47 protein-coding genes, 1 tRNA gene and 1 pseudogene are annotated in these 57,671 nt (G+C 50.0%); 27 read left to right on the forward strand and 22 right to left on the reverse strand.

What is annotated here, in order from left to right:
• Both OGV67_RS16090 and OGV67_RS16095 read left to right on the forward strand, forming a co-directional pair.
• Positions 1 to 523 (forward strand): DUF3289 family protein (locus OGV67_RS16090; protein ID WP_286465749.1); only part of this gene is annotated, 523 nt, incomplete at its 5' end.
• Positions 520 to 1,047, forward strand: a complete 528-nt coding sequence (locus OGV67_RS16095) for a DUF943 family protein (protein ID WP_012134322.1) — start codon at positions 520 to 522, stop codon at positions 1,045 to 1,047. The genes OGV67_RS16090 and OGV67_RS16095, both read left to right, overlap by 4 nt.
• 39 nt (positions 1,048 to 1,086) lie before the next feature.
• Here OGV67_RS16095 and OGV67_RS16100 read toward each other — a convergent pair whose 3' ends face one another.
• The 3 genes from OGV67_RS16100 to pepA all read right to left on the reverse strand — a co-directional run bounded on the left by OGV67_RS16100 (position 1,087) and on the right by pepA (position 6,025).
• Positions 1,087 to 3,942, reverse strand: a complete 2,856-nt coding sequence (locus OGV67_RS16100; RefSeq protein ID WP_115615186.1) for a valine--tRNA ligase — start codon at positions 3,940 to 3,942, stop codon at positions 1,087 to 1,089.
• Positions 3,942 to 4,385: a DNA polymerase III subunit chi gene (gene holC, locus OGV67_RS16105; RefSeq protein WP_012134319.1), complete on the reverse strand. Its 444-nt coding sequence runs from the start codon at positions 4,383 to 4,385 to the stop codon at positions 3,942 to 3,944. Before holC ends, OGV67_RS16100 begins: the two co-directional genes overlap by 1 nt.
• A 128-nt stretch (positions 4,386 to 4,513) precedes the next feature.
• Complete coding sequence (gene pepA, locus OGV67_RS16110) at positions 4,514 to 6,025, reverse strand: leucyl aminopeptidase (protein ID WP_047459338.1); 1,512 nt, start codon at positions 6,023 to 6,025, stop codon at positions 4,514 to 4,516.
• Between the two features lie 153 nt (positions 6,026 to 6,178).
• Between pepA and ytgA the strand changes: the two genes are divergently transcribed.
• The 3 genes from ytgA (at position 6,179) to lptG (ending at position 8,474) form a co-directional block, all read left to right on the forward strand.
• A complete protein-coding gene (gene ytgA, locus OGV67_RS16115) occupies positions 6,179 to 6,229 on the forward strand; it encodes a protein YtgA (protein WP_211180521.1) in 51 nt (16 codons plus the stop codon).
• Positions 6,230 to 6,291: 62 nt separating this feature from the next.
• On the forward strand, positions 6,292 to 7,392 hold the full coding sequence (gene lptF / locus OGV67_RS16120) for an LPS export ABC transporter permease LptF (RefSeq protein ID WP_012134315.1): 1,101 nt from the start codon (positions 6,292 to 6,294) through the stop codon (positions 7,390 to 7,392).
• The gene (gene lptG, locus OGV67_RS16125; RefSeq protein ID WP_012134314.1) at positions 7,392 to 8,474 is read left to right on the forward strand and encodes an LPS export ABC transporter permease LptG; all 1,083 of its coding nucleotides are present in this window, start codon (positions 7,392 to 7,394) and stop codon (positions 8,472 to 8,474) included. The genes lptF and lptG overlap by 1 nt, the downstream gene beginning before the upstream one ends.
• Before the next feature lie 78 nt (positions 8,475 to 8,552).
• Here the strand turns inward: lptG and OGV67_RS16130 are convergent, their stop codons facing one another.
• On the reverse strand, positions 8,553 to 10,055 hold the full coding sequence (locus OGV67_RS16130; protein WP_115615185.1) for a helicase HerA-like C-terminal domain-containing protein: 1,503 nt from the start codon (positions 10,053 to 10,055) through the stop codon (positions 8,553 to 8,555).
• Positions 10,056 to 10,190: 135 nt separating this feature from the next.
• Entirely contained in the window at positions 10,191 to 11,210 is a 1,020-nt protein-coding gene (gene ahr / locus OGV67_RS16135) for an NADPH-dependent aldehyde reductase Ahr (protein WP_012134312.1), read from the reverse strand.
• Between the two features lie 201 nt (positions 11,211 to 11,411).
• On the opposite strand from ahr, the gene OGV67_RS16140 reads away from it, so the two are divergent.
• Both OGV67_RS16140 and OGV67_RS16145 read left to right on the forward strand, forming a co-directional pair.
• Positions 11,412 to 11,496: transfer RNA gene (locus OGV67_RS16140), tRNA-Leu, on the forward strand.
• A gap of 198 nt (positions 11,497 to 11,694) precedes the next feature.
• On the forward strand, positions 11,695 to 12,960 hold the full coding sequence (locus OGV67_RS16145) for a tyrosine-type recombinase/integrase (RefSeq protein WP_115615184.1): 1,266 nt from the start codon (positions 11,695 to 11,697) through the stop codon (positions 12,958 to 12,960).
• Between the two features lie 26 nt (positions 12,961 to 12,986).
• Here the strand turns inward: OGV67_RS16145 and OGV67_RS16150 are convergent.
• A protein-coding gene (locus tag OGV67_RS16150; protein ID WP_115615183.1) for an IS3 family transposase occupies positions 12,987 to 14,107 on the reverse strand; the annotation gives its coding sequence in 2 pieces (ribosomal slippage) (positions 12,987 to 13,849 and positions 13,849 to 14,107; 1,122 coding nt in all).
• Between the two features lie 237 nt (positions 14,108 to 14,344).
• Here OGV67_RS16150 and dptF point away from each other — a divergent pair.
• From dptF to dptH, 3 genes are read left to right on the forward strand one after another with little or no spacing between them, the layout of a single operon-like run.
• Complete coding sequence (gene dptF / locus OGV67_RS16155; protein ID WP_115615182.1) at positions 14,345 to 15,943, forward strand: DNA phosphorothioation-dependent restriction protein DptF; 1,599 nt, start codon at positions 14,345 to 14,347, stop codon at positions 15,941 to 15,943.
• Positions 15,943 to 17,298, forward strand: a complete 1,356-nt coding sequence (gene dptG, locus OGV67_RS16160; protein ID WP_001577623.1) for a DNA phosphorothioation-dependent restriction protein DptG — start codon at positions 15,943 to 15,945, stop codon at positions 17,296 to 17,298. Before dptF ends, dptG begins: the two co-directional genes overlap by 1 nt.
• Positions 17,279 to 22,327 carry a DNA phosphorothioation-dependent restriction protein DptH gene (dptH, locus tag OGV67_RS16165; RefSeq protein ID WP_115615181.1) on the forward strand — a complete coding sequence of 1,683 codons (5,049 nt, stop codon included), beginning with the start codon at positions 17,279 to 17,281 and terminating at the stop codon, positions 22,325 to 22,327. The genes dptG and dptH overlap by 20 nt, the downstream gene beginning before the upstream one ends.
• Before the next feature lie 284 nt (positions 22,328 to 22,611).
• Here dptH and dndE read toward each other — a convergent pair whose 3' ends face one another.
• Genes dndE through dndB form a run of 4 tightly spaced genes read right to left on the reverse strand, consistent with a single transcriptional unit; the run spans position 22,612 to position 27,677 of the window.
• A complete protein-coding gene (dndE, locus tag OGV67_RS16170) occupies positions 22,612 to 22,971 on the reverse strand; it encodes a DNA sulfur modification protein DndE (protein WP_058675766.1) in 360 nt (119 codons plus the stop codon).
• A complete protein-coding gene (dndD, locus tag OGV67_RS16175) occupies positions 22,971 to 24,971 on the reverse strand; it encodes a DNA sulfur modification protein DndD (RefSeq protein WP_115615180.1) in 2,001 nt (666 codons plus the stop codon). Before dndD ends, dndE begins: the two co-directional genes overlap by 1 nt.
• Complete coding sequence (gene dndC, locus OGV67_RS16180; RefSeq protein ID WP_001577627.1) at positions 24,961 to 26,595, reverse strand: DNA phosphorothioation system sulfurtransferase DndC; 1,635 nt, start codon at positions 26,593 to 26,595, stop codon at positions 24,961 to 24,963. Before dndC ends, dndD begins: the two co-directional genes overlap by 11 nt.
• Positions 26,592 to 27,677 carry a DNA sulfur modification protein DndB gene (dndB, locus tag OGV67_RS16185; protein ID WP_021552210.1) on the reverse strand — a complete coding sequence of 362 codons (1,086 nt, stop codon included), beginning with the start codon at positions 27,675 to 27,677 and terminating at the stop codon, positions 26,592 to 26,594. Before dndB ends, dndC begins: the two co-directional genes overlap by 4 nt.
• A 465-nt stretch (positions 27,678 to 28,142) precedes the next feature.
• On the opposite strand from dndB, the gene zorA1 reads away from it, so the two are divergent.
• From zorA1 to zorD, 4 genes are read left to right on the forward strand one after another with little or no spacing between them, the layout of a single operon-like run.
• Positions 28,143 to 30,332 (forward strand): type I Zorya anti-phage system protein ZorA1, encoded by a 2,190-nt coding sequence (gene zorA1, locus OGV67_RS16190; protein WP_112026114.1) that lies wholly within the window; start codon positions 28,143 to 28,145, stop codon positions 30,330 to 30,332.
• Positions 30,333 to 30,345: 13 nt separating this feature from the next.
• On the forward strand, positions 30,346 to 31,086 hold the full coding sequence (gene zorB1, locus OGV67_RS16195; protein WP_115615178.1) for a type I Zorya anti-phage system protein ZorB1: 741 nt from the start codon (positions 30,346 to 30,348) through the stop codon (positions 31,084 to 31,086).
• The gene (zorC, locus tag OGV67_RS16200) at positions 31,083 to 32,765 is read left to right on the forward strand and encodes a type I Zorya anti-phage system protein ZorC (RefSeq protein ID WP_115615177.1); all 1,683 of its coding nucleotides are present in this window, start codon (positions 31,083 to 31,085) and stop codon (positions 32,763 to 32,765) included. Before zorB1 ends, zorC begins: the two co-directional genes overlap by 4 nt.
• On the forward strand, positions 32,765 to 36,007 hold the full coding sequence (gene zorD, locus OGV67_RS16205) for a type I Zorya anti-phage system protein ZorD (RefSeq protein ID WP_115615176.1): 3,243 nt from the start codon (positions 32,765 to 32,767) through the stop codon (positions 36,005 to 36,007). Before zorC ends, zorD begins: the two co-directional genes overlap by 1 nt.
• Positions 36,008 to 36,360: 353 nt before the next feature.
• Here the strand turns inward: zorD and OGV67_RS22190 are convergent, their stop codons facing one another.
• The 4 genes from OGV67_RS22190 to OGV67_RS16225 form a co-directional block, all read right to left on the reverse strand.
• Positions 36,361 to 36,819: a putative zinc ribbon protein gene (locus tag OGV67_RS22190; protein ID WP_115615175.1), complete on the reverse strand. Its 459-nt coding sequence runs from the start codon at positions 36,817 to 36,819 to the stop codon at positions 36,361 to 36,363.
• Positions 36,810 to 37,148, reverse strand: a complete 339-nt coding sequence (locus OGV67_RS16215) for a DUF7828 domain-containing protein (RefSeq protein ID WP_147294137.1) — start codon at positions 37,146 to 37,148, stop codon at positions 36,810 to 36,812. The genes OGV67_RS22190 and OGV67_RS16215 overlap by 10 nt, the downstream gene beginning before the upstream one ends.
• Before the next feature lie 270 nt (positions 37,149 to 37,418).
• Complete coding sequence (locus OGV67_RS16220) at positions 37,419 to 37,625, reverse strand: helix-turn-helix transcriptional regulator (protein ID WP_103766691.1); 207 nt, start codon at positions 37,623 to 37,625, stop codon at positions 37,419 to 37,421.
• A 72-nt stretch (positions 37,626 to 37,697) separates the two neighbouring features.
• On the reverse strand, positions 37,698 to 38,312 hold the full coding sequence (locus OGV67_RS16225; protein ID WP_115615174.1) for a YagK/YfjJ domain-containing protein: 615 nt from the start codon (positions 38,310 to 38,312) through the stop codon (positions 37,698 to 37,700).
• Positions 38,313 to 38,646: 334 nt separating this feature from the next.
• Here OGV67_RS16225 and OGV67_RS16230 point away from each other — a divergent pair, with 334 nt between their 5' ends.
• From OGV67_RS16230 to OGV67_RS16280, 11 genes and pseudogenes are all read left to right on the forward strand, one after another.
• Positions 38,647 to 39,351, forward strand: coding sequence for a hypothetical protein (locus tag OGV67_RS16230; protein WP_167809831.1), 705 nt, complete (start codon positions 38,647 to 38,649; stop codon positions 39,349 to 39,351).
• 97 nt (positions 39,352 to 39,448) lie between these two features.
• A complete protein-coding gene (locus OGV67_RS16235; RefSeq protein ID WP_103777302.1) occupies positions 39,449 to 40,336 on the forward strand; it encodes a GTPase family protein in 888 nt (295 codons plus the stop codon).
• Between the two features lie 180 nt (positions 40,337 to 40,516).
• Positions 40,517 to 40,669, forward strand: coding sequence for a hypothetical protein (locus OGV67_RS16240; protein ID WP_181899697.1), 153 nt, complete (start codon positions 40,517 to 40,519; stop codon positions 40,667 to 40,669).
• Positions 40,670 to 40,803: 134 nt separating this feature from the next.
• On the forward strand, positions 40,804 to 41,259 hold the full coding sequence (locus OGV67_RS16245; protein WP_103777301.1) for a YfjT/YkfB family phage-associated protein: 456 nt from the start codon (positions 40,804 to 40,806) through the stop codon (positions 41,257 to 41,259).
• A gap of 63 nt (positions 41,260 to 41,322) precedes the next feature.
• Positions 41,323 to 41,874, forward strand: a complete 552-nt coding sequence (locus OGV67_RS16250) for a DUF4234 domain-containing protein (protein ID WP_103777300.1) — start codon at positions 41,323 to 41,325, stop codon at positions 41,872 to 41,874.
• 116 nt (positions 41,875 to 41,990) lie between these two features.
• The gene (locus OGV67_RS16255; RefSeq protein ID WP_115615173.1) at positions 41,991 to 42,809 is read left to right on the forward strand and encodes a DUF932 domain-containing protein; all 819 of its coding nucleotides are present in this window, start codon (positions 41,991 to 41,993) and stop codon (positions 42,807 to 42,809) included.
• A gap of 138 nt (positions 42,810 to 42,947) precedes the next feature.
• The gene (locus tag OGV67_RS16260) at positions 42,948 to 43,412 is read left to right on the forward strand and encodes an antirestriction protein (protein ID WP_115615172.1); all 465 of its coding nucleotides are present in this window, start codon (positions 42,948 to 42,950) and stop codon (positions 43,410 to 43,412) included.
• 11 nt (positions 43,413 to 43,423) lie between these two features.
• Positions 43,424 to 43,903 carry a RadC family protein gene (gene radC / locus OGV67_RS16265; RefSeq protein ID WP_115615171.1) on the forward strand — a complete coding sequence of 160 codons (480 nt, stop codon included), beginning with the start codon at positions 43,424 to 43,426 and terminating at the stop codon, positions 43,901 to 43,903.
• A gap of 20 nt (positions 43,904 to 43,923) precedes the next feature.
• Complete coding sequence (locus tag OGV67_RS16270) at positions 43,924 to 44,145, forward strand: DUF987 domain-containing protein (RefSeq protein ID WP_115615170.1); 222 nt, start codon at positions 43,924 to 43,926, stop codon at positions 44,143 to 44,145.
• 22 nt (positions 44,146 to 44,167) lie between these two features.
• Positions 44,168 to 44,521: a type IV toxin-antitoxin system YeeU family antitoxin gene (locus OGV67_RS16275; protein ID WP_115615169.1), complete on the forward strand. Its 354-nt coding sequence runs from the start codon at positions 44,168 to 44,170 to the stop codon at positions 44,519 to 44,521.
• Positions 44,522 to 44,569: 48 nt separating this feature from the next.
• Positions 44,570 to 44,883: pseudogene (locus OGV67_RS16280) on the forward strand (TA system toxin CbtA family protein).
• Between the two features lie 98 nt (positions 44,884 to 44,981).
• Here the strand turns inward: OGV67_RS16280 and OGV67_RS16285 are convergent.
• Positions 44,982 to 46,115, reverse strand: coding sequence for a hypothetical protein (locus OGV67_RS16285; RefSeq protein WP_115615168.1), 1,134 nt, complete (start codon positions 46,113 to 46,115; stop codon positions 44,982 to 44,984).
• Between the two features lie 1,139 nt (positions 46,116 to 47,254).
• On the opposite strand from OGV67_RS16285, the gene OGV67_RS16295 reads away from it, so the two are divergent.
• A complete protein-coding gene (locus OGV67_RS16295) occupies positions 47,255 to 48,625 on the forward strand; it encodes a tyrosine phenol-lyase (protein WP_049010418.1) in 1,371 nt (456 codons plus the stop codon).
• Between the two features lie 106 nt (positions 48,626 to 48,731).
• Positions 48,732 to 49,994: an aromatic amino acid transporter gene (locus OGV67_RS16300; RefSeq protein WP_012134247.1), complete on the forward strand. Its 1,263-nt coding sequence runs from the start codon at positions 48,732 to 48,734 to the stop codon at positions 49,992 to 49,994.
• Between the two features lie 407 nt (positions 49,995 to 50,401).
• On the opposite strand, the gene trpS is transcribed toward OGV67_RS16300, so the two are convergent.
• The 7 genes from trpS to OGV67_RS16335 all read right to left on the reverse strand — a co-directional run bounded on the left by trpS (position 50,402) and on the right by OGV67_RS16335 (position 57,478).
• Positions 50,402 to 51,409 carry a tryptophan--tRNA ligase gene (gene trpS, locus OGV67_RS16305; RefSeq protein ID WP_049010413.1) on the reverse strand — a complete coding sequence of 336 codons (1,008 nt, stop codon included), beginning with the start codon at positions 51,407 to 51,409 and terminating at the stop codon, positions 50,402 to 50,404.
• A gap of 254 nt (positions 51,410 to 51,663) precedes the next feature.
• Positions 51,664 to 52,854 carry an MFS transporter gene (locus OGV67_RS16310; RefSeq protein ID WP_115615167.1) on the reverse strand — a complete coding sequence of 397 codons (1,191 nt, stop codon included), beginning with the start codon at positions 52,852 to 52,854 and terminating at the stop codon, positions 51,664 to 51,666.
• A gap of 116 nt (positions 52,855 to 52,970) precedes the next feature.
• Entirely contained in the window at positions 52,971 to 53,222 is a 252-nt protein-coding gene (locus OGV67_RS16315; RefSeq protein WP_115615166.1) for a putative Se/S carrier protein, read from the reverse strand.
• Complete coding sequence (gene yjiL, locus OGV67_RS16320) at positions 53,219 to 53,986, reverse strand: putative 2-hydroxyacyl-CoA dehydratase activator YjiL (protein ID WP_115615165.1); 768 nt, start codon at positions 53,984 to 53,986, stop codon at positions 53,219 to 53,221. Before yjiL ends, OGV67_RS16315 begins: the two co-directional genes overlap by 4 nt.
• Positions 53,987 to 53,995: 9 nt before the next feature.
• Positions 53,996 to 55,147 (reverse strand): double-cubane-cluster-containing anaerobic reductase, encoded by a 1,152-nt coding sequence (locus tag OGV67_RS16325; RefSeq protein ID WP_058668525.1) that lies wholly within the window; start codon positions 55,145 to 55,147, stop codon positions 53,996 to 53,998.
• Positions 55,148 to 55,229: 82 nt separating this feature from the next.
• Entirely contained in the window at positions 55,230 to 56,510 is a 1,281-nt protein-coding gene (locus OGV67_RS16330; RefSeq protein ID WP_058669144.1) for a DUF445 domain-containing protein, read from the reverse strand.
• Positions 56,511 to 56,551: 41 nt separating this feature from the next.
• On the reverse strand, positions 56,552 to 57,478 hold the full coding sequence (locus OGV67_RS16335) for a LysR family transcriptional regulator (RefSeq protein ID WP_012134237.1): 927 nt from the start codon (positions 57,476 to 57,478) through the stop codon (positions 56,552 to 56,554).
• Positions 57,479 to 57,671: the final 193 nt, after the last annotated feature.

A 57,671-nucleotide genomic window follows, 5' to 3' on the forward strand; every position in this document is an offset into this window, starting at 1 on the left:
TATTATTGGGGAACTGATTGATCATTTCCATTACGGTAACGGGCAGCCATGGTTTGGAGAACTTCTAAATCGCGCGTATGAGGAGGTCATAAGGGGCGTTGGAACGAATGATATGTTGATGAAAATTCGGGATGAGATCAATAAACAATTGCATAGTAAACGGGACGCACGCCTGGATGATTTCTTCTTTGTAAGACTTAAATCAGAAATGCAAGATTCTAAACTGCCAAAATTCAACCGTTATATCGACAGGGTAAATGGTTTGGGGGTAAGCGTACATGATATTTATGCACAACAAATCAAACTGGTGCGTTTTCAGCGCTATGCCATGTCATGGGAGGGATTACTTTCTTTTAAAGGGCAGGATCATTTTGGTCTGGGCAAAGAGGATATTACCAATACGTTATATAAAAACTTTCGCTTCTTCCGCATCTGGTTTTTTCTACAGCGTCATCGTGACTATGCGTACAGGCCGTTTCTGACAAATTTAAATGCTCATGCGCATATTAAGGGAAGCGTATGAAGCCGAAACGTAACGTCATTATCGGCAGCTTGGTGTTGCTGATATGCGGTTATCTCCTCTGGGCTCAACGACCTGTGACAATCCTTCGGGCTGGCGAGAGATTTGAGTATGATCCTACGCTTTTTCATGGGCTTTATGTTAGCAGTGAACGTGGTTTTATGGATTTTGAGGCTTATGATATTGCAGTTAACCACTTTGCATTAACCGAGTGGGGACGGATACACTGGTATCTGCAGCACAAAAATGAGCTGAAGGCAAAATACCATATACCAACAAGTGCCTCTTACTATATTGTTTTTTGGGATATTGGCGGCGGGTTTATCGATGGTGAGAAATCAGGCGATGGTGATCTGTTTTGTTTTCCGCCACAAAAAAACACAAAAGAAAATTGTATTGAAAAAAATGTGCTGCTAATCGTGGAATTCGACGCGGGATCTTACGAAAGATTTTCTTTCAGCAACATAGAGTATTACTGGATCACCATGCCGGACGGGAAGCTGGTACGAATAAAAAATGCCTTATAAAAGAAAACGCCGAAGAGGGTCTCCGGCGTTTCCATCAAGTTACAGCGCGGCGATAACTGCCTGCTGCTCAATCAGCTTCGCTTTCGCTTCCGCGTAGTTTTCCAGCTTCTCACGCTCTTTGGCGATCACCGCTTCCGGTGCGCGGGCGACAAAACCTTCGTTCGCCAGCTTGCCTTCAATGCGGCCAATTTCAGCTTCGACCTTCGCCACTTCTTTCGCCAGACGCGCCAGCTCGGCTTCTTTGTCAATCAGCCCCGCCATCGGGATCAGCAGCTCGGCGCCATCGATAATCTTAGTCACGGAAACCGGACCTTTGTCATCGGCTGGCAGCACGGTGATGCTTTCCAGACGCGCCAGGTTCAGCAGGAAGCTGCGGTTGTCGTTCACGCGGCGAATCGCCTCTTCGCTGCAACCACGCAGCAGCAGTTCCAGCGGTTTGCCCGGCGCGATGTTCATTTCCGCACGGATGTTACGTACGGCAACGATCGCCTGCTTCAGCCATTCGGTATCGGCCAGCGCGGCTTCATCCACCTGGGAGACATCGTACTGCGGGAACGGTTGCAGCATGATGGTGTCGGCGGTAATGCCGGAAATCACTTTCACACGCTGCCAGATAGTCTCGGTGATGAACGGGATGATCGGATGCGCCAGGCGCAGCAGACCTTCCAGCACGGTGACCAGCGTGTTGCGGGTGCCGCGCAGTTCTGCTTCAGAGCCGCCGTTCATGACCGGCTTGGTCAGCTCCAGATACCAGTCGCAGAACTGGTTCCAGGTGAACTCGTACAGAATGCCCGCTGCGATATCGAAGCGGAAGCTGTCCAGCGCTTCGCGGTACGCTTTGATGGTCTGGTTGAACTCCGCCAGGATCCAGCGGTCTGCCAGTGACAGGGTCATCTCGCCGCCGTTGAAGCCGCAATCCTGATCTTCGGTATTCATCAGCACAAAGCGACTGGCGTTCCACAGCTTGTTACAGAAGTTACGGTAGCCTTCCAGACGCTTCATATCCCAGTTGATGTCGCGGCCGGTAGAGGCCAGCGCCGCCAGGGTGAAACGCAGGGCGTCAGTACCGTGCGGCTCAATGCCGTCCGGGAATTGTTTTTCGGTACGTTTGGCGATCTTCTCAGCCAGCTGCGGCTGCATCATGTTACCGGTACGTTTTTCCAGCAGATCCGGCAGGGAAATGCCGTCAACCATATCCAGCGGGTCGATAACGTTACCCTTGGATTTGGACATCTTCTGGCCTTCGTCATCGCGAATCAGACCGGTCATATAGACGGTCTTGAACGGTACCTGCGGCTTGCCGTTTTCATCTTTGATGAAGTGCATGGTCATCATGATCATGCGGGCAATCCAGAAGAAGATGATGTCGAAACCGGAGACCATCACGCTGGTCGGGTGGAACTGACGCAGCGCGTCGGTGTTTTCCGGCCAGCCGAGAGTCGAGAAGGTCCACAGTGCGGAAGAGAACCAGGTGTCCAGTACGTCGTCGTCCTGACGCAGCGCAACGTCGGCGCTCAGGTTGTTTTCCTGACGCACTTCGTCTTCGCTACGGCCAACGTAGACGTTGCCTGCGTCGTCGTACCATGCCGGGATGCGGTGGCCCCACCACAGCTGACGGGAGATACACCAGTCCTGAATGTCACGCATCCAGGAGAAGTACATGTTTTCGTACTGTTTTGGCACGAACTGGATATCGCCGTTCTCTACCGCTTCTACCGCCGGTTTTGCCAGCACGTCAGCACGTACATACCACTGGTCGGTCAGCATTGGTTCGATAACCACGCCGCCACGGTCGCCGTAAGGAACGGTCAGGTCGTGCGGTTTAATCTCTTCCAGCAGTCCGAGGGCATCGATAGCGGCAACCACCGCTTTACGTGCGGCAAAGCGCTCCAGCTTCTGGAACTCAGCCGGGATTTCGTTGGAGTAAACGTCGGACTCTTCGCCTTTGGTGTCATACACTTCCGCGCTTTCACGGATATCGCCGTCAAAGGTCAGAATATTGATCATCGGAAGCTGATGACGACGGCCCACTTCATAGTCGTTAAAGTCGTGCGCCGGGGTGATCTTCACGCAGCCGGTGCCTTTTTCCATGTCGGCATGCTCGTCGCCCACGATCGGAATACGACGGTTCACTAGCGGCAGCACCACGAATTTGCCAATCAGATCTTTATAACGCGGATCTTCCGGGTTGACGGCTACGCCGGTATCGCCCAGCAGGGTTTCCGGGCGGGTGGTGGCGACCACCAGGTAATCTTTACCGTCTGCGGTTTTCGCACCGTCAGCCAGCGGATAGCGGATGTGCCACATAGAGCCTTTGGACTCGCGGTTTTCCACTTCCAGGTCAGAGATCGCGGTGCGCAGTTTCGGGTCCCAGTTGACCAGGCGCTTGCCACGGTAAATCAGATCTTCTTTGTACAGGCGGACAAACACTTCTTTCACGGCATTGGAAAGACCTTCGTCCATGGTGAAGCGTTCGCGCTCCCAGTCCACGGAGTTGCCCAGACGGCGCATCTGACGGGTAATGGTGCCGCCGGATTCCGCTTTCCACTGCCAGATTTTGTCGATGAAGGCATCGCGGCCATAGTCGTGGCGGGTTTTACCCTCTTCTGCGGCAATCTTGCGCTCAACCACCATCTGGGTAGCGATCCCGGCGTGGTCAGTACCGACCTGCCACAGGGTGTTTTTACCCTGCATGCGCTGATAGCGGATCAGGGTATCCATGATGGTTTGCTGGAAGGCGTGACCCATATGCAAACTGCCGGTGACGTTTGGCGGCGGGATCATGATGCAGAAGCTTTCCTGGCTTTCATCGCCATTCGGCTTAAAGTAGCCCTGCTGCTCCCAGTGCTCGTAAAGCGGCTGTTCGATATCTTGTGGGTTATATGTCTTTTCCATTATTTCCAGGTTGCCGTATTCAGGTTAAAACCAGCCACGCGGTAGGCTTTGTAGCGTTCGCGCGCCAGTTGTTTCAAAGTTTCTTCGTAAGGGACAAAGTCTATCACTTCTGTGAAAGCGGTGGCAAAATCTGCAAAGCCAGTACGCAGGCTGATCAGAATATCACGCGGGCTGCTGTTGCGTTTTTGCGGCCAGGCGATTTCCACCGGCGCGCCGCCGCGCGGACCTTCTCCCGCCAGATTATGCGGGACAAAACTCTCCGGCGGTCTTGCCCACAGCGCTTCATCCAGACGGATGGCCTGTTTTTCGTCTTCACAGGCAATCAGCACGCGTTTACCACTGCGCCAACGTTCTGCGGCAATGTCGCACACCAGTTGTTCAACGGCGCTCAGGCCATCAATGGTGGTGTCATTGTCCAGAATATAGAACGTTGCATTCTTCATATATGGGGCTTCTTGTGGTGAATTTAAATGCGAAGCCGGATGGCGCTACGCTTATCCGGCCTACGGTTAAATACTCCATGTAGGCCGGATAAGGCGCATATGCGTCGCCATCCGGCAATCATGCAAACTTACTCTTCGCCGTTAAAACCCGCGCGATTGAGCAGGAACTGCGACAGCAACGCCACCGGACGACCGGTTGCGCCTTTCGCTTTGCCGGAACGCCATGCGGTACCGGCGATGTCCAGGTGCGCCCAGTTGTACTTACGGGTAAAGCGCGACAGGAAGCAACCGGCGGTGATAGCACCACCAGGACGGCCGCCGATGTTCGCCATATCCGCAAAGTTAGACTCCAGCTGTTCCTGGAACTCATCGCCCAACGGCAAGCGCCATGCGCGGTCGCCTGCCTGTTCGGACGCGCTAATCAGCTCATGCGCCAGTGGATTGTGGTTCGACATCAGACCGGTGATGTGATGGCCCAGCGCAATCACGCAGGCGCCCGTCAGGGTCGCGACGTCAATCACCGCTTCCGGCTCAAAACGCTCAACGTAGGTTAACACGTCGCACAATACCAGGCGGCCTTCGGCATCGGTGTTCAGCACTTCTACCGTCTGGCCGGACATGGTGGTCAGCACGTCGCCCGGACGATACGCTCGCCCGCCAGGCATGTTTTCGCAGCCTGCCAGTACGCCGATGACGTTAATCGGCAATTGAAGTTCCGCGACCATGCGCATCACGCCGTAGACTGCCGCCGCGCCGCACATATCGTACTTCATCTCGTCCATGCCTTCGGCAGGCTTGATGGAGATGCCGCCGGAGTCAAAGGTCAGCCCTTTGCCGACCAGCACAACCGGACGCGCGTCTTCGGACGGGTTGCCTTTGTATTCGATAACCGACATCAGCGATTCGTTCTGCGAACCGTGACCGACCGCCAGATAAGAGTGCATACCCAGCTCTTTCATCTGCTGTTCGCCGATGACGCGGGTGATGACGTTCTTGCTGTAGCTGTCAGCCAACTGGCGCGCCTGAGAGGCCAGGTAGGCGGCATTACAGATATTCGGCGGCATATTGCCGAGATCTTTCGCCGCTTTAATCCCGGCGGCAATCGCCAGACCGTGTTGGATCGCACGCTCGCCGCTGGTCAGCTCGCGGCGGGTCGGCACGTTGAAGACCATTTTACGCAGCGGGCGACGCGGCTCGCTCTTGTTGGTCTTCAGTTGATCAAAGCTGTACAGCGTCTCTTTGGCCGTTTCGACAGCCTGACGTACTTTCCAGTAGTTGTTGCGGCCTTTGACGTGCAGTTCGGTCAGGAAGCAGACCGCTTCCATTGAGCCGGTGTCATTCAGCGTATTGATGGTTTTCTGAATGACCTGCTTGTACTGGCGCTCATCGAGCTCGCGCTCTTTACCACAACCAATGAGGAGGATTCGCTCGGAAAGAACGTTAGGAACATGGTGCAGCAACAGGGTCTGCCCCGGTTTTCCTTCCAGTTCACCACGACGCAGTAGGGCGCTGATGTACCCGTCGCTGATTTTATCGAGCTGTTCTGCAATCGGAGAAAGGCGGCGTGGTTCAAAGACGCCCACGACGATGCAGGCACTCCGCTGTTTCTCCGGGCTACCGCTTTTTACACTGAACTCCATGCACTACGCTCCTGAATCTTAAAGACAACGGCGGCGGCTACAGTTAGAATTGCAAGCTTTCGTAACTCATGTCCGCAGTTGCGGTGACTTCGTGTTAATCTTAACGTTATTACGGCATTGGCACGTCAGAACGCGTTCTGAGTGGCGAATCCGCTGAGTATAATAATTTTAGCGACGATTTCGACGACTCAAGAGAATAAATGACGTTTAAGCCATGAAACAAGCTAAATTCCTGCAAAAGACGAGTTTTTACGGGCGTATTTAAAGTGATAATCATAAGATATCTGGTGCGGGAGACGCTCAAAAGCCAACTGGCGATTCTTTTCATCCTGCTTTTGATCTTCTTTTGTCAAAAGCTAGTGAGGATCCTCGGGGCGGCGGTTGACGGTGATATTCCGGCAAATCTGGTGCTCTCGCTACTGGGGCTGGGCGTGCCGGAAATGGCGCAGCTCATCCTGCCATTAAGCCTGTTCCTCGGGCTGTTGATGACGTTGGGCAAACTGTATACCGAAAGTGAAATAACGGTCATGCATGCCTGTGGTCTGAGCCGGGCTGTGCTGGTGAAGGCCGCGATGGTGCTGGCGCTGTTTACCGGCGTTGTCGCCGCTGTCAACGTCATGTGGGCGGGGCCCTGGTCATCCAGACACCAGGATGAGGTACTGGCGGAAGCAAAAGCCAATCCCGGCATGGCCGCGCTGGCGCAAGGGCAGTTCCAGCAGGCGACCAATGGCAGCGCCGTGCTGTTTATTGAAAGCGTTGACGGCAGCGATTTTAAAGATGTGTTCCTTGCGCAAATCCGCCCGAAAGGCAACGCCCGTCCTTCTGTGGTGGTGGCCGATTCTGGACATCTGACGCAATTGCGCGACGGCTCCCAGGTTGTGACGTTGAACAAAGGGACGCGCTTTGAAGGCACTGCCCTGCTGCGTGACTTCCGCATCACCGATTTCCAGAACTATCAGGCGATTATTGGTCATCAGGCCGTTGCGCTGGACCCGAACGATACCGATCAGATGGATATGCGCACGCTGTGGCAGACCGATACCAATCGCGCCCGTGCGGAACTGCACTGGCGTATTACGCTGGTATTCACCGTATTTATGATGGCGCTGATGGTTGTACCGCTGAGCGTGGTTAACCCGCGACAGGGGCGCGTGCTGTCGATGCTGCCAGCTATGCTGCTGTATCTGCTGTTCTTCCTCCTGCAAACCTCCCTGAAATCAAACGGCGGTAAGGGCAAACTGGACCCGGTTATCTGGATGTGGGCGGTCAACCTGATCTATCTGGCGTTGGCGGTTGGTCTGAACCTTTGGGATACGGTGCCGGTACGCCGCCTGCGCGCCCGTCTTCTGCGTAAAGGAGCGGTATAATGCAGCCGTTTGGTGTACTTGACCGCTATATCGGTAAAACCATTTTCACCACCATCATGATGACGTTGTTCATGCTGGTGTCGCTCTCCGGCATCATCAAGTTTGTCGACCAGCTCAAAAAAGCCGGGCAGGGGAGCTACGATGCGCTGGGCGCGGGGATGTATACCCTGCTCAGCGTGCCGAAAGATGTGCAGATTTTCTTCCCGATGGCGGCGCTGCTTGGCGCGCTGCTGGGGCTGGGGATGCTGGCGCAGCGCAGTGAACTGGTGGTGATGCAGGCTTCGGGTTTCACCCGGATGCAGGTGGCGCTGTCGGTGATGAAAACCGCTATTCCACTGGTGCTGTTGACAATGGCCATCGGTGAATGGGTCGCTCCGCAGGGCGAGCAGATGGCGCGTAACTACCGTGCGCAGGCAATGTACGGCGGTTCGTTGCTCTCTACTCAACAAGGCCTGTGGGCGAAAGATGGCAACAATTTCGTCTATATCGAGCGGGTGAAGGGCGACGAAGAGCTGGCGGGCATTAGCATCTACGCCTTTAACGATCAGCGTCGCTTACAGTCAGTGCGTTATGCCGCGTCTGCGAAGTTCGACGCAGACAACAAGGTCTGGCGTCTGTCGCAGGTGGACGAGTCTGACCTGAAAGACCCGAAACAGATCACCGGTTCGCAGACCGTGAGCGGCACCTGGAAAACCAACCTCACGCCGGACAAACTGGGCGTGGTGGCGCTGGACCCGGATGCGCTCTCCATCAGCGGCTTGCATAACTATGTGAAGTATCTGAAGTCGAGCGGCCAGGACGCCGGACGTTATCAGCTCAATATGTGGAGTAAAATCTTCCAGCCGCTTTCCGTGGCGGTAATGATGTTGATGGCGCTGTCGTTCATTTTTGGCCCGCTGCGTAGCGTGCCGATGGGTGTGCGTGTGGTGACCGGGATCAGCTTTGGTTTCGTCTTCTACGTTCTGGACCAAATTTTCGGCCCGCTGACGCTGGTTTATGGCATTCCGCCGATTATCGGCGCGCTGCTGCCAAGCGCCTCGTTCTTCCTGATTAGCCTCTGGCTGATGATGCGTAAGTCGTAAAATCGATCTCTCTCATTGTTGGCCAGATACGGCGCAGCGCCATCAGGCGCTGCGCTTAGCAAACAAGGATTCCTTCTGTTAGCGTTTTCTACCGCCCATCAGGCTACCTAACATCCCCCGGATAATTTGGTTCGTTACCTGACGCGCTGCGCTTTTGGCGACGCTCTGCACCACACCATCCCGTTTGCCGCCGCGTGGCCCGGTGCTGCCAAACAATATCTCTTTCAGCCCGCCAAGAATTCCGTCATCAACGGCGACTTCTTTGCCTTTTGCTGGCGGATTGTTTTGCTGCTCGGTGGTGGCCTGAACGCCTTTTTGCAACATTTCATACGCCGATTCGCGATCGACTTCGTCTTCATATTTGCCGTACAGCGAGGAGTGATTGATAAGCCCGTTACGCTCATCGTCCGTCACCGGCCCCATGCGTGAGCACGGCGCGATGACCATCGCTCGTTCAACCACTGATGGGCTGCCTTTGGCATCCAGGAAGGAGATCAGCGCCTCGCCGGTGCCCAGTTCCTGAATCGCTTTCTCGGTATCAAACGCCGGATTCGCCCGCATGGTTTGCGCGGCGGCTTTCACCGCTTTCTGATCTTTGGGGGTGAAAGCGCGCAGGGCGTGCTGTACGCGGTTGCCTAACTGACCGAGCACGTTGTCCGGGATATCGGAAGGGTTCTGTGAGACGAACCAGACGCCCACGCCTTTGGAGCGAATCAGGCGGATAACCTGTTCGATTTTATCCAGCAGCACCTGCGGAGCGTCGTTGAACAGCAGGTGAGCTTCGTCGAAGAAGAACACCAGCTTCGGTTTTTCCAGATCGCCCGCTTCTGGCAGTTGCTCATACAGTTCGGAGAGCATCCACAGCAGGCTGGCGGCATACAGTTTGGGCATCTGGTAGAGTTTTTCGGCGCTGAGGATGTTGATAATGCCTTTGCCGTTGGCATCGGTACGCATCCAGTCTTTGATGTCCAGCATCGGTTCGCCGAAGAAGTGCGCCGCGCCTTGCTGTTCCAGCGACAGCAACCCGCGCTGGATCGCCCCGACCGATGCGCTGCTGATATTGCCATACTGGTTCTGGAAGGATTTGGCATTATCACCGATATACTGCGTGATCGCCCGCAGGTCTTTAAAGTCCAGCAGCAACAGCCCCTGGTCATCGGCGATGCGGAAGATAATATCCAGCACGCCGGACTGCACCTCGTTCAGGTTCAGCAGGCGAGCCAGCAATAGCGGCCCAAGATCGGAGACGGTCGCCCGTAGTGGATGACCTTTTTCGCCAAAAATATCCCACAGTACCACCGGATTAGCGTGCGGTTGCCAGTCGGTGATGCCGATATTTTTCAGCCGTGCGAGCAGTTTTTCAGAAGGTTCGCCTTCCTGCGCGACGCCGGTTAAGTCACCTTTCACATCCGCCATAAATACCGGAACGCCGATGTCTGATAGGGACTCAGCCAGTTTTTGCAGGGTAACCGTTTTGCCGGTTCCGGTTGCGCCGGTAATCAGCCCGTGACGGTTGGTCATGCCCGGCAACAGGAACAGTTCGCTTTCCAGCGTGCGGGCAATTAACAGGGGTGCACTCATGAGATTTTCTCCATTTATCCTGCCTGGAGTATAGGCAACTGCGGCGTACTCTTCACCGCTAAATTGCGGAGATTGCGAGAAGAATTCCAAAAGGGGGAGCAAAACCGGGCAGCGAATGCCGCCCGGTGAAGGCAATCAAAAGTCGGCTTGCAGTACCACACGGTAGCGAGCTTTACCGTCACGAACGTGCTGGATGGCCTCGTTGATTTGCGACATCGGGAACAGCTCGGTCGTCGGCGAGACCTTGCTGCGCCCGGCAAATTTCATCAACTTGCGCAGTTCATACGGCGTACCGGTTGCCGAACCGGAGATGCTGCGATCGCCTGCAATCAGGGTAAACGCCGGAACCGGTAGCGGCTTCAGCACCGCGCCAACGGTGTGGAAGTTGCCGCCATAGGCCAGCGCTTCGAAGTAAGGCTGCCAGTCGAGATCGACATTGACGGTGTTGATGATGAGATCAAATTGACCTGCCAGCGCTTTCAACGCCTCTGGATCGCGGCTATTGACCACTTTATCGGCGCCCATCGCCAGCACTTCCTGTTCTTTGGCCGGACTGGAGCTGAATGCGGTAACCTCGCAGCCCATCGCGTGCAGCAGCTTAATGGCGATATGGCCGAGGCCGCCGATACCGATCACCCCAACGCGACTGGTGGCGGTAACGTGGTGCATCAGCAGCGGTTTGAAGACGGTGATGCCGCCGCACAGCAGAGGGCCTGCGGATTCAATATCGATGCTTTCTGGAAGCGGGATCACCCATTGCCAGTCTGCTCGCAGCTTCTCGGCAAAGCCGCCGCGATTGAGGATGGTCGGCACCGATCCTTCCAGACAGTTAATCTGATTGCCGCTGATACAGGCATCGCAGTGCCCACAGCTGCGCGCCGTCCAGCCAATCCCGACGCGTTGACCTACCTTCAGACCTTTATCCTGCGCGGCGCTGCCGAGTGCCACGACGCGGCCAATCACCTCATGCCCGGCAACCAGCGGATACTGAGAAAAGCCCCATTCGTTGTCGATCATCGACAGATCGGAGTGGCAGATACCGCAGTAATCTACCTGTACCTCAACATCTTCCGGCTTGAGTTCACCCGCATCATATTCATAGAGTTCAAGTTCGCTGCCCGCCTCTTTTGCGGCATAGCTTTTTATAATAGACATCGTGTTTCCCTCAGTGTGGTGTTGAACTGGAAGTGTAGAGCATGGGAAACGGAGTCGCTTCGCAGAAGGAGGGGTTAAGGAGGTGCCAGCCGTGGGGTTGTGCTGATTTTTTCAACACTTAGCGAGCCGGGCATATGCTACCGCTTGCATGGTGGCGTGTGACAGGTATAATCCACAACGTTTTCCGCATACCTCTTCAGTGCCGAAGTGGCGAAATCGGTAGACGCAGTTGATTCAAAATCAACCGTAGAAATACGTGCCGGTTCGAGTCCGGCCTTCGGCACCATCGGAACATCAATAGACGTCAACGGACGTCTTTTTTTGTGCCTGAAATCCAGTATCCGCAAGGCTATCCTCGCTTTTTCACTCAACCTAAGTCAACCTGATTCAATCTACATCAACTTACTGATGCGGGTACAACTGCGGGTATATCCCGGTTCGATAATGTTTGTACCCACACAGAACCCTTGAAAGGATACTCATCATGGCTCTGAGTGATGTGAAGGTTCGTTCGGCTAAGCCTGAAGCAAAAGCCTATAAACTGACTGACGGTGAAGGCATGATTTTGCTGGTTCACCCTAACGGTTCTAAATACTGGCGGTTCCGCTTTCGCTTCAGTGGCAAGCAACATCTGATGGCTTTTGGTGTTTACCCTGAAACATCGTTAGCTGATGCGAGGCAGAAAAGGGAAGAGGCTAGGAGGCTTGTTGCTGCTGGAATTGATCCTCGCGAGCATAAACGTGCTGTGAAAGAAGAACAGACGAAAGAAGCTATTACCTTTGAGTCGGTTGCCAGAGCTTGGCATGCAACTAACAAGAAATGGTCAGAGGATCACAGTCGGAGGGTATTGAAGAGCCTGGAAGACAACCTATTCCCCGCGATTGGCAAGCGTAGTATTGAAGAGCTAAAGACTCGCGACCTGCTTGCACCCATTAAAGTTGTAGAAGCAACTGGCCGCCTTGAAATTGCTTCTCGTCTCCAGCAACGAACAACCGGCATCATGCGGTATGCCGTCCAAAGTGGCTTAATTGATTACAACCCAGCCCAAGAGATGGCTGGCGCAGTTGCTTCCAGTAACCGTGCCCATCGCCCAGCACTTGAGCTGAAACGCCTACCTGAACTGCTCCGCCGAATTGACGGTTACACGGGACGCCCTTTGACCCGCTTGGCTGTTGAGCTCACCTTGTTAATCTTCATTCGTTCCAGTGAATTGCGCTTTGCCCGCTGGTCTGAGATCGATTTCGATACGGCAATGTGGACGATACCGGCTGAACGTGAAGCTATCGAAGGAGTGAAGCACTCTCAACGTGGTTCTAAAATGCGCACACCTCATCTGGTGCCATTGTCTCACCAGTCTCTAGCAATCCTCAAACAAGTTCACAAGCTTAGTGGCGAGCGCGATTTTGTTTTCATTGGCGATCATAACCCTCGTAAACCGATGAGCGAAAATACGGTGAACAAGGCGCTGCGCGTGATGGGATACGACACGAGGGTTGAGGTTTGCGGGCATGGATTCAGGACGATGGCATGTAGCTCGTTGATTGAGTCAGGGTTGTGGTCGAAGGATGCGGTTGAAAGGCAGATGAGCCATATGGAACGCAATTCGGTGCGGGCGGCGTATATCCATAAAGCGGAACATCTGGATGAGCGCAAGTTGATGTTGCAGTGGTGGGCTGATTTTCTGGATGCGAACCGGGAGAAAGGGATTACGCCGTTTGACTATGCGAAGATCAACCGGGGTCAATGGTGACCTGCCCCCAGTATTAGATACAACCTTCAGTTAGTAATGTCGGTTGATTTTTCTTCATGCTTCCCGTTTCGCCAGCCTGCTGCAAATTCAGATGGCGTCTGGTAATTCAGCGATGAATGAGGTCGACACTCGTTATAATCCTGCCGCCAGTCATTAATGATTTTCCGGGCATGAAGAACATCGCTGAACCAGTGCTCATTCAGGCATTCATCCCGAAAGCGACCGTTGAAACTCTCAATAAATCCGTTCTGAGTTGGCTTGCCCGGCTGGATTAAGCGCAACTCAACACTATGTTCAAAGGCCCATTGATCCAGCGCGCGGCAGGTAAATTCCGGGCCCTGATCGGTTCTTATCGTCTCAGGATATCCACGAAACAGCGCAATGCTGTCCAGAATACGCGCGACCTGAATACCTGAAATCCCGAAAGCGGCGGTGATCGTCAGACACTCCTTCGTGAAATCATCCACACAGGTCAGGCACTTAATCCGGCGGCCGCTGGCAAGTGCATCCATGACAAAATCCATCGACCATGTCAGGTTCGGCGCATCCGGGCGAAGAAGCGGAAGCCGTTCAGTCGCCAGACCCTTACGGCGGCGCCTGCGTTTTACACCCAGACCGTTAAGGTGATAGATGCGGTAAACGCGCTTGTGGTTGACGTGAAGGCCCTCCCGGCGCAATAACTGCCAGATGCGCCGGTAACCAAACCGGCGGCGTTCAAGTGCCAGCTCTGTGATGCGTAGAGACAGTTGTGCGTCAGCAGCCGGACGCTGAGCCGAATAACGGCAGGTTGAAAGTGACAGACCAGCCAGCCTGCAGGCACGGCGTTGCGACAGACCCGTTGTCTCACACATGACTTCCACGGCTTCCCGCTTCTGGTCTGTCGTCAAAACTTTCGGCCCAGGGCCACCTGAAGCGCCTCCTTATCCAGCATGGCTTCAGCGAGTAGCTTCTTGAGACGAGCGTTCTCCTCTTCAAGTGACTTGAGCCGCTTCACTTCGGGGACTTCCATGCCACCGAACTTCTTACGGCAGGTGTAGAAGGTGGCGTCTGAAATGGCATGCTTGCGGCAGAGTTCCCGGGCCGAAACCCCGGCTTCTGCCTCGCGGAGAATACTGATGATCTGTTCGTCGGAAAATCGCTTCTTCATGGGGATGTCCTCATGTGGCTTATGAAGACATTACTAACATCGCGGTGTATTAATCAACGGGGAGCAGGTCACAGGAGGAACATATCAAAAACAGGCAGATACACAATTTAAACTACAGTCTCTTTCATCGATTTTTGTCCATTATGATGACACTCTATATTCGTATTGAAATCACAGTAATGCAGTGCATTTTTTAGTAATATTTAACCTATTGATTATTTCAAGGAATAATGACCGTTGAAATTTGCACAAGCTCTCAGCATTCTCTCAAAGTCTTCACCGTATGCGGTCAGTACCGAGAGAGAGCACTATCAAGATCACCTCGTTGGATTCAAGAGATACATATACATCACGACAGATATAGAAGCGGATTTTAAAAAAGCACTCCTATCTGCTAAGTCCAATCAAGTCATATTCCTATGCGGAAGTAGTGGTGATGGCAAGTCTGAGATCTTGACGCAGTACAGCCAAAAGCACAAAGTGACTCATGACTTCCATTTGGATGCGACTCACAGCTTCAATCCAAGCCAGACAGCCATTCAAGCTCTTGATCAAAGATTCACCCAGTTCAAGCAAAGTCATAAACCACTTGTTGTGGGTATTAACGTTGGTATGCTCGGCAATTATGCAGAAGAAGGTTCCAAAGAGCATAGCGACATCAAAAAGGTGCTCAGAGACTTTCTCTCTCGTAAGCGATCAGCAATTCCAAAGCAGTACGTATTCTTGGATTTTGAAGACTATCCAAAATTCACCTTCAATGCTGAGGGCTGTGCATCAGACTTTGCAGAAAAATTTCTAAAAAGATTGACAGCACAAACGCTTGAGAATCCTTTCTATGCGCTTTATGACAAAGAGCTCAAATCTCTAGGTCATACTCGCCTGACGGCAAACTATGCGCTGCTGAGTCGCCCTTCAGTTCAGGAATCTCTGATCGGCTTATTACTCAAAGCCCGTCTTATCAAAGATCAGTTCCTCACGGCCCGAGCGTTACTGGATTTCATTTTCCAGTTGCTCGCGGCGGATGGCTACTTGTTCGACAACTTGTTTGCAGGCAGTGATAACGAGCTGTTATCCCGTATACAGGGTTTTGACCCAAGTAATCTGCACACGCGCACCGTCGATGAGTTTGTGCTTCAGCATGAGCTGGGCATTGAAGATGAGCGTTTCAATGCGTTTAGATCTAAAATTAACGAGCTTGGTTTTTACGAGGTAACCAAAGCAACGTCTTTTCTTCGCCTTTTCTATTTGCTTCGGGGTGACAAAGAGCTCAGCAATGAGTTTGTAACGCCTATCCAAAACGAGTTCACAAACAATCTGGTAGAAACCTATGCATCTGTCTGGATGCGACATCGTGATTTCGATGGTTCAGGAAAGATGCGCAAACTGCTTGGCAGTTTCTACAAAGAAACGCTGATCGCAGCGCTTCACCGCTATTGTAATCGTCATGCCCCAACACTCGACAAAGACGAGTATTTAGTTTCTGAGCTTAATGGCTACAAAATGGCGGTGTCTCTTGAAGTTAAGGCCGATTTTTCAGCAATACAAAACAGTACACTCGAAAAAATAGGCACCTTCAATGTGTATCTGAAAGTCGATGAACAATCGCTTAAGCCAATGCCAATTAGCGTCAAACTACTTGAGCTTTTGGTCAAGATTGGGCAGGGGTATCGCCCTAACAAGCACGACAAAAATGCTGTTTTGTTACTTGATGAAGCATTGGAACAGATGCTGACAGTAGCTAAGCAAAAAGAGACCTTTTTTATTCTCAAGGGTGATAAGCGCTACAAAATCGTGAAAGAAGAAAGTGACTATTTTGAAGTGAGTGGTATGCACTAATGACGACCGATAATTTCACATTACCGATAAAGGCCGGTTTGCCACAAACGGTAGCTGATAAGTTCCAAAATAAGAATACGTTGAGCAGTTACATTCCCATTCGTACGCAAGGCAATGATTTTGACTGGTCATCAGTCGTGGGCTTAGTCCTGCGTGGATTACTTTGTAAAAAAATAGAAAAGTACAATTACCAAGATTTTACTGCGGATTGCAAAAACAACTTACAAAACAAATTGGGTGAAGAGGCATTTTGGAGTGTACTTGAAGATATGTATTTCACTAATGAAAATATATTCTCGGTAACCCCTGAGTTTCTGTTGTTTAAGAGCCAGAAGAGTCAAGATAACAAGTACACGCGCGACATGCGAATGGCATCCTTGTTTATTAACTTACTTCAAGGACAGCAAATTGAACGATTTGAATCTAACTTGAACTTCCTCGAAGAGGAGTTTCTTAAAACGCTTTTAGACAAAACAAAGTCAGATCGTGACAAGGACTTCCAAGTGACCGAGTCACCATATTTGCCCTATATAGCAGAGGCGTTTAAACGTGACCTCGAGTTTTTAACTGGTTATCCGAAATACCTGTTGGATGAGTTCGAGCGTTTCTTGGCATTCTATGGCTTTGCTTACACGGCTCAATTAAGCCTATCGTTGTCGGATTGGAAAACAGGTGAAGCCCCAACCGCGAAACCGCTGTATTTCATCATGGATCATGAGCGCGCCAGCAGTGAACGTATCCATATCAAAAAGCACGGTTACAAGCTTTTTAGCGAATCGTCTTTCAAACTGTTTCCCTTCCTCTCTATGCTGGAAAATCTTCAACCAAACCCAGAAAAATTAAAAAAACCTTTGTGGCAATTGGCAAAGGATATTAAGAGTTCAGAGCGGAGTGATCTAGCTGGGTATATTGAAAATTACGCAAAAATGTTTCGCCACAACAGAAAACTTGAAACAGCAATACCTGAAAAAGCAGAAACCGCAATTGATTGGTTGGAATATGCTTTGAAGCTTGCTGAAGAACAGTTCAGAGACCCTAAAACCGACCGTCCGGGGACTATCAAAAAATATATTAAAGCGGTTGAAGAAAACATGGCTACTGGCTTCGTGCAAGCTCGTGGTCGCTCTGGTCGGGTGTTAGTACTCACTCAAGACCACATTATTTTGCTTACTAACCTGGTGGTGGGTAAGGAAGAAAAGCTTCGCTTCCATGAGCTGATAATTGGCTTACAGCAAAGGGGGATTTTTGTTGATAAGCAGACAGAACAAGAGCTTATTAAGTTCTATGAGCGAATTGGCAACGTTGAACGCATGAGTGATAGTGGAGATGCAGTGTATGTGCGCAAAACAATTTGAATCGTTTCTGGTTGAGCAGTTTTTACTGCACGCGAAAGGAAACATCCGCGCAGGCTATCGCTACCAGTTTAACTCTCCTGACCATGCTAATAGTCAGCGACTTTTCGATGCGCTCTTAGCGCGAAAAGGAGGAGAGAGCGAAGATCGCAATGGTGTAGCGCTGAGCTATTTAGACCTAGAAGACTGCAAAGTGGTGCCAGTGCTTCATAGCGAAGATGCGTGTGAAACGGGCTTTACCGAAAACTACATCTCTAATTTGCGTGACGAAATAGCAAGCCAGGAAGGTCCGTTGAAGGGCTGTGCACTGGTGGTGATTCACAATAGTCGCCTAGATACTCTCATCAACTCGGCGGAAGATCTTGGCCAGTCTGGCCAGGTGTGGAGTCCAGGGAACATCAAATTCGCTCTTAGTGGCTTTATTGAGCAATCTGACAAATCTCGAGACGTTTCGCTTTGCCTTTTGGACGACCAATTTGACGCGATTTTGGAAGATGGTGCGACCATGTTCGGTTTCGAGTCTTTATACAAGGCAGTTGAGGATGGCGAGCTGTGTTTCAGCGAGCTAGGCATGTTTGAGGATCCTTTTGTTGCTGAGTTATCGGGCAATAAAAAACAGATCAAACAGCGCCTAGAAGAAAACCGTACGCTTTACCAAGAGTTGTCGTTTGAAGTAGAGCATTTTGGTCAGCAACTCGAAGAAAGGCTGAAAGGCTTTAGTAGTAGGTTTATCAAAGAACATTTTTCTGACGATGGTTGGAAAGATGTGGAGTTTGAAACTTATCGAGAAGAGATCAAAAGGAATAAGATTCAGAACCTTAAGCATGAAGGTGAAGACGAGACCAATAATGCGCAAGTGATTGGTCGCTACCTAAAAGAAACTAAAGCAGGATTGCGTGACCGTCACTTGATTATTGCACTGGAAGAAGGGCAAAGTGAGTTTGAACTTAAACTGAGCTTTTCTGGCATCAGCGATTTAAGAAAAGAGCAGTTTAAAGTCTCGCCAGCGAATGCACTTGGCAAACAAGAAGTCATCAGCACGCGCCTAACTAGTAAAGGGGCAAACGCTACTCTAGCAGCTAGTTATGCCAATGAGCCTTTGTTTTTCACGCTAGCATTGAAGCGTGACAATACCTCTGAACACCATAACTTCCGTTGCTTGGTTGTCAGAAAAGGCGAGTTTCACCTCGAGGCATTCAAAAACATTTTCGCCGTTGAGCCTTCAAAAAAACGCCTTACCTTGAAAACGGTAGACAACAGCTTGGTTATTAACCCGGCGCTAACTGCAAACCGAAGCCTAGATGATGTCGGTGAAGTGGTTGACCGCGCAGAATTTGGTGTTGTCGATTTTGAATCTTTGGCCAACGAGTCAGAAGAAATCAGCTTTGTGGTGAAATCAGGTGATAATTCCCTGACATTTTATATTGAGGGTGAACAGGTAGAAAGCAGCCTGTCCTTCCCATTGCTGCTTAACCAATCTCGCTTCCACAAATTGTTTGACGATCACGTGTTTGGCGAGCTTTATCCGAGTAAAGACGTTGTCGCGATCGATCATAGTGAATTTCGCGTCATGGAGCCGCGCATTAGCCTACTTCGTTGGGAAGAGTGTTTCGTTCAGCAAAAGCAAGTCTACCTAGCGGAATCCAACAGCATGGCGTTGGAACAGTTAAGGTCTATTGATGACGGTCTTCACTCAGCATACCAAGCACTGTTTGACTATCTAGCGAGCCGACGAACAACTATTTCGTTGGTTTCGTGGGGGCCTATATTTACGGCACTCGTGAAAGCGACCGTGGATGCATTCCTTGATTATTTCAACGCGATCCCAACTGGTGGCATGCTTACCAAAGAGCAAAAGCTTGTGATGCAAATCGGTTTGGTTCGCGAGAATGGTGAAGAATATTACTCGCCATTCCACCCAATGGTGTTGGCTTACTACTTAAATCTTTGTAATGAAATGCAAAAAGATGACAGCTTTGCTGACTTGCCAACTGTCACGTTCAATCGCTTGGGGCCAAGTGGACTGCTTCCGTATGTCTATCATCCCAAGCATGGGTTTGCCTACAACCAGCAAGTAACAGAAAACGGGTTTTGGGTTAAAAGTGTCCCTCACCAGAAAAGTTGTCTGAAGTTCGTTCGCAAGCTGGTTAAAGAAAAGATCAACGAGTTCCAAAAAGCGTTTCGCCACTTGTTTACCGGCTCAGAGAAGAGTGTGTTGGTGAATGCCGTGAATCAAGATCGTGCAGAAGAGTTATTCCTCGGTTTGGTTGACTATGTAAAAGATAACCTCGATAAAGCGGCATCAATTCATGTCAACCTCTACGATGATGAGCTGGTTTTCAATGCATTTGACCAGTTTGCAGAAACGTTCAATTACGAAGAATTAAAGTCTTGGTTGGAATTGGACCGAGAGAAAGTGCGAGAAAATGCCGACACCATTATCGATATTCTGCGAACCCGGCTAACTTACAGCAAGTTTACCAATGCTCAAAGTGAACGCGAAGGGCAAGCCTACTCGCACCTGTCTTTTTTCAGAAACAACGACAACGTGAAGTTAACGACCTTGAGCGTTGACGACATGCCTAGTGGTATTGCGTGTGATGGTCTGCTGACGGGCGACGCTTCTAAAAGTGATGAAGGCTCATACTTCACTGCATTTGGTTTGCAAAACGTTCAATATAGTAACCAACCACACTTGGAAATAGCGAAGTATGTTGGCTCGTTAATAGAACCAGCATTTAAGCCCAGCACACAATACACGGGGGCCAATGCTCCTGCTCTTGCGGTCAGTGAAGACTTTAAATCTCTGCTAGCGCGCTCTTATGACAGCTCGATTTGGACCACCATCATCGACCCGAAAGTGACGCTAGACTTCTTCCACGCCAATCAATGTATCGTGCTTATTCATTATTCTGATCAGTACACCAGCTCAGCCAGCTACGATGCGATAACCGTGACGGCACAGCGTGGTTTGTTCGAAAGGGTGGTTGCACAAAGTGGCGGCAAGCAGATTAACGAGTTCAATGCCTTCAATGGTGATTGGCTACTGAAGATGTTGACTTGCAACGACACCATTCGCAAAGAGCGAACTGGCATTATCGGCGCCTATAAATTTGCGACGTGTCTGGTGCACCAATCTGATATCACCTGGGTTCCGCTCTCAGTTGGTGAAATGATCCGCGTGTCGGGTAACATCGGCCTGAAAATGACCGACAGTGACTTCTCACGCAATGTGCAGAGATATAAAAAAGGCGCGATTTCAGATGATATACTGCTGGTGGGCTTTAAAGAGGGTAACCTTTATTTGCTTCCTGTCGAAGTGAAAACAGGCTCCACGCCAGACTACAAAAAAGCAGTACAGCAAGCGAATGAGCTTCGCCGCTATCTAACAGAGCTTTTGAGCGACGAGACACTGGCGTCGAAGCTATACCGAGGCTTGTTTATCCGCCAAGTGTTGATGCAAATCGACAAATACCGTCTGTACAACGTATTCAGCAATGACTATTTCGAAGCCCTGCTGGCAGAGAAAGAAGAGTGGCTACGCGGTAACTACGCGATTGCGGAGCTTGAGAGCTATCCAGCAGGTCTAGTGGTTAGCCACCTTGAAAGCGGAAGCTGTTTCGAACCTGGCTATAACATGCAGGATGGCGTGTTGAAGGTTGACCTTCCTATGTCTTTGCTGCCTTCACTGGTGCAACACCCGCTTCAAGTATTAATGAACGAAAAGGACATCGCACAGATCTGCCATGTGCCGGCGGAGTATATGTTGGTGGGGCAGACAGCTTTGAAAAAAAGAGAGTCGCTCGTTCCATTAGACGTTGTGGTCGATAAGCCAGAGGATTTAAAACCGAACCTCCAAACAGAGGAGCCGTCAAAGTTAGCTGCAGAGCCAACCCCAGATTATGCGAGTGAATGCCGAGTTGAAATTGGTCAGAATACGCTTACCGGCGAAAAAGTTTTCTGGGAGTACGGGCACAAGGATTTAGCAAACCGTCACCTGATCATTTTTGGTAGCTCAGGGCAGGGTAAGACCTACTGTATACAAGGTTTGTTGATGAGCTTGGCCGATGCTCAAATTCGGTCGCTGGTGATTGATTATACAAACGGATTCTTGCCGAATCACCTTGAGCCGGAGTTTATTGAACGAACAAATCCTAAATCCAATATTCTTTGTAATGAGCCATTTGGTATGTCGCCATTTAGAGCTCAAAAGCAAGATTTTGGCGGGATTTTTCTCGAAGAGAAGCCTCATATGGTGGCTGGAAGGGTAGCCTCTGTTTTTAACAAGGTATATTCGACAATTGGCGAGCGCCAGATCGCAGTGCTCAATGAAGTGATTGAATCTGGTGTCCAACGATATGGTAGTGCTTATAGCTTACAGAATATGTTGGATGACCTAAACGAGGAAGAAACTGCAGGACCAGCACTTGCAAGCAAGCTGGCTCCTCTTGTTAAGTCTAACTTGTTTTCATCTGACAGTGATAAAAGTTGGAATGATGTGTTTGAGAGTGAACATCACCGCTCAACAATTATGCAACTTGCGTCGCTTAACCACGATATTTCAATGCTTTGTACTGAGTTTTTACTTTGGGATCTATACTCCTACGCATGTAGTTACGGTAGTAAGGAAAAACCGATTCCTATTGTATTGGATGAAGTGCAGAACCTCGATCATCGCCTGGAGAGCCCATTGGGCAAAATGTTAACGGAAGGACGCAAGTTTGGGGTATCCCTAATTCTGGCGACTCAAACGCTAAGTATGCTGCGTAAAGATGAGCAAGATCGTTTATTCCAGGCGTGTCACAAGCTGATTTTTGCACCAGCAAAAACAGAGACAAAGACGTACGCGAAAATTCTTGAACTGAGCATGCCAGGTACAAAGCAGGCTGAGTGGGAAAAGCAACTAGGAGACCTATCCAAAGGACAGTGTTTATCAGTTGGCTACCATTTGGATAACGGTCAGTTGAAGATGAGTGTTAAGAAAGTGAAGGTTTCCTCCATGTTATCCCGCCTGAACAATTCTAAGGGTTGAGCCTGGTAGGTCTATGGATCTTAGCTTTCTGAAAAATTTAGTTAATTTCGTGCTGGCGGCGAGGGGACTAAAGGGCCCCTCATAATCCTTTGATGTTGTTATATGCACTGGTAATCCCCCCTGCATTCAGGTTAGGAGAAAATTCTACTTATGCCTGCATCGATTTTTCGGGGGGATTACCATATGTCAGATCAAGTCGCGACTAATACAGATTACCGTTGTTAGTGTGCCATTTTCATGCTTTGTTAGCAAAGATGGGGTGAATATCGACTTATTATTTTCCATTATTTGTATACTCCATATACAAAATCTTTTACCGAGCGATAGTTTCTTAACCCCGCAATCCCATCCTCAACATGTGCTGCCCAGGCTTTAATCATATCCTTCTGCGTCATCTGTGGATAAAGCATCTTCAACACCAATTCTGTAGTCTGTAATGTCTCCCCCAGCCACGTAATTTTATCCAGTACCAGCGAGCCATCCAGCTTCTTGGTATCCCGCTCAGGCGAATAACGGAACTCGCTCTCTACCGAACGGAAAAATGCCAGTCGAGCAGCGACATTGGGCGTAATCCCTGTATATCCTTTCAATTTTTTAAGCTGCTCTTCAGTCTGACGACTAAGCACCATTCGATTCGGGAGCATCAGATCGCCTCCTTAGTTAATTCCCAGAAATAGCCAGGTTTCAGTGCAGACGATTTGGTATGTGCATTAAACACAATCTCATAAGCATGAGAGATATCATCACGCAATTGATCAACAAAATAACGCTCATCCACTTCCGTATCAGTAGATAGCAGCACTACCTGATGGCTGGCAAACGGGAAATAGTGGTTAATCAGTTTATCCCGATGCTGAGAATCCAGACGTCCTAATGGCGTATCGATAATCACCGGTAAATCACGGCCTGAGGTTTTTGCTAAAGCCTCAAGAATAGCAATTGCATAAATTTGCTTTTCACCGGCAGAAAGCAGCTTACGTTTTATGACGGATCCTTGTTCATCAATCAGCTCTACGTCAAACGTCTCTGGGTTAATGTGCGCACTAAGCTGTAAATCTTCTTTACGGGCCAGTTTGCGATAGGCTATTTCGAAATTCGCTGACAGTGTTTTCACTCTTGCCTGCGTTAATACATCACTGTATCGATCGAGTAAATTAATCGTTTCTTGAGCGTTTTTAAAGGCGCTACTCAAGCCATGCTGACTTCGGGCAACATCATGCATTTTTTGTACCTGACGAACGCAATCCAGTTGCTGTTGCTTAATTCGTTTAGCATCTTCCAGCAATGAAAGATATTTTTGCCGCTGTTTTTCACGTTGCTTATCCAGTTCGCGTAGCTTCTCAAAGAGCTCCATTAACTGGTCGTCTTCCGGGGCGCGGGCAATATTTGCAGCAGCCTGCTCTAACTGCTGTTCAGTCTCTGATAACTGGGTACGGTAAAGATCGAAGCGTTGCCATGCCTTTTTGCTGTCTTGTTCAATCGACTGTTGGAGCATACCGGCTTCACGTTCAGAGATATCAAACAGCAAATCGCCTTTAGGCTTAGTTGTCATATACTCTTTTAGATTATCGGTAATCGCTTCAGCTGCTATTTTGCCAGTCCCCGCAGAACGAAATGCAATATCATTTCTGAGTTGCGTTAAAAACTGGCTCAGCTCTTTTTCAAAGCTTTTTGCCTGTTTAATCTGCGTTTCATCAGTAATTTGTTGCAGTAAACGAGACAAAATAGTGGGCGCAAGCGCATAAGGTAGCGGCCCATCACATTCCTGACGCAGTGCTTTTTCCAGACGTTCCTTATCTTTCAATAACGCATCAACTTTCTGCTTTTCCTGCGCTTTTGTCTGGGCAAAAGCCCCCCCCTGAGCATTTAGCAAACCTTCATAACGGATAATATCTTTAGAAATAAACTCAATCCGCGATTTGGCAAAATCGGCTCTTTCCAGTATCTCTTCAGTCTGGCAGGCCAATTCTTTACTTTGTTTTTCAAGCTCTGCAATCTGCTGTTGTTGAGAACCCACCAACTGGCTGGATTGCTGGCGCTTAACAAAAATCATTAAGTCATTACGCAGTTTGGATATCAGATCCAGACCTAATAAACGGCGCACTGCGGTACGCAAAATATTGCCGGATTCATCTTCCGCCAGCTCCGCAATTTTCTCGCCATCAAAAAAGAACAGATCGGCAATACCATGCGGGATTAATTCATTAAGAAACCCCTGGCACTGATCGTAATCCAGCTCACTGAGTGGCTGTCCATCCTGTTGCAGAGATAGGCGATCTTTCTTACCTTTTTTCCAGGTTCGCGTAACGGTAAATTCCGCTTCATGGCCGCCCTTATTATAGGTAAAGGTCAATTCGACAGCGGCTTCCTCAGGTTGTTCAATATCGTACGCACCGTTGTGAATTAACGAACTAAGTTGCTCGACATATTCCTGTTGTTGAGTGGCAAGGCCAAACGCCAGCCGACCATATAGTGCTAGACGGATCGCTGATAGGATCGACGTTTTCCCTGCACCGTTTAAACCACCAAACAGTACAATAGGTCGTGGATTCAAATCGTGTGGGCGCTTTCTGGGGGCCAGATCAATGGTATGAGTACCGTTAAATACCCGAAAATTATGTAACACTAGTTGTTTAATGAGCACGTTCGTTTTCCTCCTCGACTAAAACAGAGGATTCACTGGCATCGACAATTCTTCGCTGTAGAACCTGAAGTTCAGCTTCCAGCCTGGTGACTTCTTCCTGGTGAATATCCCGGTCGTTACGTTTTTGTAGTGCTGCTTGTTGCTGCTGGATCTCTTCGAGACTACCCCAGTCCTGTTTTAGAATGGTACCGAGTTTGTCAAAAATCCCCTGACGACGGCTTAGCCCTTCCATTGACACTTCCAGTTCAATCAGCTTCATGACCATCTCGGGTGCAACGTCAAATCCCTGAGCTATCTGTATCAACAAATCTGCATCGCTGGCGTCAAAGCGCGACTGATCGTCCACTACCCAGTCTAAATCCTGCTGATACACTTCTCGGTAAATACCCGGTAGCGTGTCATACCAGTCTGGTTCATTAGGATCTTTCAACCATTCCTGACGGATAGCATGCAGCTCCGGTTGGGTAATTAACGTAATCGTATGGCCTTGAGCATTTAAATCACGCTCGATTACCAGCAGCTCTTTTAGCCACTGCTGGCGATACTTAAGCCAGTAGGGGCCAGGAACATGTTTACGCTCGGCACTAATTTCTTCGCCATCTTTGGCATACTGATAACTGACCTTGCCAGTACGACGTTTATAGTTGCGAAACGTGTCTTTATTTACTGGATCGGTGGTAAATGCCAGCAGATCACGGTATTTCAGCAGCGGAGACATCCATTCTTCGCCATTCTTGATCAGGCTCTCCATCGCTTTATCTTTGGTGACCACGGTACAGGTCCAGCAGCCAAAGCGGGAGTTACCACAAGAAGGGGTACTTTCATCGATCACCAGGGGACACTCACCCTGAGCGGAAGAGTCCATATATAGCGTCCACAGAGGACGGTTGTTTCCACCCCACGGGCTTTCCCACTCATCAATATCGTCCGGGGCATAGCGGAACGCGCCGCGCAGCAGTTTCCAGACGTCTTCGACATCCCAGGTATCAATAGGGGTATAGATAAACGCATTTGCCAGCGTGGTATGTCGGGCCAGGCGTGAGCCATCAATTTTGTGCTTTGCGATGACCTGTGCACGGGAGGCACTCTCACTACTACGTGAACCCAGGACAACAATCACTTCATCAAACTGGCTGACCTTATCTTTAATAAAGTCACTCACCGGATTGATTTTCATGCGCTCAGTGCACCAACGGAAACTCCGGGTTGGAGCCGGATAACCTTTACCCAGTAAATTGACCCAGAAGGTTTCATTCGTTTTAGGCGTTACTGCGTGTTGAGTGATTGGCAGGTCATTACGCTTTGCGCCTGCCTCAATCTGCAACATCGTTTTCTTAATTAAATCAACTACCACAGGCGTTTCGACCAGCGTATCGGACGACACCACAAAAACATCTTTGTTGCGCATTTCCGGGGGCAGGCCAAGCAGAGCCAGATACACCAGCGTAATTACGGCAGAAGAATCTTTCCCGCCGCTGTAGCCAATTACCCACGGACGATTATCCGCACAATAAATTCTTTGAACCTCAGCAACATATTCGGCCAGAGGGCGTCCAGCGAACTGCTCCTGATTAATAAAATCTTCATATTCGGCCAAATCGTAGGCCTGAACTAATTTACTCATGAGACAACCATTTGAGCTTCAAGCTCCTGTTCTTCAGGAGTGAGGGGGATTGAGAGCGCGGTTTTTAGCGCATTACAGGTGAGCTGGATCGCGGTACTGGTTTTACTCAGTTTGCCGTGCTGCATCGCACGTTTGACGAGATCCGGGTTGTTTCTGCGCCAGTTAAAAGTTTTAAGTGCAGCTATTTTCTCCGGCCATTGCTCAGGATAATCCGTTAGCAGGGTATATCCCAGTTGCCCAAGTGCCTGCAATCCAATGCCATGAGCGTGAACATAATCTTGTCGTAACTGAACCGGTGAAACCTCTTTTTTAGCCGCTAGCTGCCAATCCGGCATCACGCTAAAAATAGCTTGCCAATATTGGGTAGCAATTTGGGTGCATTCCTCAAAGTTGTTCTCTTTGGGATCTTTACCCAACAATGCGCGGGTAGCCTGCTTGATGCTGCTCAACGTAAATAACTTATTTGACCGCTGACTGATGCCAGATTTTTCCAGTTCTGTCATTCCAACAAAGGGCTCTATGGACATCGCCAGGTAACGTGCCAGATTTGAACTGGCATCGCGATGATCGTATAGAGACGCCAGCGACGGGCTGGGGCGAATAGCGTATTTATTCAGATCGGCGAACATCTGCTGGCTACGTTTTAAGCCTTCATCAACAAAGAACAACACCGGAATATTATCCTGGCCCAGCTCCGGGCGAGCATCCAAAGCGTCTTCAATCGCTTTACGGCGATGCTGACCGTCGTTGATTAGAATTTGTGCATCCATTGGCACGCATAACGTCCCCAGGTTGTTGGAGTTAGGGAACTCATCAAACTGAACGTCAACGGCAATAGACGCTGTCAGTGCTGAAAACACATAATCTTTTGGATTTTCCAGCAGATAACGCACCATTTCGGGGATGCGTGATTTATTCAGCGTGCGCTGCGCGCGTAGCTCAGGTGGTACGTCATTTTCATCAAAGCTGAATATCTTGGGAATGATGCGCATCGGGCACGTGGCAATGTAGAAAGGACGACCAGCCTGAATGCCACGTATAGCTGGAAAAGAGTAGCAGTAATCTGCATCAACACTAGCCATGCTGTAATCCATAAAAGCATAAGGTGAATTTGTTACGTTATATTTTACGTAACACAGGCTAGAAATCACAGCTTTTTCACGTAATAAATTGCGTACCACCTTTCAATATACCTGCAATTTTGCTCTATAACCCAGAGCAACCGTGCAGACATGCTCTGTTCTTCTGTAGAGCGATAACGTATACCGTTTTCGACTGCGATTATAGCGGCAAAATGATACCCGGACGGGGCGATTACTAACGACACAGAACGAAGACGGTTGCTTTTGAAGGATAAAAAAGAAGAAACTAGTTCACCGTCTCGCTTGTTTATTCTACTTTTATCATTAACCGCCCGAGTGGCTTCAGCCATTCAGGAGAAGCGATGCGGTGACAACCATTGCAGCGTATAAATTTTGATTAAAGGTAATCAGAATGTTGTCGATGGTAATTCCGAGTACAGATTAATATATTAAACGGGTAAAACAATGTCCTGGCTTAATTCCCTCTTAGTGGCGCTTACGTCTGTGGAACCCCATTGGGTTCCTTTCACCGTTATCGGCCTCGTTACCTTTGCCTTTGTCTGCTTTATTTTCTTTTATTTGCTGAGATCCATCAGAATTATTTATGGACTAAAAAAATACACGCGATCAATTACCAGCATTGAAAAAAGTGCGCCAGAGGTCCAGCTTGAGCACCTTAAGAGCCTGTTTCAGCGGCCTGAACTCAGGCATGCGTGGAATGAGTTCGAAGAATCGTTGCACTCACAATATGAACTGGAGGATGGCGAAGAGAAAATCGTCCGTATTCGGGCTACTGCACCGAGCGCTAGCTTTTTCTCGGAGCAACAACTGGTCGATATTCCGCTGAACACCGAATTTTTCAAACACCTGCCCGGTATTCTGACCGGTATGGGGATTATCGGCACCTTCTACGGTCTGATGATTGGTCTCAACCACTTCGACCCCAGCACACCGGAGCAGGTCTCCAGCAGCGTCAATAATCTGCTGCGCGATGTGCTGTACGCCTTTCTGGGTTCTGCATTTGCTATTTTCGCCTCCATTCTGGTCACCTGGCTTGAAAAATTATCCATCGCTAAGTGCTACAAATATCTGGAAAAATTCACCGCATCTCTCGACTCGCTTTATGACAGCGGCGTTGGCGAGGAGTACCTTGCCTCACTGGTGAAATCAAGTAATGAAAGCGCAACCCAGGCACGCCATCTGAAAGAGAGTCTGGTCACTGATTTACGCGATATGTTGCTGCATCTGGCCGAGAGCCAGAAAGTCGAAAATGAACGCCTTGCTAATACGTTAAGCGCAACTTACCGCGAGTCAGGTTCACAGTTTGCCGACCAGGTCAGCGGCGCGATTGAAAACAGCCTGAAGTCGCCATTGGATAAAATTGCCGGTGCGGTTCAGACCGCCAGCGGTGATCAAAGCGGCATGGTACAAAACATGCTGCAGGATGTGCTGACCGCGTTTATGGCGAAACTCGACACCACCTTTGGTCAGCAGTTTACAAACCTCAACGAAATGATGGGACAAACCGTTGGCGCCATTCAAACAATGCAAACCGGTTTCGCCACGTTATTACAAGATATGCGTCAGGTGAGCGATGATACCCGCCAGGGCAGCGCGCAGCTCATCGAGCAACTGTTATCAGAGATGAAATCTGGCCAGCAAGCTATGCAGGCTGGCATGAATGACATGCTCACTAGCCTTCAGGCCTCGGTGGCTAAAATTGGCGCAGAAGGTGAAGGTGCCGGAGAGCGAATGGCTCGCCAACTGGAAAAAATGTTCGCTGATAGCGAGGCGCGAGAAAAAGCCCAAGCAGAACATATGACCGCCTTTATTGAAGCCATTCAGAATTCAGTGCAGCAGGGACAAAGCGCCACAATGGAAAAAATGGCAGCCTCTGTCGAGTTGCTTGGTGAACAACTGGGTAGCCTGTTTGGGCAGATTGATAAGGGCCAGCAACAGATTTCAGCGACTCAGCAAGCGAATCAGCAGTCCCTTCACGAACAGACACAGCGTGTGATGAGTGAGGTAGACGATCAGATTAAACAGCTGATCGACACTGTTGCCAGCCAGCATCAGGGAACGACAGAAACACTTCGCTTGCTCGCAGAACAAACCAACCGACAGATTCAGGATATGCAAAACGGCGCGGACAAAATGCGTATGGCTGCCGAACGCTTTGAGCATGCAGGTGATCGGGTGTCAGAAGCAAACCACCTTACCGCTGACGTGCTGAATAAAGCGCAATCGGCAGGTTCATCACTCTCCCTTGCCACCAGCGAACTCACTTCCGTTGTGGCTGATTATCGTAACAATCGGGAAGCTGTTAGCAAATCCATTGCAATGCTGGAGCTGCTCGCCGCAAATACGCAGTCTGAACAAACCACGCGCAACCAATTCATCGCCGACCTCAAGCAGCACGGTGAACGTCTGCAGAGCTATAACCGGGAAGCACAGGCCTTTATGGAAAATGTCAGTGACGTGCTCGGGAAAGGGTTTGAAGACTTCTCCGAAGGTGTTTCACGCAGCCTGGATAAAACGCTGGGCAAACTGGATGTCGAAATGGCGAAAGCCTCTACTCTGCTCGCGGGTTCTGTCGAACAGATCGGAGAAAGCGTCAGCGAGCTTGATGATGTCCTGTCACGCGTTCGTGCCTAAGGGGTGACGGCTGATGTTTGGAAATGCATTTGGCGTTAAAAAACGCCGCAGCGATGAAGCGGAGAAACCATTCTGGATCTCCTATGCCGATTTGATGACTGCCATGATGGTGTTATTTCTGGTCGTTATGGTTGCGTCGCTGAGTTCCGTTACACAGCGTATTCAACGTGCGGAGCAAGGTGAAAAAACACGGGGGCAGGATATTTCCAGATTGTGTGAGCGCCTGGAACTGAATGCCCGCAATGTGAACAAAACCATCGTGGTGGATTGCCACGATAACCGTATCAGCTTTGGCGAAGCCGGGCGTTTCGATCACAACCAATTTTTCCTGAACGCTGAAGGGCAAAAAGCATTGCAGGATGTTGTTCCTCTTGTGCTGGAAGCGTCCAACAGTGAAGAAGGTAAAAAGTGGTTTAAGCAAATTGTCATTGAAGGGTTTACCGACACCGACGGTTCGTACTTATACAACCTACATCTCTCCCTGCAACGTTCTGAATGGGTAATGTGTAGTCTGCTCGATAGCCGCAGCCCTCTGCAAAAAAATATCTCTGCAGAACAGCAGCTCCAAATCCGTAAACTTTTCCTCGCGGGTGGCGTCTCCTTCAATAATGCCAAGGAAAGTAAGGAGGCCAGCCGCCGCGTCGAATTACGTATGCAGTTCTTCGGACTTAAAGATAAACGTGATGGGGCCGATGAAGTGGATTTCCCCCCCGTCGTCAATAAAGAAGTTTGCCAGTTGGTGATGCCGCAATGACGCCCGCCCTGAACTCTCTTTCTCAACGCATTGCAGCGAGGCTCTCTTCCAGCCAGCGGGATGACCATTATCTGCATAATGATTTCCACGCGCTGGCCTCCGCTGCTCTCGACATGGAAAAGCGGTTTGATAAGGCAGAAAAAATCCCTTTACCGCCACAAAAAATGCGGCTGGCAGCTCTGCGTCGCCTTCGCCTTGCACAAGAACTCTCGGAGCGAGAGTGGCGGATGGTGTTTTATGGCCTTGTCGATAATGATCCGTCATCTCCTGACCAGCCAATCCTACTGGAGGATGATGCGTTTTTCCCTGAAGTAGACAATGCCATCAAAAAGCGACTTGAAACTAATGCGTTGAAACGCAAGGACTGGGCCGCACTCTGTTCTAGCTATTTTGCTTACCAGAACCCATCACCTGAGACAAACCCACACTGGTGCGTACTGCGTGGGCATATTTCTCAGGGTTACTTGGTGGTGAAAGCGGCTATACGACGTGAAAAACCGTGGATGAAAACCATTGAGTTTTATCACGACATTTTTACCCCGCAAGCGGGAGGCGTGATCTCTAGACAATTACTTGCAGGCGAGAGTAATTCACTCTCGTCGCTAGAAAAAATCGCGCAAATACCTAATAGCAGCTGGTTGTGGAAACGCATTTTCACAGTGCTTTTAGCGCAACTGGACACACTCGACGATCCCCAGTTTCTGGACAAAATTAGCTGGTTGTTAGGTCTGGCTGCGCAGTGGGAGCATTTCCGTGATGACATCATGACTGCGACCTTGACTCGCTATTACCATTCTGGCTATCGCGATCAGGCACATTCAGCTCTGAAGCTGGCCGCGCTGGAATACTGGGATAACCCGCAACTGAAAAGCCAGCAGAATAAATGGCATCAGTATGCCTCCGAGCCGGTTGCTGCGATGGTCCGGGGATGGCTGGCAAAACAAGATCTGATGCATTTCTTTGAATTGCTGCGCGGTAATGGCGATGTTGATCAGGCACGATTGCACTACTGGCTGCGTTTCGCCAACCAGATGGGATTTACTCGTATTGTCATGGGGACTGATGCCTGGCAAGACCGTGGTAGCGACTTTGTGAAATTCCGCGAAGAGAATAAGGGGCGATTGAGCTATTTACGAGGCGGACGTAGCTTTGATAACGCCATGATTATGCAGATCAACGATTATCTGTTCGTTGAGTTTTCCGGGACAGGCAATGCGATGTATGCCTATCGAATAGGTCACGCGCCATTTAACCCTGAATCACGCACGCTTGATATCAACATTCATCTAAAAGATCAGGGGCGCTGCGCGCTCAGGCTACCCCATGCACCTCGTGCTGAGGGGTATAACAAAGTCCGGATAACCGGCTGGATGTTGAAATACGACGATGAGCTACGCAAGTTGGGCATTCGGTGGATGGCAGAAGAACCCGTCAGGTTTGTCGATAAGAAAGTGACCTCCCCCGCATCTCTGTCTGCCATCAAAATCATCAACCCGTTGCGTGATATGGCTATACAGCACTTGGTTGAAGGTAGTTCATGTATCGTCAGCGATAATCGACAAAAAGGTGGCGTGCTGTCCGTACAGCTCAATACACCTGACGACACCATAGAAAGAGAGTTGTTACGACTAGGCTTTGCGCCCGTGGCTAAAGAACCGCATCGTTACTGGATCAAATAATGCTGAAACGTCTGTTAAGTAAACTGACGGGAAACCGTCAGCAGATAGAATACCACCTAAAGAATCAGTACCAGGTTGAGGAAAACGGACTTAGCTTTCCGCTATCGCTGGTTGATGATGCGCAGCTTTGGGCACTGGTATCCTGGCTTGAACAACTGGCTGAAGAAGACTATCTGATATCACTTACAGACCGGTGGTTGTTGAGTTGGGACGCACTATATCGCCTGCTGGAGGATGAGGAACATGCCAGCAGCCTGCCTCTTATCGGTGTACCTGACGTACTGCCTTTACGCGCAAGCCTGAGTTCACGTGGCGCATTAAGTGACCATGATTTTCGCGTCTGGATTGCTGAATGGGCTACGCTTTCAGCCCGCAAGCCGATCCGTTTCAGTCGTACCGGTGCCATTTTAACCCATGAAAATCAGCAATACCTGTTATCGCGTGAAAACTGGGCACTCTTACAGGCAACAGAACAACTCAGTACACAACAAAATCAGACTCCTGGTGAAACCACTAACCAGTTGGGATGGGCCGCTATCCGCAAATGTGCGAAGCAAGCAGCCGCAAAATTTGATGATTATTTAGAAAAAACGCATGTCGTCAAACCAACTTCATTGTCATTACGTTTGCGTAAAGCAACGGTTGCTGATACTGCTGTTATCGAAATTGAGCCCCATTTCGAGGACCAGCCTGCTAACTGGCTAGGCAGTTTTGACAAAAACTCGCAGGTTCACGATAGCTATCGTATTCCCGGCGAGAATGGCGAACTCAGCCATGTCATTATCCCTCCCGAAGTGAAAGAGGTCTTAAACTCAATACACTCTATCCCAGGCCGTCGAGTGGCCGGAAGTGAAGCGCTTTCCTTTGTTCGCAATCCCTATACATTTTTGGGCGAAGATGCCGCCAGTGTTATTGCCCCTGAAGAACATGAACAGGCACTGTTTGATGCCAGGATTTTCTTTCATCATTTCAGGTTGATACCTCAACTGAATGCGGAAAATAAGATCGCAGAAGTTACGCTGGTACTTGAGCCTGTTTCACCTGTTCCCCAGCCAGAAATCACTTTTGGGTTCTCAGCCCCCTGGGAGCTGGATAAATTCATACAGCAACTCGGTATTAGCGTCGCTGCACAGATGCCTGCCGGTTCATGGCAAGGTTACGAGCTGGAATTAAGTCAGTTCACTGAACAGCAGTGGCACGATTGCCAGGCACTTCTAACTCGCTGGCAGCAAGAAATAGAAGGAAAAGAATTTAGCGATGTGCTGGATATCGCGAAGTATGGCGATCGAGTGATTGGCATTGGTGAATTTGAAAAAATCTCTTCTCCCTGGCTGACCAAAGCGCAGAGTGAAAACTGGCTTCCTGACGACATCGATTTCTCCGCGTTTTCAGTCGAAACACTGTCTGGCTGGCAACCTGAAAATCTTCACCATTTCGATGAACTGCAGGAGAGAATTACTCAGGCAGAAGCTGTAGGTGAAACGCATATCACCGCACCATGGAATGACAACCAATTACCGTTGGATGCTGCTAAAACCTTCAGTAAGAACTGGGAAAAACAGCAAAGCACTGCAAATCAATCTCAAGGCAACGTTGCAGATAAAACGGCCCGAGCCGTACTCAAAATTGAGCAGAATATTGAAGAGGCGGCCTACATCAAACAGCGCCGCAATTCACTCCTCAATGCTCGTCATGCCGAGCCTGAAATTCCTCTGAGCCTTAAAGAGCATATCCGACTCAAAGACCATCAACGTGAAGGTGTGGCTTGGCTCCAGCAACTCTTCCTTCGTTCACCTGAGGAAACTGCAGGTTGCCTGCTGGCGGATGATATGGGGCTGGGAAAAACGCTGCAAATTCTGAGCTTCCTGGTATGGTTCATTGAAAAATTCCCGCAAGAACCGCCAAGTCTCATTGTTGCTCCTGTCTCTCTTTTAGATAACTGGGAACGTGAACTGGACAATTTCTTCTATACCGCAGGAATACCGGTATTGAAATTGTATGGCGAGACCATTAAAGCGGTGAAATATCCCAAACAGGCTATCCCTGCCCATCTGCAATCTCAGGGGATCAAAAACCTGCTTAAACCTGGCTGGCAAGGTGAGGCGAAAATCATCCTGACGACCTACGAAACGCTTCGCGACCAGGAGTTTTCTTTGGCACGCCAGCCGTGGTCCATTATGGTGTGCGACGAGGCACAAAAAATAAAAAACCCAGCTGCGTTAATCACACATGCGGCCAACGCGGTACAAGCTAGGTTTAAAGTGGCATGCACAGGAACGCCAGTCGAAAACACACTTGTCGACCTGTGGAGCTTATTTGATTTTGCCCAGCCAGGATTATTAGGGGCTCTAAATGAATTTGGTAAACACTATGTTCGCCCCATCGAGAACGAAGATGGCCGCGATCCGGAACGGCTGGAAAGCCTGCGGGCGCTGATAGAGCCTCAGACTTTACGCCGAACCAAAGAAGAGGTTGCGCGTGATTTACCTCAGAAAATTGAAGTGGAAAGCTGTAAGCAATTGACGTTGTCTTGCGTGCAAAAACAACTCTACCTTTCGTCTGTTGCAAATTGGCAACAACAGCAAGCACTGAGTGAAGGGATGCAGCAGTCCGGAACCGGTATGTTAGGTTTGTTACACCGACTGAAACTCATCTGTGCACACCCTGCAGTAGTTAATCCAGAGCCACGTTTTCGTGATAACTCACCCAAGCTTAACTGGCTGCTGAAAATACTCGCAGAAATAAAACATATCTCGAAAGATAAGGTCATTATTTTTACGGAGCTTCGAGATTTACAGCGCGAGCTTCAACATGCGATCCACCAAAAGTTTGGTTTCCGCCCTGTCATTATCAATGGTGATACCAGTACTAAAAGTCAAAGCCAAAACAGCCGCCAGCGCCTGATTGATGATTTTCAGGCGCAGCCTGGGTTTGGGGTGATTATTCTCTCTACGGTTGCTGTCGGGTTCGGCGTTAACGTCCAGAAAGCCAATCATGTTATTCATTTCACTCGTTGCTGGAATCCAGCCAAAGAAGATCAGGCAACGGACCGGGCGTACCGAATTGGGCAAACTAAAGACGTGTATGTCTATTATCCGACGGTAAGGGACACTGAAATCACTACTTTTGAAGAAACTCTGGATGACCTTCTGCAGCGTCGACGTGCATTGGCCAGGGATATGCTGTGTGCAACTCCTGATTTGAGTGGTGCTGATTTTGAGGCAATATTGAAAGGTGCTTAGTTGTTTAATTTGCCACTAGAGTTTTCAACTAATTGATAAATATTATTTTATCACTAGTGGCAATAGGTTGGTGCCAATAGCGGCTATCCAAGAATATGGCGCTTACAATCTGCGTATTCCTGCTGATACAGAGCGCTCTCTGTAGCAACAGCGGCTCACCCGCTTCCTGTCCATCTCTGTTCGTGGCCGATGAATCAGTTGCCAGTCAGTGCCACTCTGTGTAACAACCACCGGGATATGGCAAGAACCACAGAGTAGTGGTCTTGCATGCAGGAAAGTGAGTTCATCGATAGCTACCCATTCACCATCAGAGGTAATCACATACTCCGCTGGTCTGAATCGTATCGTCATGGTCAGTTGCCTCCCTGATCTTCGGGGGAGGGTTGCGCAGGCTTGTCAACAGGACAAATATAACTCTCCCGCCATGCGGTCTCCTCAATGCTGTAGATACCTGTGTTGCAGGCCGCGCAGTGTTTCTCACCCGCATAGTGACGCCCGCACCAGACGCAGTACCAGGCCCCGACTGGGGCAGACGCATCCAGAGGAAAGAATGTGAATATAAACCTTGTGTGCCAGTCTCCCGGCAATGTGGCAAAGTCGTCCCGATACTTGCACTGCCTCAGTACATCATTCCCCACTGACCGTTGGTCGTGTTCAAACCAGGCGCGAATGCCAGGGTCATCAGAATGCAGTACCAAACGACATCCGCAGGACGGGCATGTCCAGCTTTCTTCAGGCTGGCTGGCCGCTCTTCTGCTGCCTGTTTGCTCACCTCTGGTATTCAGAGCCCAATAGCATGGCATCAGGAGCATATGACCTCCTCATCTCCGTAAGCGTGATATTCACTGGTGCATTGATCTGCATGACTGACCACCGGCTTCGCATTGGGTACGTAACGACGTAGCTTGCGTATCAACTGAATTTCATCAGCCGCAGGGTGAACGTAAGGGCAACCTTGCGTGCCTCGCTCAGTGAGTGCAGCATCGGTATGCGCAAACCACGGGCGCTCAGCGTCAACGTGCAGCACCAGAATACTGCCGCAGTGTTGGCAGGTGTATTGTTCGTCAGGAGAGCGTAGTGCGGTTCTGGCACCGGTCAGGCGACTAGCGTTATTGAGGGCAAGAAATGATTTTGGGTACATAGTAATAGTCCTCTCCGCCATATGACACACAGGCATAGACCGTCCCGGTATGGGCACCGTCATGCTGGGTATCAGGCGGGGTATAGATTTAAGTGTATGAGTGGGGGGGCTGAGGGGGATGACTCAGTTAGCTGCGGCGGCTATAACTTTGACCATACTGTAGCAGAACGGACACATGCGCTCCCCGCAGTATTGTCGATGGCACTGCAGACAAATCCAGCGTACCGGTGCTTGCCATGTCCTGCGGTTATGTTTCTTCGTCGTGCGTGTTCAGCCCCGTGACTCTGCAATGCGTTGCTGTAACCAGGCTTCCACTTCGCTTTGTAGCCAGCGGGAGCTTCGTCCGAGTTTGATAGGCTTAGGGAATATCCCATCCTGAATAAGCTTGTAGAACCATTTGTCGGTTAAGCCGGTAAGCTGAGTGATAAAGGCCATATCGACTAACTTATCGCTGAGAATACTGGTTGGGGTGGTCATCGTTTTTCTCCGTCAGAGGTAAGGGAGAAGACGTTCGTGTGATGAGATACCGAACGTTCTTCAAACAATGACTCACTGCCGTAATTTTTGAACGGGAGCCTGGCTGGCGTTTCGCCGTCTGCCAGCGGCTGGTGCAGCAGGAATCTCACTCAACTGGTAAATAACCCCCCGGTTTTTCTGGGCCTGTTTACTGAGGTAGCTCAGAATGTACTGCATTCCCTTGCGCCCCCTGGTATCGTCATGGGCCGTCACCCGTTCACCCCTCACGCGATAATGCTCCTCGGGTTCGCAGCGATATGCATGCCCCTCATCCCGGGTTACATACTTCCAGGTATTCCTTAGCGCTTCAAAGACCGTCCACGCCTGACGATGCTTCTGGCCATTCAGGTAAAACGCAGCGTGAATGTGATAACTATGCTGTTCGGTATGCTCCAGAACCCATGCGTAACCCACCAGCCCTTTGATGTCCTGGCTTTGCTGTAGCAGCAGCGTCATGTCCGCTACTGCGGCGTGAATGTCTCCCTCACGATGTGAGTCACTATTCAGTCGGTAGGAGAAGTCCACCCGTAACATCAGCAGCTTTGAGTAACGCTCAAATAACTGGTTCTGGTGATGATGCAATTTACGTTGCAGGGGACGGTGCTGAATATGATTAAAGTTGATGTCGGTAATGTCGTGATAAGCCATGTCTGAATCTCCATGTGGGTGATATCGTCATGGGAATAGATACTGGCGTTAGTTTTGAAACGAGGATGGGGATCGTGAAGCAGTTGAGATTGTTTTCTGGGGGAGAGATGGAAGGGGGGACGTTATGAAAGTGCTTCTCTATAAAATATCATTTTATTCCTTAATCCAACGTTTGCCGTTCTGGTGTGATCCCCCATCCAGACGCTACAGACATCGTTGTTTCAGGGCTCAATGCAGGCATAACCGTCCTGCGGTTAAGTCACTTAATATGTGGGTTTTTCACACAGCCGATGCCATTGCCTAAGGCATTGACTCATAATGATTTAGCTATAACATGTATGTCAATTTACATAACTTGTATGTTTTCAAAATGAACAGTTACTACTCCTCTCGCCAGGCGAAAAACATTGAAAAATCCTTTAAGGAATTATTCCGGAATCTCTCTGCCGGAGGCGCGGTCAGAGCCCTGAAATTCTCGTTTGTGATCACCCAATCCAACAGGGGGAGCACGTATTCAGAAGACAGCGCCAGAGAGCATGCCAGGAAGACTCATCTGGCACTTAAGCATTTTCTGAATCACATGCGGGTGCTTAAATACGGGAAGTGCGTCGCTGGATATTCATGGCTGATATGTAACGAAAAACGGGTAAATCGCCCCTACATTTACGCACTGTTTTACATTCCTGGGGATGCCAGTGCCAGCGATATCGCGAAATGTTTGAGTGAGTTATGGGTCCGTTCGGTTGCAAAGGCGGCTCGTGAGGGAGGCTGGAGTGATTATCCGGTAGTCATTAATTACAATACCGAGCTGGGCAATATTCAGTACTGCAGGGGAAAGCATCCCCGTCTGGCCTGTTGTGAAAAGGTACAGGAAGGCTCATTCATCAATGAGGATTTATGTGGCGGAATATCTGCCTTTCGGTACAACACCGATAATCCCGACGAGTTTCTTCTCTATCTGGGGACACTCCAGCGCAGAGTGAGGTCGATCCCCGGAGTCAGAGCATGGGGAGGTTCAGCGCTGAAACGTAAACATTAAAAAAATCTCAGATATATATTATCTCATTGAGTAACAGCGCATATCGTTCATCAGGCCATCCTCTGGGATGGCCTGTTTCATTTCTGAGGAGTGTTCAATGAAACAGCCTTCCGGATATCAGATTATCCGTCGCCATTTACGTCGCTATCCCCGGGTATTACGTCACACCCTGATGAAAGAACTGAGTCAGTTAATTACTTACGAACCCGTCATTGGCATTATGGGTAAAACAGGTGTCGGTAAGAGCAGCCTCTGCAACGCCCTGTTCCGCAGTGAAATCTGTGCCGTTAATGCCGTGGAAGCCTGTACCCGTGAACCACAGCGCGTACGTCTGCGATTTGGGCAACATTATCTCACGCTGGTGGACCTGCCTGGTGTGGGCGAGAGTCAGAGCCGGGATAAAGAATACCGCGAGCTCTATCAGGAACAACTCCCGAAACTGGATATGGTGCTGTGGGTGCTAAAAGCGGATGACCGGGCCTTCTCTGTGGAAGAGCAATTTTATCAGGCAATCCTGGCGCAGTGCGGCAGCACCATGCCGTCGGTGCTCTGGATACTCAATCAGGTGGATAAAGTGGAGCCTTCCGAACGATGGAACTGGCACTCAGCCACGCCATCGTCCACTCAGCTTGAGAATATCAAACGTAAACAGCAGGCTGTTGCCAGCCAGTTGGGTATACAGAATGACGTAATTATTCCTGTATCCGTAAAAGGGCGCTATCACCTGGCTCGTATCGTGGAGCAAATGATAAACCGCCTCCCAAAGCAGGCACGCAGCCCGCTGCTGCCCCATCTGCATCAGTCATATCACTCCGCGCCCGTCCGGGAAACCGCCCACAGCGGCTTTAGTGACGCCGTCGTCGATACACTTGACCGCGTTATTGACAATGCACCACTGCCACTGATTGCCCGTAAGACTCTGCAGGCAGTTACGCATACCGTCGCTCATATTGCCCGCAGCGTGTGGTCCTTCTTCTTCGATTAGTTTTTCACGTCCAACGATAAATATTTTTGTTTATTCATGATCGATTTCGTCGATCGTTCCGATCGGTTTTATTCATTATCCCTTCATTCAATCGGGTTATAAACTTGAGCTGAAATGCTGCTATCTGATTGAAATAAAACAGATATGGATACACACATCCAAACATTATAAGGAGATGACATGCCACTGGTTTTGTTATGGATTTTTCTGGCCGTCGTGCTGGGCTTTCTGGCTAAGGGGGCCGGAAGGTCGTTCTGGGGATGGTTTATTCTCGCGATGATTATCGACCCGATTCTTGCCGGGTTGCCCTTCTTTCTCATCGTCAGAGACTGAGGGGCTCTATGGCATTCCCACACCGACTGGCACGGAAAATCTTCCGCTGCTTCATCATCAACGTTCTGCTCACGATATTCATCGTGTTCGCCATGATTTTCCTCGTCGATACCTTTGGCGTGTAAGGAGTTTATATGAAAAAAATTATCGTACTTTCCGCATTACTGATGTCATCAGCCGCTTTCGGCTTCGGCAGTACTGAGAAGTGGACTTCAGGCTGGGGACAAGGGGTATCAGAATTTATCGTTCTGGGTAAGGGGCAGTCCTCGCTTTATCTGTCCTGTGAGGATACCGCTTCCCGCGCTGCCACCGTGATATTCACCGATATTCATGGCAATCAGGTTAGCAGCGATACGGAAAAACGGCTGGAAGTGAAAATCGACAATAACGAAAAAGTGGAGATGGGAGACAGTGAATCACATGTTGGTTCAGACAATTTTGGCTTTGGCTGGAACCAACTGCGTAAAGGCAAAAAAGTGATTGTTTCAGGGGATGGTGTGAAGGCTGCTGTCTTTACGTTGCAGGGTGCCTCTGGAGTCATTCCTGAATTCGGGACGGATGGCTGCATTTCTGGATTTGCTGCTCCATAAGCCCCGCATTATCAACAAATTTATCCTCCTGAATAAATCCCCCGAATAATAAGGAAATCAATTATGACCGACATCACCACGCTCGGAGCTCGTCTTAACACGAAAACGCTGAATTTTGTCTTACTGTCCTTCGTCACCTTCGGTATCTATCCACTGATGTGGCTCTACCGTAAACAAAGCATCATTATCGACACCACGAAAGTCTCGTTTTCCTCTGACCTTTACGTGCTGTGGATAGCCATCTGCTACGGTATTTCGCGCCAACTCAGTTTGATGGGCACAACCGACCCGGGAATGTATGGTTATGACTCGACTATGGACGCTATTGCCATGCTCGGCGGCGTATTGTCCATTGCCAGCGGTGTGATGTACATCATTTGGGCCTTTAAAGCACGCTCGGCTCTTCAGAGCTACGTACTGAACACCTTTAAGTTCGAACTGAAGATGAATGTGTTCTATGTCATTATCTTCAATGTCTTTTATATCACCTGGTGCATTAATGCGATGCCGGAGGCTTTTGCTAAACACAAAATTATCCAGGGTGGCTTAACCGCTGCGCCTGCTGAAGCCACTTTACCGGCGGAGAATAACCCAACCAATACAGAGTCGAAGTAACCGCGCGGTAACTTTCGCTGTCATTAAAGAATCCTGCGATTCCCTGATACACCCCTCTGAAGCCCTGCTCATACGAGCAGGGCTTTTTCGTTTATGTCATCCATAAAGGTAATCCCATGAAATTAGCCAGCCGCTTTGGTCGCGTTAATCTGATCCGCCGCGACCGCCCCTTAACCCATGATGAACTGATGCAGCATACCCCCAGCGTGTTCGGTGAAGAGAAGCATGCTTCCCGCAGTGAGCGGTATGCTTATATCCCCACCATCACACTGCTGGAGAGTCTGCAGCGTGAAGGTTTTCAGCCGTTCTTTGCCTGCCAGACTCGCGTCCGTGACCCGAGTCGCCGGGAGCACACCAAACACATGCTGCGCTTACGCCGTGCAGGGCAAATTACTGGTCAGCAGGTCCCGGAAATTATTCTGCTCAACTCGCATGACGGCTCCAGCAGTTATCAGATGCTGCCGGGGCTGTTCCGCAGCGTCTGCTGTAACGGCCTGGTCTGCGGGACGTCATTGGGTGAAGTGCGGGTGCCCCATAAAGGAGATGTGGTGGAGAAAGTCATTGAAGGTGCTTATGAAGTGCTCGGGGTATTTGACCGGGTGGAGGAGAAGCGAGATGCCATGCAGTCTCTGTTGCTGCCCCCTCCGGCGCAGCAGGCGCTGGCGAAAGCAGCCCTGACGTACCGTTTTGGTGAAGAGCATCAGCCCGTCACCGAATCTCAGGTGCTGAGTGCCCGCCGCTGGCAGGATGAACAGAATGACCTGTGGAGTGTCTTCAACCGCCTGCAGGAAAATCTGAGTAAAGGAGGTCTGTCCGGTCATTCAGCACAGGGGAAACGTAGTCGGACGAGAGCAGTAAACGGTATCGACGGCGACATCAAGCTTAACCGCGCATTATGGGTAATGGCAGAAGAACTACAGCAGGTGATGAGCTGAAGTGGACTACATTTGGTCTTCTGCCTGGATGAGGTAACCTGCCAATAATCCATCTTTCTGTCCCCCCTAAGCCTGCCTCTCAACCGTAAGGCCCTGTTCAACGGGCCCTCAATGATTATCTTTCATAAGGAATATCCCATGAATAACACCACCAGTCTGCACACGCCCGTCAGTACTGACAATACGGTTCCCATTACCGCTACTTTGCTGCCTGATGCACAGCGACTTCATTTCTGGCCGCAGCACTTTGGCGGTATCCCGCAGTGGATACTGCTGGAGCCCCGTATCTTCGGCTGGATGGACCGGCTTTGTGAAAATTACAGCGGCGGCATCTGGCGTTTTTACACACTCAGCAATGGTGGGGCTTTTATGGCCCCCGAGCCGGATGATGAGAACGATGAACAGTGGACACTGTTCAATACCATGAATGGCAACCGCGGCGCAATGAGCTCCATGGCGGCCGGTATCGCGGCCTGTCTGCTGGAATACAGCTATCATGCCTGCCGAACGGAATGTGATGCCATGACGGCCCACTATTACCGGTTGCGTGGCTACGCACTAAGCCACCCCGAATGCAGCGCCATCATGCACCTCATCGACTGAAGGGGATGACCATGAAACAGCAACTACAGCTGTTTGCCTGTGAATTACCTGCCTCTGCACAGCGAACCATCCTGGAAGCGCTGACTCTACTGGAGCAACAGTTACGTGAACCCGGCGCGGTCTTTACTTCCAGTCACACCGTCCGCGACTGGCTACGACTGCAGCTTGCCCCAATGGATCGCGAGGCATTCACAGTCCTGTGGCTGGACAATCAGCACCGGCTTATTGCCGATGACATGCTGTTCCTCGGAACCATCAACAGCATAAGTGTGCATCCACGCGAAGTGGTGAAGGCAGGTCTGAAACATAACGCTGCAGCGGCCTTACTCGCACATAATCACCCCTCTGGGCATTCAGAACCCAGCGATGCTGACAGACGAATCACAGAACGTCTTAAACAGGCATTAGATCTGGTAGATATACGGCTGCTGGACCACCTTGTGGTTGGCGGAATGGATATCGTCTCATTTGCCGAACGGGGCTGGCTGTAATTTCAGAAGAAAGCAACAGCATGAAAATTATCAGTAAACGTCAGGCGATGACGATATACCGCCAGCATCCGCAGTCGCGGTTGTTTCGCTTCTGTACCGGAAAATATTACTGGTCTGGCAGCGTCTGCCACTACTACGGACGAGAGGTGCAGGATGTCAGTGGCGTACTGGCCGTCTTTGCCGAACGCCGTCAGGACCGCAACGGCCCGTATGTCATTCTTCGCAGCATCACTCTCAACTAACCACCAGCACAGGAACATCAACATGAAAAAAGATACCGGCAATAAAGTCACGGATACGCTGCAATGGGGGCTGAAATGCGCCATCACGCCGCATTTCAGCGCGCGTCTTGTGCAGGAAGGAAACCGTCTGCATTATCTGTCTGACCGGACCAGTATCACCGGCCAGTTCAGCGAGGCAGATTTACGTCATCTGGACCAGGCTTTTCCGCTGTTGTTAAAGCAATTGGAGTTGATGCTGACCAGCGGTGAACTTAATCCCCGTCACCAGCATGCCGTGACCCTGTATGCGAAAGGGCTGACATGCGAAGCCGACACGTTGGGCAGTTGTGGTTATGTTTACCTCGCGATTTACCCGACATCCAAAACAACCACGTAAACCCCGTACCACCTTTCTTTTAAACGCCCTTACAAAGAGAGAAACCTTATGCAAACTCTTTCTGCGTCCCCCGCGCGGACGGCATCGTCACGCCCGTCCCCTGTGACCACCAGGCAAACACTGCTGTCACATCTGTTGACTCAACACTATGGTTTGGCTCTGAACGATACTCCGTTATTTAGGATCACATTGATGCCTGTATCACTTTAATTGACGATGTTAATTTTCTGGTGGAAGAGTACGAGCTGGTTCGTATCAACTACAGGGAATTTAGCTGTCAGGAACAATCACCCTATCTTCGGGCTGCCGATATTTTGCAGGCGCGACAGGCTATTGGTAGTCCAAGAAAAAAATCTGATTAATCTACTGTATAGGATTTACTATTCTCACTAATAGCAGGCAGAGTAATCTGCCTGCTATTAGTGTATGCATTAGGTTTGAGAGTTTACAAAACACGGGTTCAAAAGTTTAAAACACTTTTATCCACTGCAATACATTGCTGGGCTGATTTTTTTATTTCTTCTCTTGCTTTTTTTTCTATTTCTTCAGACAGTATGTCGAAGATTATGCTTTCACGAAATTTTTGGGTCGTTTCTTTAGGACAGACAAGATAAACTCCGCCATATGAAAAAAAGATAACTCCTGATACTAAGTTAAATTTTTTATCCTCTGAGAGCTGATACACCCATCCTCTGCTATGAAGCATTTCAGAAGGAATTTCATCCGTTTTGATAGAAATTGTAACTGGTTCCATGATCGTCATCCCAGTCATCCGAAATGCCATGTTGACAATCAGTAACGGAATGACGTGCATGAAGGTTGATGACAGTAGCAATAAAGTGAAAACAAAACCTGTAGTATTTCTCAGAGGTTTAAACCATCCGCTAGAAAAATCTTGTCGTAAAAAAAAGATGCATGGAAATATATTGACTATTATTACTAATGTACCATACACCAGGAGTAACGAGGTTTGCTGGTAGTCGTCCATTCCATTTTCGATGTGTAAGAATTTGCTCAATAATGTCATTGGGAAGACTACTAGCCAGCAAATGATTCCCAGTAGAAAGGGTTTCATTGAATAATCTAATAATAGGATTTTTAACTTTTTTATTGTTTTTAATGGCTTCAGATGAGTGTGTATGCATTTTCTCTGAAGAGTTAATACAATAAAAGTACTAATAATACCAGTCAATAACATCAAGGTTATGAATATGAATTCTCCTGAGGCTATGTCAAACAAAGATATTAAAGCGATAAAAGTTATGCATAGAAAAGAGTTTCCAGCATAAACACGTGCTAGAAGTATTTTCTTTCGCTTTGACTTGGCATTATTTTGATTGCTATGTATAACGAGGCACCCTAACAAACAAGGTAGAAACAGTACGCCACAGAACAATATAATGCTACTTAAAAATATAATCCCAGAGAAGGAGAATAGCTCGTTAAAAGTGACAGCTTGAAGGAATATATCTAGACGGCCAATCCACGTTAGGTAAAACCAGATAAAAATGGCAGTGAGCGCCATCAGAACGATGCTGAGTCCTGCCCCAATGCGGAGTATTCCACCATAGCTTTTGATTGTTGAGTCTGACATTCTTATCCCTTAGAGTCCCTTGAATGAGGAGTTCAGATATACAATAATATACGGAGAGGAAAAGCATTTTTACAAGTCATTAACAAAGAAGTTCAACTCCAACAAGCTTCCTTTGTCTGAGGTGGTACAACCGCGTTAGGTTGCAGTGCTTCGCGTGATTTTGTAGATTCATTACTGTCTGATTTTGAAGTAAAAAGCAGTTGAGTATACAACTGAGTATACATCAACCATGAACAGATTATTAATCACTTAAAATTCAGTTGATTAATGTTGAAATTCGAGTCCGGCCTTCGCACTTATCCCCTTAACACCTCTCTCATGTACCATTCTACAAGCCCTTACGGCACGTCAATCAGCTTGTCGGCAGAACACAGAACAGCCTGTCGACAATCCTGCCTCCATTCATCATCTTCGACATCTGTACGTGCATAGTCTCGTCTGGTCCAATCGTTCCTTTATCAAAGCTTTTATGATGGGTCACATTGTTTGCGTATCTGTTGGATAGCGAATCCCACCTCGTCAGCAGAGAGTAATGTTCTTCATCAAAACCACTGGCAACTGTTGTGTTCGACGGTCTCTTTTTATTCTCAAACTACGTGAACTTTGCTGCTTATCTACTCTCCCCAAATCCATACCAAAAATGTGAACCTCATCCCTGAAGCAAATCGTAATCTCTGAAATCGATCTGTATCGTAAACTTTACTTTACACTTTTGGTGATGTTGGTCACAAAATTAAGCGCGGAGGGTGATCGCAATCTCACAATAGCCTGGTATACAAAATCGACAATGTGAGCGGAAAAGAGGCTGGAAAGTTAAGTTTTCACTGCTTTCTCTCTTTTACCGCGTCTGGAGGGAAACTGCAATTCAAAAGATAAAAAATAACTTGTTGAAATTGAGTCAGTAAAAAAATGCTATGTGATTTAAATCACGCGTATTTACAGATTTTATGATTTACGCCAATGGCGAATATTGACGGAGCTATTTTCTTCATGAATTAAATCTTGTATAGTGCCCTCACATTATTTCTCCCCCTGAATCAGGAGGCGGATAGTTATATTCCATCAATCTTTATTGATGGACCAGGTATGCTTTACTTCACATTAATACGAACATGACCACTGTTAACTGGAGAAACAAAATGAATTATCCGGCAGAACCCTTCCGTATTAAAAGCGTTGAAACTGTATCTATGATCTCGCGTGATGAGCGCATCCAAAAAATGCAGGAAGCGGGCTACAATACCTTCCTGTTGAACTCGAAAGATATCTATATCGACCTGCTGACGGACAGTGGTACGAACGCCATGAGTGATAAGCAGTGGGCCGGGATGATGATTGGTGATGAGGCCTACGCAGGCAGTGAAAACTTTTATCATCTGGAAAGAACGGTTCAGGAGCTGTTTGGCTTTAAACATATTGTTCCTACGCACCAGGGGCGCGGGGCGGAAAACCTGTTATCGCAGCTGGCGATTAAACCGGGGCAATATGTTGCAGGGAATATGTATTTCACCACCACGCGTTATCATCAGGAAAAAAATGGCGCCACCTTTGTGGATATCGTCCGTGATGAGGCGCATGACGCCGGTCTGAATATCGCCTTTAAAGGCGATATCGATCTTAAAAAGCTGCAAAAACTGATTGACGAAAAGGGCGCCGAAAATATTGCCTATATCTGCCTGGCGGTGACGGTGAACCTTGCGGGCGGTCAGCCGGTCTCGATGGCGAATATGCGTGCCGTCAGGGAGTTGACGCAGGCGCATGGCATTAAAGTCTTCTACGATGCAACCCGCTGCGTAGAGAACGCCTATTTCATCAAAGAGCAGGAAAAAGGCTTTGAGAACAAGAGCATCAAAGAGATCGTCCATGAGATGTTCAGCTACGCCGATGGGTGTACCATGAGCGGGAAAAAAGACTGCCTGGTGAATATCGGCGGGTTCCTGTGCATGAACGATGATGAGATGTTCTCGGCGGCTAAAGAGCTGGTGGTGGTATATGAAGGGATGCCATCCTACGGCGGTCTGGCCGGGCGCGACATGGAAGCAATGGCCATTGGTCTGCGTGAATCCATGCAGTTTGAGTACATCGAGCACCGCGTGAAGCAGGTTCGTTATCTGGGCGATAAGCTGAAGGCGGCAGGTGTGCCGATTGTTGAACCGGTAGGCGGCCATGCGGTATTCCTCGATGCACGTCGCTTCTGCGAACACCTGACCCAGGACCAGTTCCCGGCGCAGAGTCTGGCGGCAAGCATCTATATGGAAACGGGCGTGCGCAGCATGGAGCGTGGCATCATCTCCGCAGGGCGTAATAAAGAGACGGGCGATCACCACCGGCCAAAACTGGAAACGGTACGCCTGACTATTCCACGCCGCGTTTATACTTATGCGCATATGGATGTGGTGGCCGATGGCATTATTAAACTCTATAAGCATAAAGAGGATATTCGCGGGCTGAAGTTTATTTATGAGCCTAAGCAGTTGCGCTTCTTTACTGCACGTTTTGATTATATTTAATGGTATTGATAGCCCCATTTTTTAATGGGGCTTTTGGTTTTTTATTATCCGAAGATGTACAAATGACAGCCGTAATTATAATTAATAGTCAACAGGAACATTTATCATGGATATTAATGCCATTGAACGACAGAGTTCCCCCGGACTTATTAGCGGGACGATGCTTGTCATCGCAACGGTAGTCGGCGGGGGAATGTTCTCCCTGCCTATTGCGATGGCGGGAGTCTGGTTTCCCGGCGCCTCTGTTATTCTGATCGTTATTGCCATCATGATGTTATTAACCGGCCTGATGCTGGTGGAAGTGAACCTTCACTATGGTGCCGGAGCCAGTTTTAATACCTTTACTCAGGATCTATTAGGGCGAAAGTGGAATATCGTGGTTGGCATCGCCTTTGGTTTTGTACTCTATATTTTAACCTATGCGTATATCTCCGGGTCATCGGCGGTGATGGCGCAGACGGTGTTTAAATATAGCGGTTTTCGTTTCCCGGCAAATATCTCCGTTATTGTCGTCAGTATGCTGGTTGGCGTAATCGCCTGGTACAGCTCGCTGCTGGTCGGGCGGATCACCACCATTCTGATCGTCGGTAAGTTTGTGGCGTTCTTTGCCACGTTCTCCGGGCTAATCGGCCATATTGAGGTGGCGAAACTGGTCGATAGCGTCGCCATCGCACTGCCGAATACGCAATATCTGCCCTATATTCTGATGACGCTGCCGTTCTGCATTATCTCCTTTGGTTTTCACGGCAATGTGCCGAGTCTGGTGAAACTGTATGGCACCCACGGCGTATCCCATATTACGCGTTCCATCGTGATTGGCACCCTGTTTGCCGTGCTGCTCTATATCTTCTGGCTGGCGGTGACGATGGGCAATATCAGCCGCGCCGAGTTTTCGCCGATCATTGCCAAAGGCGGCAATATTGATGTGTTTGTGGAAGCCATCAGTGGGCTGTTTACCAGTCGCTATATGGATTTAATCCTGACCTTTTTCGGTAACTTTGCCGTTGCCAGTTCGCTGCTGGCCGCTACGCTGGGTCTGTTTGATTATATTGCCGATCTGTTCCACTTCCCGGATAACGGCATCGGCAGACTGAAAACCGCGCTGGTGACCTATTTCCCGCCCGCTGCCGTCTGTTTCTTTTTCCCGAATGGTTTTGTCCACGCGATTGGCTATGCGGGACTGGCGTTTACCATCTGGAGCGTGATCCTGCCGCCATTTCTGGTGAAAGCGTCCCGTAAGCGTTTTGCCACGGCGCGTTATACCGCCCCCTGTAACAATACGGTGCTGAATCTGGTGATTGTCGGCGGAGGGATTGTGTATCTGACGGTGGTGCTGGATGTGTTTGGTTTACTGCCGACGTTCCGTTAGCGGGAGGCGCTATGTTTCTGACATTACTCAGGTTACAGCATCCGCTGGTTTATCGTTACGCCTGGCTGAGGGTGTGGGTGGTGGTGTTAAGAAAATGCGGACTGCGCAAGAATAAAACTCATAAAAGCAATCAGGCCTGTCGCTGACAGGCCTGCCTGGATTTACACCCGGAAGTAGCGTGGTGGAATCAACGTTGAGAATGCGTCGATCTTCTTCACCATCTTTTTCCAGAACAACATAACAACAATCCTCTGTTTAAAATGCAGGCGCTATTTTAGTCAGCGCAGGCATTGCGTAAAAGATCGCCGCATCGTTCTTATCGTGTGCGCGGTGTAAAGCTTTTTGTTCACTCTGCAAAATGTGGAGGAGTAACACGATCGGCAACCCTGACGCCGGGTTGACAAGCGTTAAAATAGTACGGGCAATCCCAGCCCGCGTTTCACTTCCCGTAGCGTTGTCTGTGTGACCTCATGCGCCCGTTCACTGCCTTGTTGCAGTATCTGCATCAGCATGCCTTTATCCTGAATATAGGTTGCCCGCCGCTCGCGCATTGGGGCAATCAACTCCTGCAAACAGGCTTCCAGTTCGTTTTTACAGGTGCGATCGCCAAGCCCGCCCTGCTGATAATGCGCTTTCATCGCCGCGACTTTCGTTTTGTCCGGGTGAAAGGCATCCAGCCAGGTGAATACGACATTTCCTTCGATCTGACCCGGATCGCTGACGTTAAGGTGGTGAGGATCGGTGTACATGGCGCTAACCGCTTTGTGGATCGTCTCTTCACTGGCGGAGAGTTGCAGGGTATTGCCGAGAGATTTTGACATTTTAGCGCCGCCATCGATGCCGGGCAGGCGGCCGGTGTCGCTCAGAATCGCCTGACAGTGGCGTAGCAGCGGGGCAGGCAGCAGGCTGTTCATCTTGTGTACGATTTCGTTAGTCTGCTCGATCATCGGCAACTGATCGTCTCCTACGGGCACATATTCCGCTTTAAACGCGGTGATATCCGCCGCCTGGCTGATGGGGTAGACCATAAATCCGACCGGTAACGAGCGGGTAAAGCCTTTCTGCGCAATTTCATTTTTCACCGTCGGATTACGCTCTACGCGGGCGACAGTGACGACATTCATATACAGCATGGTCAGTTCCGCCAGTGCAGGTAAGGCGGATTGCAGGCAGAGCGTGGTGAGTTCAGGGTCGATACCGGCGGCCAGATAATCCGCCAGCACTTCCGGGATGTTGTCGCGGATCTTTTGCGGGTTCGTACCGTTATCGGTCAGCCCTTGCAGGTCGGCAATCAGCACAAATTGTTGATGGGTATGCTGCAAAGCAACGCGCTGGCGCAGTGAGCCAACGTAGTGCCCGAGGTGCAGGGCGCCCGTAGGGCGATCGCCGGTCAGAATGGTGGGTTTTGTGTTCATCAAAGACTCCTTTACGTGAAAAAAACCGAAAGACGTCTCTGGAACGCAATAGCCGCCTTTCGGCGGCTATTAATACGGGGATAAAACAGAACCGTGCCGCCTTTAGTCAGGCAGCCACCAGCGGTTATGGCGTTGGGGAATCGCAGTCTGTTTGTTCATAAAAATGACCGTATCACGGTTAAGCGCAGGGGTAAACCTGCTATGTCAGGGTTGTTAATGGGCAACCTGTTCACTCTGCTTGCCATCAGCGCTCTTCAGCATTCTCTTTTTTGCGTAAACTGCCGCTGCTTAACAAGTTGAATCATGCTGATGACGGCGCCGAAAAATAAGGCCGCAGCGCCGCAAAGCGTTGCGCTGGCGATCGCCTCCGTGCCGCTGCCTAACAGGCTGGTTAACAGTGGGCCGACGATCTGACCGATGCCGTAGGTGAGCGTGACAAGACCCAACAGATTGATATTCCCCGGCACGCTCAGTTGCCGCGCCAGCGGCATCACCAGCGAGGTTGTCCCCATGAACGTCGCGCCAAAACCAATGCTGCTGATAATAAGAAGCGGCAGTGCGTCGCTGGCGAGCGTGAGTATGACGCAGACCCCCTGAATCAGCAGATTCGCCGTCAGGCATTGTAATACGCCCCAGCGCTTTGCCGCCCACAGCCAGCCAAAACAACCGGGAACGATCGCCAGTCCCACCAGTGACCAGAGATGGGCGGTGAGTAGCGGCGAGCCCGCGTTTTTCGCCATCAGCGGCAGATAGGTGGCGACGATGATGTAGCCAAATCCGGCGAAGCCATACAGCAGCGCCAGTTGCCACCAGCGCATCAGCGGATGATGCGTCGGCGCCGGAGGAGCGGGCGGCAACGCGTGGGCGCGGGCAGGGATGAGGAGCGCCAGGAGCAGCAGTAACACGGCGGAGATAACGGCAGCGCCTGACCACAGCATATGGGAAGAAAGCGCATAGCGTAAACCGGCGATAACATACTCGTTGCCCAGCAAGATACCGGCGCCAACGCCGGAGAAAAGCGACGCAATCACAAACGGGTGACGGGTATGTTGCAGGACGATCATCGAGCCAAAAATCATCATTCCGGCGCTGGCGACCCCGGCCAGAAAACGGATCAGCATCACGATGGCAGGTTGCGTAAATATCGCCATCGCAAGGATTAATCCCCCGGTTGCTATTGCCGACGTCAACAGCATTGGCCGTAAGCGAGAAGGGAGGTGAAAGGCGCCGAAGGAGAACAACAGGCTGCCCGCCAGATACCCCGCGTAGTTGGCGCTGGCAATCCAGGAAAGCGCCGCGAAGGTAAACTGACCTTCAGACAGCAGGACCGGTAGCATAGGGGTATACAGAAAACGTCCGATCCCCATTCCCAGCGTCAGTACCATTAAGCCGAAGAGTGCCGTACTGATGGCATGACGGTTTGAATCGGCATTGCCCTGAACCATACTTGCTCTCACTTAGCGCGTTAATTTGTGTTTGTTATATTACATGTGTAAATGATAATAAAAAGTAAAAAATAGAGGGTATGTGAGAGCCCGGCAAGGTATACGCGTTGGGAAATTCAGCAGGCGTCGATCGTTTTTACGCAGTGCCAGCCATCATCCACACAGCGATAGATGGATTCGGTATGACCGGGGATAATCCACCGCGTTTCTTCGCCGGGGGGGCAGTGCAGGTAAATACATAACCCGCAGCCGCCGCGTAGCTGGCGCGGAATATCCGCCACCCGAAAGGTCATTCCCGCAGCCTGAAGCGCTTTGCGGGTCTGAATGACGCCCACCGTCGAATGAAATAAAAACAGATATTCCATCATCCGCGTTTTCTCTGGCGTTGGCCAATCAGCGCCGCACCAATGGCCCCGGCAAACTGCGCGTCAGGATGGGTGTAAACCGGCATCGCAACGTGTCTTTCCAGCATACGCGCGAATGCCGCACAGTGGCTGACGCCGCCGGTAAACAGCAACGGCCCCCCGGCAGACAGTCGGCCGATAAAATTGGCGCTACGTCTGGCCATCGCGTTGATCACGCCGGAAAGAATGGCTTCTGGCGCAACGCCCGCAGAGCGCAGGCTGATCACTTCAGACTCGGCAAAAACCGTGCACATGCTGGTGATGGCATGAGGCTCAACGCCGTCGGTGATCGTATCCAGTTGATCCACGCTGGCGCCGAGGGTGCGCGAAATCACCTCCAGAAAACGCCCGGTTCCGGCGGCACATTTATCATTCATCAGAAAGTCGGTGAGATTACCGTCGTTATCCAGTTGAATAACTTTGCTGTCCTGGCCGCCAATGTCGATGACCGTGCGGGTTTCAGGAGCCAGAAAGCGCGCCCCCAGCCCGTGGCAGGAGATTTCCGTCACCTGTTTATCGGCAAAATCAACCAGCTGGCGTCCGTAGCCGGTTAGCGTCAGAAACGGGCGCGTGTCCAGCCCTGCGCTTAGCGCTTCCCACGCCTGGTGGATAGCATCGGCGGGGCGAAACGGCGTGGGGCAGAGGAAACGGCGTGTGATAACGCCCTCCGCCAGCAAAACGCCTTTTGTCGCCGTGGAGCCGGAATCAATGCCAATCGAATACGTCACGGGCGCTCCTTACAGCATTTCGATAAAGGCCGCGACGCGGGTGCTGAGTTGCCCGATATCCGAAGTGGAGTAGTCCGTTTCGATGGCGATATAAGGGATGTTGTGCTGTTGGCGTACGTGGCGCTTAATCGCCATAGACTCAACGGCATAGGTATGACAGGCCTGCAAAATCACATCCACGACACCGTCCGCCTGATACTCCTCTACCATCTGGCTGAGCAACGTCAGCCGCTGGTCGTTGGGCGAAATGCAGGAACAGCCAATTGCGAGGTATTTGTCGGTCAGCGCGTCATAGACATCGCCCGTCTCTTCAACGCACTGTTCGGTGGCTTTTGCCCCCGTGCAGTTTTCAAATCCGACGACCCAACCGCCGTTTTCTTCAATGGCGCGTACCACTTTTTCTGCCGCGCCGCCAATCGGGCAGCCGGTGATCAGAATACGCGGGCGGGCGTCCAGCCGCTTGCCGTCCTGCCACTCCTGGCGCACGCGGTCAGCCATGCCGTTGAGCTCGTCGATAAGCGCTTCTTTATCAAAACGAAACGTCGCGCCGTACACCACTTTCAGAATATCGCTGCCGCTAAGAGCAGGAGGATTAAGCTGGCCGACGCGGTAGAAATTGGCCAGCGCGCGGCGTTCGCGGTTTTTCAATACGATCGCGTCGCGCAGGGCGGCTTCGCTGATAGGGCGGCCAAAACGCGTTTCCACAGCCTGTTGCAGACGCAGGATCTCTGCTTTCCATAACGCACGGGAGGCGGCGTCATTGGCGCTGTTGGGCAGTTGCATGACGTGTACGGCCTTAAATTCGGCCATGTATTCGTACATTTTCTTTTTGCCGTCGCAGGTGGTTTCGCCCACCACCAGATCGGAAAAATAAAAGTAGGGGCATTTGTCCGTTTTGCCGAAGCCGTAGCTGCTTTTGATCAGAGGACACAGGTTGCGCGGCAGATCCTTTTCGGCTTCTTCGATGGTTTCGTCCGACGTTGAACACAGGGAAACGACAACCGCGCCCGCCGCCATCGGGATCTCCTGCGGCATAAACGTGCAGTAGGTGCCGACCAGTGGAACCCCCTGTTCTTTAAGATCCATAACGGTGAGAAAGCCTTTCTGACGGGCGTCGGAGAACTGGTTAAAAATGGCGGGTAGATCGGTGATAAGCGACATGGTTTTCCTTCCCCGTAACACGGGAGACAATGAAAAGACCACGCATTATAACCCTGTAAAAACCAGGTGTTTATTGATCTGCTTAAAAGTTGGGTAACGTCAGCAGGGACGGTATTTGCGACAGCAGATACAACACCAGCCCGATGGAGCCGCCGACCAGCGTGCCGTTGACGCGGATAAACTGCAAATCTTTGCCGATGTTCAGCTCTATCTGGCGTGACATATCGCGGGCATCCCAGCTTTTTACCGTGTCGCTGATGTGGCGCGTCAGAAACGCGGCGAACTCCGGCGCGACCCGGTGCGCAGCCTGTTCCAGATGGCCGTTGAGCGAAGCGCGAAGGGCATCATCCGCCACCAGCGTTTCGCCGAACCATTGCCCGGCATGGGCGATCCGCTGCTTCACGCGGGAACCCTCTGCGTTAATATCTGCCTTCAGCCACTGGCGTAAATCAGCCCAGAGTTCACCAAGATAATGGTTAAACGCCTCATCTTCTTTCAGGTACGCTTTGATGCTTTCCGCCCGGGAGGCCATCTCTGGATCGTTTTTGAGTTTGTCGATCAGCTTAAAGGTGGCGCGATCGAAGGCGTGGCGGATCTGGTGCGCCTGGTCGTGGCTGATATCATCCAGCAGCGAATTCACCGCATCGGAAACCAGTTCTGCGCTGTGTTCCCCCAGCCATTCGGTCGGTAAAATTTTTGCTTTTAGCGGATGTTCCGTCTCCAGCCAGCGCACGATTTGCTGTGCGATAAACGCGCGTGAGCTGTCGCGCTGAAGCAGGGCGATCAACTGCGCGATCAGGGTGTCCAGCAGTACCTGATGACGATCGTTTTTGGTCATGCTCTCCAGCATTAACGCGCTGGTGCCAGAGAAGTCCACTTTATCGATCGCTTTGTGTACCGCCCGCTTGAGCAGGCGCTGAATACGGGCGTCGTCCGTCAGTTCGAGAAAACCGCTCATGATTTGCAGCAAATGCATCCCAACCCGCCGGGCGTTATCCGGCTGACTGAACCAGTTGCCGATCAGCAAGGCCGGTTCATGACGGCGAATGAGCGCGACCAGCGACTGGGTATCAAGAAATTTCTCCTGCACGAACTGGCCAAGATTTTCGCCGATTCGATCCTTATTACGCGGGATAATGGCGGTATGCTGCGCGATAAACGGGATCGGCACCCGACGAAACAGCGCCACGACGGCGAACCAGTCTGCCAGTGCGCCCACCATTGCCGCTTCCGCAATGGCTTTAATGCCGAGTACCCAAAAATTTGGCGGCAGGAAAAGCGTCGTGATGAACGTGGCGGCGGCAATCAGCAGCAGCGAGAGCGCCAGTCGTTTGGCGCGTTTGAGTTCAGCAATTTTATTCATAGCGTTAAGGATAGAGCCAGACGGGGGGATCGTGCAAAAGATCATCCCGGGATCCAGTTATCCCATGCAGGCAAGGTTCCCAGTTCCGCCACCAGAAAATCGATAAACGAACGCACCTTCGGGTTGCTGTATTTACTCGGGAAATAGAGCGCATAAAGGGCGTGCGTTTCGCAGGTGATGGTGCCGTCGAGCATCAGCGGCGTGATCTCCTCTTTCTGGATGTGATCGCCAATCAGGTAGGTCGGCAGATAAGCCACGCCCTGGTCTTCCAGCACCGATTTTAGCAATACCAGACTGCTGTTGGCCTGGATCGGCATATGCAGCTTTAACTGGTGCAGGCGCTCCTGCTCGTCCGCCACTTTAAGCACCGGGGTGAGTCCGGGATAGACCAGGCAATCATGGTTCACCAGCTCGACGCGACGCTGCGGCATCCCTTTTTTCGCCAGATAGCCGGGGGAGGCGCACCACGCCCAGCGGATCGGCACCAGCTTGCGCATGGCATAGTTTTGCGGCGGCGCGGTGGAGATGCGCAGAGCGATATCGAAATCCGTTTCGTTCAGATTCACAAAATTATCGTTGAGGTCGATGTAGAGATTCACGTCTGGATATTGAGTACGGTATTTATCCACCAGATTAACTAATCGGGAATATCCAAAGGCAATTGAACAGGTTATGCGTAATTCACCTTGTGGGCTGTGATAATAACCGGAAGTGGTATTTAAGGTTTCATCAAACTCGTTGAGTAATTTAGTCGCACGGTTAAATAAATATTGCCCGGCATCGGTCAGGGTAATACTGCGGGTGGTACGTTTAATTAACGTTGTACCCAGCGTATCTTCCATTGCTGCCAGACTTTTACTTACCGCTGAAGGTGACACGTTAAGCTGGGCAGCGGCTTCAGATAATCCACCGCAATCCACAATCTTGATAAAAAACTCTAAATGCTTCAGGGAAATGGATGTGTTCATTGTTTCCTTTTATTCACAAGTGATTTGCAAAAACGGTACGAATAGGCCGTTACATTCGCGTTTGAAACATGTAACTATTGAATCACAGGAAATAACTTGCTGACAAAATGAAAAAATAACAACTTAAGTGAGTTATGTCACAAATTAAACAGGAGGCAAAAGAAAGAACGCGAAAAATTGTGAATTTAATCTC

The organism is Citrobacter sp. CK188, assembly GCF_030333525.1.
GTDB classification, from domain to species: domain Bacteria; phylum Pseudomonadota; class Gammaproteobacteria; order Enterobacterales; family Enterobacteriaceae; genus Citrobacter_B; species Citrobacter_B koseri.

Bases quoted from the DNA above. Each gene is read 5' to 3' on its own strand.
- OGV67_RS16095 (WP_012134322.1), top strand. From the start codon at position 520: ATGAAGCCGAAACGTAACGTCATTATCGGCAGCTTGGTGTTGCTGATA.
- OGV67_RS16100 (WP_115615186.1), bottom strand. From the start codon at position 3,942: ATGGAAAAGACATATAACCCACAAGATATCGAACAGCCGCTTTACGAG.
- holC (WP_012134319.1), bottom strand. From the start codon at position 4,385: ATGAAGAATGCAACGTTCTATATTCTGGACAATGACACCACCATTGAT.
- pepA (WP_047459338.1), bottom strand. From the start codon at position 6,025: ATGGAGTTCAGTGTAAAAAGCGGTAGCCCGGAGAAACAGCGGAGTGCC.
- lptG (WP_012134314.1), top strand. From the start codon at position 7,392: ATGCAGCCGTTTGGTGTACTTGACCGCTATATCGGTAAAACCATTTTC.
- OGV67_RS16130 (WP_115615185.1), bottom strand. From the start codon at position 10,055: ATGAGTGCACCCCTGTTAATTGCCCGCACGCTGGAAAGCGAACTGTTC.
- ahr (WP_012134312.1), bottom strand. From the start codon at position 11,210: ATGTCTATTATAAAAAGCTATGCCGCAAAAGAGGCGGGCAGCGAACTT.
- OGV67_RS16145 (WP_115615184.1), top strand. From the start codon at position 11,695: ATGGCTCTGAGTGATGTGAAGGTTCGTTCGGCTAAGCCTGAAGCAAAA.
- dptG (WP_001577623.1), top strand. From the start codon at position 15,943: ATGACGACCGATAATTTCACATTACCGATAAAGGCCGGTTTGCCACAA.
- dptH (WP_115615181.1), top strand. From the start codon at position 17,279: ATGTGCGCAAAACAATTTGAATCGTTTCTGGTTGAGCAGTTTTTACTG.
- dndE (WP_058675766.1), bottom strand. From the start codon at position 22,971: ATGCTCCCGAATCGAATGGTGCTTAGTCGTCAGACTGAAGAGCAGCTT.
- dndC (WP_001577627.1), bottom strand. From the start codon at position 26,595: ATGAGTAAATTAGTTCAGGCCTACGATTTGGCCGAATATGAAGATTTT.
- dndB (WP_021552210.1), bottom strand. From the start codon at position 27,677: ATGGCTAGTGTTGATGCAGATTACTGCTACTCTTTTCCAGCTATACGT.
- zorA1 (WP_112026114.1), top strand. From the start codon at position 28,143: ATGTCCTGGCTTAATTCCCTCTTAGTGGCGCTTACGTCTGTGGAACCC.
- zorB1 (WP_115615178.1), top strand. From the start codon at position 30,346: ATGTTTGGAAATGCATTTGGCGTTAAAAAACGCCGCAGCGATGAAGCG.
- zorC (WP_115615177.1), top strand. From the start codon at position 31,083: ATGACGCCCGCCCTGAACTCTCTTTCTCAACGCATTGCAGCGAGGCTC.
- zorD (WP_115615176.1), top strand. From the start codon at position 32,765: ATGCTGAAACGTCTGTTAAGTAAACTGACGGGAAACCGTCAGCAGATA.
- OGV67_RS22190 (WP_115615175.1), bottom strand. From the start codon at position 36,819: ATGCTCCTGATGCCATGCTATTGGGCTCTGAATACCAGAGGTGAGCAA.
- OGV67_RS16215 (WP_147294137.1), bottom strand. From the start codon at position 37,148: ATGTACCCAAAATCATTTCTTGCCCTCAATAACGCTAGTCGCCTGACC.
- OGV67_RS16220 (WP_103766691.1), bottom strand. From the start codon at position 37,625: ATGACCACCCCAACCAGTATTCTCAGCGATAAGTTAGTCGATATGGCC.
- OGV67_RS16225 (WP_115615174.1), bottom strand. From the start codon at position 38,312: ATGGCTTATCACGACATTACCGACATCAACTTTAATCATATTCAGCAC.
- OGV67_RS16230 (WP_167809831.1), top strand. From the start codon at position 38,647: ATGTATGTCAATTTACATAACTTGTATGTTTTCAAAATGAACAGTTAC.
- OGV67_RS16235 (WP_103777302.1), top strand. From the start codon at position 39,449: ATGAAACAGCCTTCCGGATATCAGATTATCCGTCGCCATTTACGTCGC.
- OGV67_RS16240 (WP_181899697.1), top strand. From the start codon at position 40,517: ATGCCACTGGTTTTGTTATGGATTTTTCTGGCCGTCGTGCTGGGCTTT.
- OGV67_RS16245 (WP_103777301.1), top strand. From the start codon at position 40,804: ATGAAAAAAATTATCGTACTTTCCGCATTACTGATGTCATCAGCCGCT.
- OGV67_RS16250 (WP_103777300.1), top strand. From the start codon at position 41,323: ATGACCGACATCACCACGCTCGGAGCTCGTCTTAACACGAAAACGCTG.
- OGV67_RS16255 (WP_115615173.1), top strand. From the start codon at position 41,991: ATGAAATTAGCCAGCCGCTTTGGTCGCGTTAATCTGATCCGCCGCGAC.
- OGV67_RS16260 (WP_115615172.1), top strand. From the start codon at position 42,948: ATGAATAACACCACCAGTCTGCACACGCCCGTCAGTACTGACAATACG.
- radC (WP_115615171.1), top strand. From the start codon at position 43,424: ATGAAACAGCAACTACAGCTGTTTGCCTGTGAATTACCTGCCTCTGCA.
- OGV67_RS16270 (WP_115615170.1), top strand. From the start codon at position 43,924: ATGAAAATTATCAGTAAACGTCAGGCGATGACGATATACCGCCAGCAT.
- OGV67_RS16275 (WP_115615169.1), top strand. From the start codon at position 44,168: ATGAAAAAAGATACCGGCAATAAAGTCACGGATACGCTGCAATGGGGG.
- OGV67_RS16285 (WP_115615168.1), bottom strand. From the start codon at position 46,115: ATGTCAGACTCAACAATCAAAAGCTATGGTGGAATACTCCGCATTGGG.
- OGV67_RS16295 (WP_049010418.1), top strand. From the start codon at position 47,255: ATGAATTATCCGGCAGAACCCTTCCGTATTAAAAGCGTTGAAACTGTA.
- OGV67_RS16300 (WP_012134247.1), top strand. From the start codon at position 48,732: ATGGATATTAATGCCATTGAACGACAGAGTTCCCCCGGACTTATTAGC.
- trpS (WP_049010413.1), bottom strand. From the start codon at position 51,409: ATGAACACAAAACCCACCATTCTGACCGGCGATCGCCCTACGGGCGCC.
- OGV67_RS16310 (WP_115615167.1), bottom strand. From the start codon at position 52,854: ATGGTTCAGGGCAATGCCGATTCAAACCGTCATGCCATCAGTACGGCA.
- OGV67_RS16315 (WP_115615166.1), bottom strand. From the start codon at position 53,222: ATGATGGAATATCTGTTTTTATTTCATTCGACGGTGGGCGTCATTCAG.
- OGV67_RS16325 (WP_058668525.1), bottom strand. From the start codon at position 55,147: ATGTCGCTTATCACCGATCTACCCGCCATTTTTAACCAGTTCTCCGAC.
- OGV67_RS16330 (WP_058669144.1), bottom strand. From the start codon at position 56,510: ATGAATAAAATTGCTGAACTCAAACGCGCCAAACGACTGGCGCTCTCG.
- OGV67_RS16335 (WP_012134237.1), bottom strand. From the start codon at position 57,478: ATGAACACATCCATTTCCCTGAAGCATTTAGAGTTTTTTATCAAGATT.